Source organism: Chitinophaga sp. (assembly GCF_035538455.1).
In the GTDB taxonomy this organism is placed as follows: Bacteria; Bacteroidota; Bacteroidia; order Chitinophagales; family Chitinophagaceae; genus Chitinophaga.
Window position 1 is genome coordinate 1 of sequence record NZ_DATLKJ010000117.1, and the last position, 57,671, is coordinate 57,671.

Sequence of the window (57,671 nt, forward strand, 5' to 3'; positions counted from 1 at the left end):
CCTTTACCATCTTCCCGTAATAATGGTGATGGAATAAGGGGACTTAGAATTGCCCATTGATCATCTGTCAGTTCTTCTTTTCTTTTTGACATGCTATAAAGTTCTATAAAAACTAAATAGCATTTATGAAATAAGTTCTAAATAATATGGTGAACTTGACGCCCACAAACAATAGATAATCAACAACTTACACCAATGAAGAATATTTGCAATGCATTCAATACTGATAGCATTTTCACTCAGATGCTGATAACACAGTACAATGAAGGCCAAAGGCCGGATAAAAATATTAAGAAGGAGCAATTTATTTTTACCTGACTGTATGATCTATTATAAAGATGGTTAGAGTTGCACTTCAAAGCACTTCTCCCCCTTCTTCAACAGTGAAAAAGAGCTTTCATAGCAGTGGATTTCAGCCTTTCCGATGCCGTTGCAACATCAGAACTTTGATCCCGATACGCAATTTCTTCACCGTCGAAATCATTTATCATGCATCGGAAATTAAATAATCCAGTAAGCCTCACCTATGAAAACATTATTAAAACAGATTGGGTCGACTCATTGCCAGATACAGGTTTTGAGATCGTAAGTGTGCTGCAGCACGGCCAGTACCTGTACGCTGCCGCCAATGGATATGTGATGCAGCTGTCAGCCCTCACTGGATTGATTGAGAAGTCCAATAATCTGCCAGGACTTAGCAAAAATGAAGTAAACCTGGCATTATCGCAGGACGGCAGCATCCTCATTGTGGGCACCCACGGTAGTGTAGTAGCATTGGATGCATCGGATATTACACGTCAGTTATGGATCAACGATCTGAAAGGTCAGGATGTAGGCATAGTACACCTTATATGCGGTGCTAATACCGTATACGCAGGAACCGGAGGATATGTAAATGCTATTCCGCTGTCGGAGCCGCAAAACTTCCAGACTAACCCACTCAAAGGCGCAGGAGACGAAGAAGTACGGCTGGCATTATCACCTGATGAATCCCAATTGGTGGTAGGTACCAAAGGAATTGTGATCTGCATTGATACAAACAATTTTGAAGGAAACTTTGCCTGGAAAAATAGTCTGTCCGGACAGGGAGAATCAGTTGTGAGTGTAATGATCGCCGACGGATATGCTTATGCGGGAACCAATGGACATGTAAACCAGCTGTCTATGCAAAACGGCAGTATGCAAAGTACGAACGACTTGAAAGGTCTTGACTATTATGAAATAAGGTTGGCGGCCGCTGCTGACGGCAATAGCATATACGCCGGTATCAACGGAACAGTTGTTGCCCTGAGTGCTTCCGGCCTGAATGAACAATGGAGGTGTGGGTTACCTGATGCTCAAAAAAGCATTGTAAATCTCATCACCGGGAACAACGGCCTGCTCATTGCCGGATCTGCCGGGATTGTCTCAATGATTACTGATGGCGAAGTGAAATACACCAATACCTTACCCGGTTTGGATACACAGGAAGTCAGGCTGGCACTTTCACAGGATCAGCAACAGGTGTTCTTCGGCACTAATGGCTATGCAGTCGGCGCTTCCAATCTCGGCGCAAGGACCATCAACACCAACAACTGGATGGAACAACTTGGGAATGCTATTGGTCCGGTTAAATTACGCAACCTCTTTATCCCTGGTTCTCATGATTCCGGCTCTTACAACATCACTGCTAATTCCGGAATCGGCCCCGATGATGGCATTCCAGGATGGCTGCAACCATTCATAAATGGCAGTGACACACTCCGGCAAATTGCCGCAGGATGGGCAGCAGCACAAGGACAAAATGTATATCAGCAATTAAACAATGGTATCCGCTACCTGGATCTGAGGGCTGCCACCAGAGGCAGTGAAATATGGCTGCTGCACGGCTTCTATAGTGTGAACGTAGATGATGTGTTACAGGATGTGGCCAGATTCGTCAGTGAAAACAGACAGGAAATCATTATCCTGGACTTCAACCATTTCTATAGCTTCGACAGTGATTCCTATCTGAAGCTCGCCAATAAGCTGAAAGCTACTTTCTCCAGCAATATTATTCCGCGCAATTTTGATAACAAGGGTGATTATCTCAATATTACGGTGAATGATATATGGGCGAAAAACGGACAGATACTCGTGCTCTTTGATGACGAGAGTACAGTCAACTCATGCCCCTGGCTGTGGTCCGAATACGTTGACATATATAGTCCATACTACGCTGACACTACAGTTAATGGGCTTATCGCAGATCTGGACACCAGAGGCCATACATCCCACAGCTCATTCTATTATCTGCATGGACAGCTAACACCGGATACGGGTATGATCATAGCTGGAGAATTCAAGTCGCCAAGCAACCTGAAAGAGCTTGCAGCATCATCTAATCCTTCGTTTATGCAATGGCTGACAAAAAATTACAATCCTGCTATTAACATTATGGCCACAGATTGGGTAAGTGAACCTGATCTTGTATCTTTCGCTATCCTCGTCAACAAGTATTACAGAAGTTCACAAGTGTGAGCAGGAAAGAGGAATCAGCAATGCCTACTTCACTTATAAAGACGAGAGTCACTGTATATCAGCGACTCTCGTCTTTATAGTGTTCCCGCCGGAATGCCGGCACCGCTTAAAGATATACTTCCGGTAATGAAACAATAATTATTTCTTTTCTGTTTTCACACGTCCCTTCTCCGCATCAACAGATGATACGTGATTCTCATCCGCCCCCTTCTTTTCATTGTTCTTGTTGAACCTGTATGTGAAGGTAAGCTTCAGCACCTGGCTCTGCCAGCGTCCGCGAATATTGATGTCAATATTCTGATAGCGGCTGGTAGCGTTAAAGCGTGTCCAGTTAAAGATATCGGAAGCACTGAGCCTTACTGTGGCTTTTTTGTTAAGAATATCTTTCTGTATACCGGCGTGTAATGAACCTACAGGTTGCTGCACAAAAGTGCCGTCAATGGCTTTTGACGACCACATACCCATCAGCTGGAATCCCCATCCCGACTTAAATTTAACCTGTTCCATCAGCTGCGCCGTGAATACGCCCTGTTTCAACTCAAAAGGACCATTATTAATAGTGCCTTTATAATCGTAGTTATTGTAATCCATGTATAGTGTGGTCAGCGCATTGTCGTTAAGCGGCACCTGCAGATTGAGGTTCACACCCAATATCTTGCGGGTATTGAGATTCTCCGGGCGCTGATAGGTTTCATTCTTTGCGGGGTCCTGCAACACTACATCCTGAATGATATCTGTGGTTTTGCTGTACACGAAAGTGGTGGTAAGCGCTCCTTCCCACATACTGTAACTCAGCTCCACGTTGTTGCTATACTGCGGCTTGAGGTTTGGATTCCCCTCATCGTAAGTATACTGATCAAGATAAAAACGGAAAGGGTTCATACTGCGGTAATCCGGGCGTTCAATTCTGCGCCCGTAGGTCAGCGCTACCCTGCTGTCTTTGCTGAGATCATAAGCGATAAAAGCTGTCGGAAACAATTGCAGATAATTACGGGTGAACGACTGATTATTGCTCCGCTGCTCCCCTTTCAGCCAGGTCTGTTCGGCACGGAGACCGGCCTGTACCTCCAGCTTGTCCATCTTATGACGCAGGTTAAGATAGGCAGCATTCACATTTTCCTTATACAGGAAATGGTTACTAAGCGTATCATTCCTTTTCCAGTCGGTGGCCCCCCAGTCAAAATACTGCGCATTATTATCTGTAGACACATAAGATGTCTTGACGCCCGCTTCCAGTTTAGTATTGGCGGAAAGTGGATGTACATAGTCCGCTTTCAGGCTGTAGATACGGATCTCAGACGGAAGATCAGACAGGAATCTTTTTGGCGCGCCGGCAATACTGCTGTCGGCCTTGAAATACTGATTATTGAATTCCTGCTTGCTGGTGCTGTTATAAGCCAGATAATCAGCATTTACCTGCAGTTCATGGCCAGCTGAATCGAACTGGTGACGGAGACTTGTATTCACTTCAATATTATCCCAGGTACCCTTGGTGGTGGCGGGTGCTACCACCCGTGTCTGTAGAGTTCCAGAGCCGTCTTTCAGCAGTGTGATGTTGTCGTTGGTAACATCGGATGGATTATGGAATCCTCCCACTGCCACCCCCAGCGTGGTCTTCGGGCTGGCATAAAAATCCAGCCCTAACTTTGCATTGATATTCTGTTTCGTTGTTTTCGTAAAGGTATGCTGATCATAAATACCTACAATATCTTTACCACCTGCATCGCGGAAGTTGCGAAGGATATGATAATCCTCAAACGACTGGCGATAGCCGTAACCGGCACTTCCATACAGGTTGACGCGATGTGTGGCATAGTTGAAATTAAGGTTCTGCGTACTACCGGGATAACGGCCCTGAAGATAAGTCAGCACCAGGTTACCATTGAAGCCGCCTGTCTTTATCTTCTTGGTTTTTATATTCACCACGCCATTACCGGCGGCATCGTATTTGGCAGGCGGGTTAGACATGATCTCTATCTGGTCGAGCTGGGAAGCAGGGAGGTTACGGAGGAAATTAGCCAGCTCCGTACCCGACAAATAAGCAGGACGGTCATCTATCATCACTTTCACCCCCTTCTTTCCCTTGATGGAAATATTACCGTCTTTGTCGACCAGCACTTCCGGCAGCTTCTCCAATACCTCCATAGCGCTGCCTCCTGCGGCCATCACAGACGACTCCACGTTAACAACAGTACGGTCTATCTGTTGCTCTATGAATGGCTTCTTGCCAGTTACTGTCACACCCTTCAGCGAACTGGTACTGGCCTGTAGCGTTAACGGCTGTATGGAATATGTTGTATCGTTGAGTGTAAAGGCCGGGCTTTCGATATCACGGTAACCAATATAGGTGATGGTGATATAATAATTACTGAAAGGGATACCTTCGAAGTCGTATTGCCCGGAGGTGTTTGTCAGCGCCGCTTTCACCATGGAAGAATCGGCCGTTTTCTTCAGCAGCACGGTGGCAGCTACTACGGGCTGCTTCCCCGCATCCAGCACACGGCCACTGACTTTTCCCGTTTGTGCCATCAGCGGCAGAGACATACCCAGGCATGTAAGAATCATTAACAGGGCCGATCGCATAGATATTTTATACGGCAAAAAGAATTGTTTCATAGCTAATAATGTTGATTAAGGAGACACCCTTATTTTGTATACAAAAACACCCATTCAGCTTCAGGCGTAAGAAGACAGCAATGCTTCATGATGAACAAGTGAAGCTAGTTTGCCGAAATGACGAAGGATAAAGAAATGGTTGCCGGGGTAACGGAGCTTTCGTATGCCCTGTACCGTCTCCTTCTCCCAACCCAGTACCTGTTCTTCTGTGACCAGGTCTTCTGTGCCGGTTATAACAGTAACAGCTGTTGGAAATCTGCCGGGAGACTTGTACTTCCATAACTCCAGGGCTTTCATGTCTTCCCGGATAACAGGCAGGAAATAGTCCATCAGTTCATTATTTCCCAGTATTTCGTCCGGCAACCCTCCCAGCTTCTTCAGTTCGCTCTTCAGGTCAGTATCGGACAACGGGTGTAGGTGCGTCCGCTGATCATTATGAAAAGGGCTTTCACAGCCGGTCACAAAAAAGTGAAGTGGCAACGGCCTTTCCTCAGCATGCAGCCGGTGCATCACCAGGTTACCGATCAAAGCCCCCATAGAGTGTCCGTAAAGTATCCACGGACCATCAGTATGTGGTAATATCTGCTGATAAATATCATCAGCCATATGCTCGAGGTCCGATAGTAATGGGGCAGTAATCCTTGCGCCGCGGCCCGGCAGCTCCACCGTAAGCAGCTCTATCTTGCTGTCCAGGAAAGGCTTCAGTCCGCGATAGGAATAGCTGTTGCCTCCGGCGTACGGTATACAGACCAGCTTTGTTTTGTGTATCATCAGTAATTTTTTAATAACCCAACCGTCACAGCCAGTTACAGGGCAGGAACATCCACGCCGGCCTTCACCTTTGAATCGCTCACAATAGTACCGTAGTCGAACCGGATCACTCTTTCAGCACAATCGAAATAGGCATCATCGTGTGTAACGGCAATAACTGTTTTGTTCATTTCCTTCAGTTCAGGAATGATCTTTTTGTAGAAGTAAGCCCTGAAGACAGGATCCTGCTCTGCAGCCCATTCATCCAGCACGATAATATCCTTACCCGACAGGAGTGCATATATGAGTGCCAGACGCTTCTGCTGTCCTTTTGAAAGGTCGGCGTTGATAGACTGTTTCTGATCATTGAAAGTGATGATCTTCTCCAGCTCCATCTTTCTGAGCAACGACATCAGCCGCTCATTGTCCCGGTTAAGCTCCAGGCCATCATAGTTATCACTAAAGAGGCCAGAGTCAGTATAGATTACCGCAATGCGGTCGCGATAGCCGGGGTAAGTCAGCTCATTAATAACCTGCCCGTTGAAAGAGATAGTGCCGGAATGCGGTTTGTACAAACCGGTAAGCAGATTTACGAAAGTGCTCTTGCCACTGCCGTTACCACCTGTAATGAAGATGCTCTCTCCTTTTTCTATTTTCAGGCTGAGTGGTTTCAGGCGGAATGTTTCTTCTCTTCTTTCATCATAATATTCGAATGTTACATCTCCAAAGTCCAGCTCTTCAAACTGCTGTGGTAGTGCCTTCAGGTCGCCATGACCGATGGCAATAGCCTGTGATGCATTGATCTGGTCATGGAACTGCTCAAGGCGCTCCACAGCGATATGCATCTGCGTAAACTCGCTTATACGCGCCACTACAATACCCACCGGTCCCATAAGATACAGCAGTGTCGCAATGAACTGATTGTCCATCACAGCAGTGGTGTGCAGTAATATGGGCAGCAGGAATGCGATCACGCCTATCAGCAGGTACCAGAGATAGTTGCCCATCAGCTCATTGCTCATATAACCGATCAGTGTTTTCACGGTCAGGTCCTTTACACGGTTCCTGTTTTCTGTGATGAAATTCTTGAAGATATTATCGCTGCGTCTGATACTCATCTTTACATCCTTGAATCCACGCAGGAAGTCATTCACATTTTGCTGGTACACGTTAGCGAGATCACGCACCGTGTTCAGATCGCGGCTGATAGCAATATTGCGGATATAGTAAATGCTTGCTGTCACCACCAGTACAGCCAGTATCACCAGCGCTGCGGGCATATTGGTATAGAAAAGGTACACAAGGCCTATCACCACCATCACCAGCGCGTTGAACACCTCAATGAAGATGTGCGGGAAGCGCTGCAACGTAGTTACGTCAGCAGTAGCGGTTCTCACTTTCTCCTCTCCCAACGCTACATACTCTTCATAATCGGCAAAGCGTAACTTCTCGAAAATAGACAGACCGAGATCATTGCCCAGCTCATAAGTCAGCCGGATCGTATACGACTGGAAAGCCCTGGCTGTAAAGTAAGATACCAGTATCAGCAATACGTATATCTGCCAGTCATAACCGTTTACGAACGGCAACGGTTTGTTCGCGATCTTGTTATTGATCAGCATCAATAACGCCATCGACCATACGCTGTTGATCAATCCCAGCAACAACAGCAGGGCATAGAACAACTTTGATTTCTTCTGAAGTAAACTGAATAGTCTCATAAAATCGGGATTCAGAAAGTTCTTTGATGATGAAAATCATCCCCACTTCCAACTTTTGCCGGAAGCGGGGATACAGTTGATATTATATAGTTGTTGCAAGATGATCTTTCAGATAGACCGACAACACCGTTGCATTATCGCCTTTGAGCATGGTAAAGTGATTACCAGGTACGGTTACCACATTCACCGAAGTGCAATGCTGTCCCCATCCCAGGCTTCTCTCTTTATCTTCCCACTTCTCTTCCGCGGCTATGATCACATTTAGCGGCGCCTTGATCTTACCCGCTGTCTTATAGTTGTTCAACACCTCAATGTTGCTCACTTTGATATCGGTGAGCCTCATGATGAAATCGATCCAGGCTTTTCTGTCATCAGGCATGCGGCCCTGCAGGAATCCGGAGATAACAGGCACCGCTTCTGACATTGACAGGTTGCGGGTTCCGTTCTTCAGTTCTGCAATCCAATCTGGATAAGGCTTGCGGATAATCTTGTTCTCTTCCAGCGCCTCAACCGCCGATTGATAGAATATATCAGCGTGGGTGAGATTACCGTTGTTGAGTATATCAATATGACCGGGACGTGCTTCTGCATCCAGTATAGCCGCGAACGTTACGGTTTGCCCCGCTGCTTCCAGCTGCTTCACCATTTCGTACAGCACGTAGCCGCCGAAAGAGTGAGCGATAAGTCTGTAAGGCCCGTCAGGCTGTATTTCCCTGATACGGCTGATGTTCTGCGCGGCAATTTCCTCAATGGTATACAGCGGTCTTTCACCTTCCAGAACACCCTGCATTTGCAGGCCATACACAGCTCCGGTATCATTCAGTTCCTTCGCCAGTTCATCATAGCCATCACTGAGACCATCCTGACCAGGTATGAGGAACATCGGGAAGGCAGCGTTACCCTGGTTGAGAAGACGGATATGCTCATTATACCTTGAGGTATCAGGCATGGCAGCAGCTTCTTCTCCGGCTGCAGATTGCAGCCTTGATATGTATTCCGTCATCGCTGCAATGGTTGGTGTTTCAAACACCTCGCTGAGCGACATTTCCACGCCTGTTTTCTTTCTTACAGCAGCAATCAGGCGGATGGACAGCAGTGAATGTCCGCCAAGTGCGAAGAAGTCGTCGTATACACCAACCTGGTCTACTTCCAGCAGTTGTCCCCATATTTCGGCCAGCACTTCTTCTGTTTCGTTGCGCGGCGCCACATATTCGTTGCCGGCAAGTGCCACAGCATCCGGGTCCGGCAGTGCTTTGCGGTCTACCTTGCCGTTAGCGGTAACGGGTATACTGTCGATCTTAACAAACAGAGAAGGCACCATATATTCAGGCAACCTGTTCTCCAGCCAGGCGATCACGGCATTTCTGTCGAACTCCCCTCCTGCGATGATGTATGCCACCAGTACTTTATTGTCTGCTGTACCTTTGGCCACCACCACGGCCTTGCTGATGTCGTCGTATTGCTCAAGCACACTTTCTATCTCACCCAGTTCAATTCTGTAACCGCGCACCTTCACCTGATCGTCTATACGGCCCAGGTATTCGATGCTGCCATCAGGCAGCCAGCGGCCAAGGTCACCGGTACGATAGAGACGTGAAACGGGTTGACGGCTGAAGGTATCAGCGATGAACTTCTCGGCCGTGAGCTCCGGACGATACAGATAGCCGCGGGCGATGCCAGGGCCGCCGGAACAGATCTCACCGGCTACGCCTGTAGCACAGAGGCGCTGCTGTTCATCCAGAATATACACTTTCATATTAATCACGGGCTTACCAATCACGATGGTATCACCGTGGATAGGATCGTCTGTAAGCGTGGTACATACTGTATTCTCCGTAGGTCCGTATGCGTTAATAACACGGATGCCTTTCGACTGGAAGTAACGGGCATCTTCTCTGTTGAGTGGCTCTCCTGCAGAAACAATCGTACGGATACCGCCCAGCTCTTCCCGGATGGTATGCTGATAGGAAGGCGGCAGCGTTACCAGCTCCACGCCCTGCTTGCTTACCATGGCGCCGAAGCGGGCTGCCTCCAGCAGGTCTTCTTTACGCGGCAGCACCAGACATCCGCCACTCAATAAAGTGTTGAATATTTCATAGCAGGATGCATCGAAACCGAAGGCTGCGAACTGCAATGTTTTCAGACCCGGTGTAAGTCGCAGCGCCACCGCCTGGCTGAGCGCCAGGTTCACAACACCTTTGTGTTCAAGCATTACGCCTTTAGGATTACCAGTGCTGCCTGATGTGTAGATCACATAAGCCAGGTGGTGCGGCGCAGGAGCAGATTCCGGCGCTATCACAGGCTGACGGCCTACTTCAGCTTGTTCAGCGTCAAGGCGTATTACTATCAGACCATGAGGCAGATCGAGTTCCAGCGCGAGAGAGCGGCTGGTGACGATCATAGCAGCGCGGCTGTCTTCCAGCATGTAAGTGATACGCGCCTGCGGATAAGACGGATCTATCGGCAGATAGGCGCCTCCCGCTTTGATAATGCCCAGTATCGCCACAATCATATCCAGTGAGCGGTCCAGGCACAGCGGCACAAGCGTTTCCGCTTGCACGCCTTTACTGCGCAGATAATGCGCCAGCTGGTTGGAGCGGGTGTCGAGTTCCTGGTAAGTGAGGGTGGTATTGTCAAACATTAATGCTGTAGCATCCGGACGCGCAGCCACCTGTTCGCGGAAGAGGTCTATAATAGACTTACCCGTAGCATCATAAGGCGCCGGAGTATCATTAAACCCAACGGTTACACGAAGCTGCTCCTCCTTGTCCGTCATGATGATGTCGCCGATCTTCGCATCCGGGTGATGAACGATGTATTGCAACACCTGCCTGAAATGTGCGCCTATCATCTGGATGAATTCATCCTGGAGTAACGCAGCGTTGTATTTAAACTTGATCTCAATATCCTCACGCAATACTGCGGTGATACCTAACGGATAGTTGGCGCGGTCGCGGCCTTCCATATTATCCATCTGCAGGCGCCATTCGCTCGTTTCCAATAATTCGCCAACAGGATAGTTTTCGAATACGAGGAAGTTGTCGAACAGATCACCGGGCACTTCCAGCCAGCTCTGTATATCATTGAGGGCAGTATACTGATATTCGCGGCTCTGCACCTGTTGATGCTGCAGTGCATGTAGCCATTCTGTCACAGATCCGGCATCATTGATACCGGTGTAGAGCGGCAATGTATTGATGAACATACCCACTTTCCTTTCTATGCCTGGCAGATCATCCGGCCGGCCTGATACAGTCACACCGTAGGTTACCTGCTGGCTACCAGTGTAGCGGGATAACAGATACGCCCACACGCCCTGTACGACGGTATTCACCGTCACGCGCTGTTGCTGGGCAAAAGCAGAAATCCGTTTGGTAGCCAGTTCATCAAAGCTTACAATACTGGTACGGTAAATACCTTTACCCTTCGTTCTCTCTGCGGTGGCGCCCACAAAAGGCAGAAGCGTTCCGCCGTCTATACCGGACAGGTACTGTTTCCAGTATGCGACTTCTTCTGCTTTATCACGGCGGTCGAGATACCTGATATAATCTTCATACCTGTCTTCTTCCACCACTGTCAGCGTTTTACCTGCAGACAGCTCATCATATGCCTGTAACAATTCTTCTACGAGTACAGGTCCAGACCATCCGTCCAGCAGCAGGTGATGGAACGTCCAGATCATCCTGTAGCGGGTATCCGTGAGGCGCAGAAGTGCTACGCGGGTAAGCGGCGGTTCCTTGAAGTTGAAGCCCTTCGTCAGTTCCGACAGTTCATAATTGATCCAGGTTTCCTGCTGTGCATCCGGTGCAAGATGACGATAGTCTTCATGTGCTACCGGTATAGTCACTTCCCTGAACACTGCCTGTACGGGGACGCTGAAGGCATTGGCAAAGAAGCCGCTGCGCAATACGCTGTGCCGTTGCAACAGGTGCTGCCATGAAGCGATGAGCGCCGGAATATCCGGTTCATCCACCGTACAGTTAAGCTGCTGCATGTACACGCCCGTTCCGCTTTCATAAAGACCGTGGAACAACATACCTTCCTGGAGACTGCTCAGACGATACACAGCCGTAACCTGTTCCCTGAGTGCTTTTCCGGACTCCTGTGGTGTATCGAGGAAGTTGTCCAGCTCCGTATTGGAGATAACACCACCGAGATTGAAATCAGATGGCGTGAATTCCTGACGTATAGCCGCCTGTGTTACGGTGTGCGTGATGAGGTCCTGCAATGTTTCCAGGTAGTGTGCAGACAACTGCTCAATCGTGGCAGCCTCGAAGTGTTGCGTGCTGTACGTCCAGTACAATACCAGTTCTCCGTTTCTTACAGAACTGTTCACCGCTACCTTGTAACGGATGCTGTAGTCTGCATCCTCACCCGTATCTGAGGTTTCGCTTGCGGCACTGAACCATTTGCTATGGCCCATTGCGGCGTCCACCTGACCCAGGTAGTTGAAGGTAATATCCCACGGATCATTTCCCTGGAAGGCTTCTTCTTTGTTGATATACTTCAGTACACCATAACCCAGACCTTTATCTGGCATCTGGCGCAACTGCTCTTTCACTTCCTTCAGCAGTTTACCGGTATCTTCAATATCGCCGGTGCTCAGCAATACTGGATACAGGCTGGTGAACCATCCAACTGTATTACTTATATCAATCTGGTTGGAGATGTCTTCACGACCGTGACCTTCGAGACCGATCACCGTATCACGGCCATATTTTGTACGCAGTGTCTTCGCCAATGCGGCCAGCAGGATGTCGTTTATCTCAGTTCTGTAGGCCTGTGGCGCCGTCTGCAATAACTGACGTGTGAGTCGGGCATCGAGCCGCACTTCCTGTACGCCCAGGTCTTTTGTGCGCAACGGTTTCGCCGACGCATGATCTGTTTGCAGCGGTACATATTGTTGCGTTATATTTCTCCAGTAAGAACGCTGACCAAGCAGACGTTCGCTTTCGCCGTACTCCGCGAGTGCATTGTACCATTCGCGGTAAGAGCTGCTCTTGCTTCCAGGTTGTAAACCGTCAAACAGGCGTTCCAGGTCATCCTGCAATATTCTCCACGACACACCATCCACCGCAAGGTGATGTATGGTGATCAACAAGCGGTTTGCACGCACATCATCCGGTGTGAGGAACAATAAGGCAGATATCAGTCTTCCTTCGTGCACCTGTATCTTATGTTGCGATGCCTCTCCATGAACGGCCAGTTTTTCTGCCCAGGCGGTTTCATTTCTCAAATCCACTACTTCAAACTGCACGGATGGAGAACCATACTGCTGCAGCCATTCACCGCCTTCACGGGTATAAGTGAAACGAAGCGCGTCATGTCTTTCCATCAACTGCTGTAATGTACCAAACAATACTTCCGCGGTCACTTTCTTATCGATGCCCAGCAATTGTTGCTGATTGAAATAAGGCGTTATCTCCTGTTCTCCTTCAAGGTACCATTGCTGAATCGGCAGCAGGCCGCTGTTACCGGAAAGTATACCCTGTTCGCCCAGGACAGCCTTATCCTTTCGGGAAGCCAGCAGCTGCGAAAGCCCTGCTATCGTCTGGTATACGAACAGATCTTTCGGCTTCAGTTCATAGCCGAAACGTTTGGCCCTTCCTACTACCTGAATAGTGATGATGGAATCACCGCCCAGTTCAAAGAAGTTATCATCTCTGTCTACCTGTTTCACACCCAGCAATTCTTTCCAGATCACCGCCAGCGTTTCTTCTACGTTACCATTGAGGGTAGTATGACGGGAAGTAGCTGTAGATACTGTTCTGAGCAGTGCCTGTTTATCTACTTTGCCGTTGGCAGTAAGCGGTATAGTGTCCAGCTCTGTGACAGATGAAGGCAACATGTATGCCGGCAGTCGCTCTTCGAGATATGCCTGTAATTTAATTTTATCAAAATGCTCCTGCGGTACAACGAAAGCCACAAGCCTTCTCCGGTTGCTGTTATCTGTTTTTACAGCCACTACTGCCTGCTTCAGCTGATTACTCTGCATCATCACCGTCTCAATCTCTCCCGGCTCAATCCTGTAGCCGCGGATCTTTACCTGATCATCTATACGACCGAGATATTCGATGTTGCCATCCGGCAGCCAGCGGCCAAGGTCCCCGCTTCTGTAAAGGCGTGCGCCTGGTACATGACTGAATGTATCCGGGATAAATTTCTCAGCGGTCAGTTCAGGCTTATTGAGATAACCTCTTGATACCCCAGCGCCCCCCATGCAGATCTCTCCTGCAACGCCCACAGGACAAAGCTCCTGCTGAGCGTCCAGTATGTATATCCTCACGTTTGGCAATGGCTTTCCTATCACTATCGTGTCACCCTGTAACGGATCATCTGTGATGGTAGCACATACGGTATTCTCCGTAGGGCCGTAAGCATTCACTACACGGATACCTTTCGACTGGAAGTAGCGGGCATCTTCGCGGATGAGCGCTTCACCGGCAGAGACAATGGTACGCAGTGTTCCCAGGTCTTCCCTCACCGTATGCTGATAAGACGGCGGCAGCAGCACCATTTCCGCCTGATGCTTTTGAATCATGGCACTGAAGCTGTCAGCTGCCAGGAGATCTTCCCGCTTCGGAATGATCAGGCATCCGCCACTGGATAATGTATTGAATATTTCGTAACAAGAAGCGTCAAAGCCGAAAGTGGCAAACTGCACAGACCGCAGGCCGGGTTTGAGGTGCAGTGCCTCGCCCTGGCTCAGGGCGAGATTCACTACACCTTTATGTTCTATCATTACGCCCTTTGGATTGCCGGTACTACCTGATGTATAGATTACATAACACAGGTGATGTGGAGCAGGCGGGTTGTCAGGCGTATGTTCCGGTTGGTCGCGGAATATATCCTGCCCTGCTTCTGCGATCACAGTCTGCGTATGTGCAGGTATGTCCAGCTGTTGCGCCAGTGCACTGCCGGTAAGGATCAGCGCAGCACGGCTATCATCCAGCATATAGCGGATGCGGGCTGCCGGATAAGCCGGATCCAGCGGCAGACATGCACCACCAGCTTTCAGTATGGCCAGCACGCCTACCACCATTTCCAGCGAACGCTCCATGCAAACAGCGACCAGCACTTCTTCCTTCACACCGCGGCTACGCAGAAAATGCGCCATCCGGTTGGCATAGCGGTCGAGCTCACGGTAGGTGAGTTGCTGATCTTCAAATACCAGGGCCTGCTGATCCGGATAGGCGTTCACGTTAGCATTGAAGAGGTCCAGGATAGTTTTACCATGAGCATCATAGCCAGCCTGGATATTGTTGAAACCTTCAGTCAGGCGTTCACGTTCTTCATCTGTGAGCAATGCAATCTCCCCTACTTTAGCCATGGGGTTGCTCACAATGTACTCCAGCACCCTGGAGAAGTGACCACGCAACTGCGCGATATAGTTGTCTTCCAGCAAAGCTGTATTATGCTGGAAAAGGATGTTTATTTCATCTGTCACGCCTATCAGTACACTCAGCGGATAGTTGGTATGTTCCTCCACGTGCAGCTGTTCGATCTGGAGCTTCCAGGGGAAAGACAAGGCTTCTTCATCTATAGGATAGTTCTCATACACCATAAGCGTATCAAACAGTTCACCCTGCACACCAGACCAGCGACGGGTTTCACTGAGCGGCGTAAACTGATGCCTGCGGCTTTGTACCTGCGCAGCCTGTATGTCGCGCAGCCAGTCGGCTACCGGCATGTCATTATCCACGGTAATATGCGAAGGCAACGTATTGATGTACATACCCACTCTTCTTTCTACTCCCGGCAGGTCATCCGGACGTCCGGAAACGATAGAACCAAACACCACATGCCTGTTGCCGGTATAGCGGTGAAGAATATACGCCCACACAGCCTGCATCAGCGTATTCATAGTGAGGCGCTGCTGTTGGGCATAAGTCGACACTGTACGGGTTGCTGCAGCGTTGAATGTGATAGCTGTCGTTTTGTAAACCCCTCTGCGGCCATTGTTTCTTTCAGTGGCATTACCAATGAAAGGCAACAGCGTACCCGTCTCAAGTCCTTCGAGATAACTGCGCCAGTAAGCAGCAGCATCTTCTTTATCGAGGCGGTCTATATAACGGATATAATCTTCATAACGGTCTTCCTCAGTCATTACAGGCTGCTGACCAGTCACCAGCTGCTCATAGGCACGCAGCAATTCTTCCATCAGCACCGGCATAGACCATCCGTCTACCAGCAGGTGATGATAAGTCCATACCATGCGGTGACTGTTATCCGTGAGACGGAATAAAGTGATATGCATCAGTGGCGGATGACTGAAATCAAATCCCTTTTCCAGCAGTGCAGCTTCGTATGCCGTCCAGGCAGCTTCCTGTTCCGCATCACTCATGCCGCGGTAATCCAGCTCTGTAACGGGCATGGTTATATCCTTATAAACGCATTGCACCGGCACACGGAATGCATCATGGTGGAAGCCGCTGCGCAGGATAGCATGGCGCTGGAATATATAACGCCAGCTTTCTGTAAAGTATTTCACATCCAGGTCATAGAGAAGGTATGTGAACTGCTCAGTGTATGCATCAGTGGCGCTGTCATAGAGACCGTGGAAGAGCATCCCTTCCTGGAGACCGCTCAGACGGTACATGCTGGTAATGGCATCCCTGCGCTGCGAACCGTCAGGCATTGCGGCATCAAGGAAGCTGTCCAGCTCCACATTACTCACAAGCCCCGCCAGGCCATAATCGGCAGGCGTGGATATGAGTTGCACTGCAGCCTGAGCTACGGCATGTTTAATAATAGCTTCCAGACCACTGATATAATTGTCTGCCAGTTGTGCAATGGTAGCCTCGTTGAAGTGTCGGTGGCTGTAACTCCACTCTAATTGCAGTTCCCCGCCGGTCACCATACTGTTGATGGCGATCCTGCGTCTTATCGTATAATCCTCACCGATGTCCTTTCCGTTACCATCGGCGATGGTGAACCACTTTCCTTTCCCGGCAACAGTATCAAACTGGCCGAGGTAGTTGAAAGTTAGATCCCACGGATCATTGCCTTGTAACGCTTTGGCCTTATTAATGTATTTCAGGACACCGAAGCCGATACCTTTGTCTGGTACCTGGCGTAACTGCTCCTTAATTTCGCGCAACAGGTTTCCTTCGCCGGTAACGCCGGTGGTTGACAACAATACAGGATACAGGCTGGTAAACCATCCTATAGTGTGGCTCACATCCACGCTTCTGTCGATATCTTCACGGCCGTGGCCTTCCAATCCTATGATAGTCTCACCACCGGTCAATGGCGCCAGCGCCTTCGCCAGCGCTGCCAGCAACACATCGTTAATGTCTGTGTGATAAGCCGCCAGGACTTCCTGTAACAGCTGCTGTGTAAGCGCACTACTGAGGTTCACACGGAGCGTGCTCATATCGTTGATATGCAGCGCCTGATCATACTTATGATCCGCTGGCAGTGGTGCATACTGCCTAGTGATGCCGGTCCAGTAGTCCAATTGCTTCAACAGGCGCTCACGCTGGCCATATTTCACCAGCGATTCTTGCCACTCGCGGTAAGAGCTGGTCTTTTTACCCAGCGCTACCGGCGTGTTACTGCTAAGGCTATTGAGCAGGAGTTCCAGGTCTTCCAGCAAAATTCTCCAGGAAACACCATCTACAGCCAGGTGATGGACTGCGAGTAACAGGCGGTTATGTTTTTCTTCCGCGGGAGTTTGCAGCAGTACAGCGCTGATAGTAACGCCCTGCGTTACATCGATCATCCGCTGGTATATCTCACTGTAGGAAGCAATCAGGTTGTCGAGTTCCTGTAATGGCTCCAGCTGCAGGTTGACTACTGCCAGTTTACCTTCGTATTGGTAGTCCCCATAAATCTGCTTCCATCCTTCTTCAGTATGAGCGTAACGGAAACGGAGACTGTCATGCTGATTTACCAGGTGCATGATGGCAGCAGATAACGTTGACTCGTGTACGCTTTTATCTATCGCCAGGGTGATGGACTGGTTGAAATGAGACGGACGTGATGAGGTCTCTTTCTCCAGGTACCATTGTTGTACCGGTAGCAGGCCTGCTTCTCCGGTGAGGCTACCCTGGTCAGCTGAAACTGTAGCTGCTTCCTTACGCGCAGACATCACTGAATACAGCAGGGCTATCGTCTGGTAATCAAACAGGTCTCCTACCTGCAACTCATAACCATTACGCCTTACGCGGCTTACTACCTGTATGGTAATGATAGAGTCTCCGCCAAGGGCAAAGAAATTATCGTGTATGCCTACACGTTCTACACCAAGTACTTCTTCCCATATACCTGCCAAGGTTCTTTCTATTTCGTTGCGAGGCGCTACATAAGAGCCTTCGTCAGTAGTTGCGCTTTCCGGATCAGGTAGCGCCTTCCTGTTCACCTTACCATTTGGCAACAGCGGGAAGTAATCCAGCACCATCAGCAGCGATGGCACCATGTATTGAGGCAGCTTCTCTGTGAGGGACTCCAATACCTCTTCTCTGTCGATCTCTTCTGCGGCAGTCACATAAGCTATCAAACGCTTATTGCCATTATCATCAGTTCTCACGACTACCACCGCCTGATCAATCGTTTCATAACTATTCAATGCGCGTTCTATTTCACCCAGTTCTATCCTGTAGCCACGGATCTTCACCTGGTCGTCTGTACGGCCCAGGAACACGATGTTACCGTCAGGCAGGTATTTCACCATATCGCCTGTATTATAGAGCCTTGCTGAAGGATTTTCTGAGAAGCGGTCCTGTATGAATTTGCCAGCTGTCAGCTCTTCATTGTTGAGGTATCCTTTTGCTACGCCTGCGCCACCGATATACAGCGTGCCCGGCACACCCGCTGGGTTCAGCTGCATCGCATTACTTAATACGTATACATTTGTCTGAGAGAACGGACGACCAACAGGGATGCTGTTACCATAGCCGGTTTCGTCATCTATGATATGCAGCAGTTTACCTATAGTTGTTTCAGTCGGACCGTAGTGGTTTACTATTGTACATTCGTTACCGTTATCTCTGATATTGTTAACCACTGCTGTTTCCAGCAACTCACCACCAAATATCAGCAGGCGTTCCGGTAGCAGTAATCTGTCAGGCAGGCACAATGCTTTCCAGTGGGATGGTACAATTTTGATGCAGTCAATTTTATATCTGTCGAAATAATCAGCCACTCTGTCCGCATCCTGCACAGCATCTTTAGAAAGAATGTGCAGCGCGCCACCGGTGGCCAGTGCGCCGTAGATCACTGTATTACCCAGGTCTGTAGCAAAGCTGGACATCAAGGCAAATGACCTGCATTTGCTGACCGGCAACGTTGCTGTAAGACCGGTGATATAATCAGACAGATTGCTGTGCGTTACCATCACCCCCTTGGGTTGGCCGGTACTGCCGGAAGTATAGATCACGTAGGCCACCTGATCGCTATGCACCAGGCTGGCTGTATCTTCTGAAGAATTAACGTCAACATCATTCCAGTCATCATCCATCAGCACAAGGTCTGTCTGATCTGCGGGCAGCTGCGATGCTATGTCGTTGTCGGTAATGATCACAGATGCAGCAGTATCTTCCAGTATGTAACGGATACGTTCTTCCGGGAAATCAGGTTCCACAGGCACATAGGCTGCTCCCGCCTTCAATACACCGAGAACGGCTACCATCATCTCCTGTGAACGGTGGAGACATACCGGCACCATAGATCCGGCTTTCACGCGTTTACCCCTGAGATAATGCGCCAGCTTGCCGGAGCGTTCATTCAGTTCTTTGTAGGAAAGCGTACGGCCTTCAAATACCAGTGCAGGCGCTTCAGGCGTGCGGGCAGCCTGCGCTTCAAAAAGGGCCACAAAGGAGGCGTCTTCCGAAGGCAACAGCTCTCCGACAGTGGTCAGCAGCAACTGTTCTTCTTCTATCGTGATCAGACGCAGCAGATCAATATTTTCAGAAGGCTGCGCCACAGCGGATGCCAGCAGTTGTTCAAAGTGCCTGATCATCCGCTGAACCGTTACTTCGGTAAACAGATCCGTACAGTACACTACTGTACCGGAAAGTCCTTCTTCCGTATCATCCATTGTAAATACGAGATCGAACTTAGCGGTAGTCAGCTCCAACGCCTCTTCTGACAGAGGTATACCTCCCAGGTCAAGATCCGGCTGACCGGTCGCATTCTGTAAGCCAAATATCACCTGGAATATTGAGCTGTAGCTCATGTCGCGGTCTTTCACAACCTGGTCTACTATTTTCTCAAAAGGAACATCCTGGTGCTCAAATGCATTGACAACAGTCTGTTGTACCTGACGAAGCAATGTTCTGAACTCAACGCCCCTGGTAACGTTGCTGCGCAGCGCAAGGGTGTTGATAAAGAAGCCGATGAGGTTCTCTACTTCATGCTGTGTTCTTCCTGCCACGGGCGTACCCACACAAATGTCTTCCTGTCCGCTGTAACGGTACAACAATACATTGAAGGCTGCCAGCATAGTCATGTAGAGTGTTACCCCCTCTTCCTGGCTGAAACGTCGCAGCTGTTCTACCAGTTCGGGCTGCAGACTGAACGTCGTCACACTTCCTTTTACGCTTCTGATAGCCGGGCGAACAAAGTCAGTTGGCAGATCGAGCGGCATTACACCTTCCAGGTTATCTTTCCAGTAAGCCATCTGGCTGTCAAGCTTCTCACCGGTAATATATGTTCGCTGCCATACAGCATAATCAGCATATTGTACAGGCAGTTGCGGCAACTCCGCTGCCACACCCGCTGTTGCTTCCTGGTACAGGGCTGCCAGCTCTTTCATCAGGATGCCACCGGACCATGCGTCAGAAGCAATATGGTGCGTAGTGATCACAAGAATATACTCGCCTGCATCCTGTACAATAAGATCTGCACGCAGCATATGATCTGTCGACAAATCGAAAGGTTTGTCAGTAACTGTTTTGATGAACCGGGCCAGTGCGGCGGCATCATTTTTATATAAAGAATCGTCTGTGATGTTCAGCGTCCATAGATCTTTATCCAGGATATGCTGATAAGCGCGTCCATTCTCTTCCTTAATTACCGTGCGCAGAACCTCATGGCGATTTACTATCGTGCGGAAAGCCGCAGCCAGGGAAACGGTATCAGGCGCGCCATGCAGGCGAACCACCAGCGGCACATGATATTGCACAGAGCCTTCCAGCTGATCGATGAACCACAGCCTTTCCTGGCTGAAGGACAGTGGAATACGGCTGGTACGTGCCGCAGGAGATATAACTGGAAGGGCTGTACGATTCTCCTCTTCCCCGATAAGCTTAGCCAGCTGCGCAACAGTTGGATGAACAAATATAGCCTTAACAGAAAGGCTGACACCTGTCTTCCTCCGGATCGTGGACACCATGCGCATGGTAAGCAGAGAGTGCCCGCCAAGTTCAAAGAAATTATCGTCAACACCTACACGTTGTACTTGCAGCAAATCCTGCCACAGTGCAGCCAGGCTCTGCTCTGCAGGGTTGCGTGGTGCGATGTAAGCTTTCGCAGATGTTGTTATACCACTATCCGGTAATGCACGCCTGTCAAGCTTTCCATTGGAGGTGAGCGGCAGGCTGTCCATTGGTATCAGTATCTGCGGCACCATATAGTCCGGCAGTTTGCCCGTTGCATAAGCTATGATCTCTTCCCGGCTGAAGGGACCTTCTGGTACTACATAGGCAACCAGCACCTTGTTACCATCCACGCCGTCTTTAGCCAGCACCGCTGCGGATCTCACCTTACCCGAGGCGATGATCACACCGGATATTTCACCCAGCTCAATACGGAAACCGCGGATCTTCACCTGGTCATCTATACGCCCCAGGTACTCCAGGTTGCCGTCAGGCAACCACCTTGCGAGGTCCCCTGATTTATACAGGCGCTCTTCCGGATCAGAACTGAACGGATCGTTGATAAATCTTTCGGTGGTCAGCTCAGGGCGGTTGAGATAACCGCGCGCCACACCTGCGCCACCAACATGTATTTCACCGGGTACGCCCACTGGCACCAGCTGCCGCGCGGCATCCAGCACATAGAGGCTCAGCGTCGGAATAGCTTTACCCACCACGCTGCTGCTGGTTAATTTATTTATATCCAGTTCATGGAATGTAGAGTGGACGGTTGTTTCAGTGATACCGTACATGTTGATCATCCTTGATCTGCTGTACAGTTTCATCCAGGGCCTTACTTTCGCCGGGTTGAGCGCTTCTCCTGCAAAGATCACATAACGCACATCCAGCGGCGGCGCTTCTGTAACGATGTAATCCTGTAAGACGTAAAACGCAGACGGGGTCTGGCAAAGCACCGTCACTTTATTCTCAGCGATCAGCTTACCGAAGGCGCCTGCGTCCTGGGCCACCCGCTTGGGTACAATCACCAGCTTCGCGCCATAGAAGAGTGCGCCATACATTTCCCATACAGATACGTCGAAGCAGAAGGAATGGAACAATGACCATACGTCATCAGCACTGAAGTCATACAGTGGCCTGTCGGTCTCGAAAAGGCGCACCACATTCCTGTGCTCGATCATTACGCCTTTGGGCTTTCCGGTAGACCCTGAAGTATAGATAATATAAGCGCACTGCTCAGGACGAATAGTTATTTGTGGTGCCTCAACAGGATATGCGCCGATCGTTTCCCTTTGTTCATCCAATACAATGATCTCAATAGTGGTAGTAGCACACAACCTTTCCAGGCAGTTGCTGTGGCTCAGTACCTGCGTGGCTCCCGTATCCTCCAGCATATAGCTGATACGGTCTGCCGGATAATCAGGATCTATTGGTACATATACACCTCCGGCTTTCAATATGCCCAGTATACCTACTACCATATCCACAGATCTTTCCAGGCAAACCGGCACTAACATTTCCGCCCGTACGCCTTTGCTGACCAGGTAATGCGCAAGCTGTGACGAGCGCTCGTCCAGCTGACGGTAAGTAAGCGACTCGCCCTCACACACCACAGCGGTAGCCTCTGGCGATAATGCTGATCCTGCGGCCACCAGGTCGTTGATCGTCTTTTCTTTTGGATACCCGGCAAGACTGTTGCGGGAGATGAACAGCAGTCGCTTTTCTTCTGCCGGTGTGAGCAGGTTAAGCGTACCTATCTGCGCGGCTGGATCTTTAACGATAGCGCGGAGCAGCTGTTCAAAATGTGAAGTGAGCTGTTTCATCCGCTCTTCCGTGAAGAGATCTGTGCAATACTCAACATGGCCGGTGATACCGGAAGCATTTTCTTCCAGTGATACCGTAAGGTCAAATAATGTTGTGGTATGAGGTATATCCTGGTAAACGAGGTGCAGGCCTCCTAGCAGCAGTTCAGGTACCGGTGGTGTGTTCTGAAGAATGAACATCGCCTGGAATAGCGGGCTGCGGCTCATATCACGGTCTTTGACTAACCGTTCTACTATTTTCTCAAACGGCACATCCTGATGTTCATATGCACCGAGTGTGATATCTTTTACCTGTTGCAGGAAAGATATGAAAGAAGGATTGTTACCCAGGTTACTGCGTAAAGCGATGGTGTTGAGGAAGAAACCAATCAGTCCTTCTGCTTCCTGTTGTGTTCTTCCGGAAACAGGAGAGCCTATGCATATATCCTCCTGCCCGCTGTAGCGGTACAACAGAACCTTGAAAGCCGCCAGCAACGTCATAAACAAGGTAACGCCCTGTTGACGGGAGAGTTCCTGCAACTGATCATGCAGTTCTTTATCGATATTAAACCAGCTGATGGCGCCGTTAAATTGCTGCACCGGCGGACGCGGGAAATCCGCAGGCAAATCCAGCGGCGTCGCATTTACCAGTTGTTTTTCCCAATAGTCCATTTTACTGCCGAGTACTGCGCCATCGAGGTGAGTGCGCTGCCATACTGCATAATCAGCGTATTGAACTTCCAGTTGTTCCAATATTGGTTCACGTTTCTCTGCGTTGGCGCGATATAATTCCACCAGCTCCGATACCAATATCGACATAGACCATCCGTCGCTGGCGATGTGGTGTATGGTGAGCACCAGCATATGTTCTTCCGGCGCTACCTTCACAAGATGCGCCCTCAATGTATGATCATTACTGAGATCAAACGGGCCGCTTACCAGGTCTGCCGCAAATCTGCGCAAGGCCGCTTCATCTTCCTGCTGCCACTCAGTAGCCTGCAGGCGGATCATCTTCCATTGACCTTTAGGCAGCATCCGTTGGTAAGGAATACCATCCTTCTCTCCTATTACGGTACGCAGCACTTCATGCCTGTTCACGATGGTACGCAATGCCTGTTCAAGCCCTGTAATATCCAGGCGGCCGTGCAGACGCAGAATGGCAGGTATATGATAAGCTTCAGTGCCCTGGAGCCGGTCAATGAACCACAGGCGCTCCTGACTGAAAGACAACGGTATATCTGCCGGACGCTGTCCTGCTTCCACCGGCGGCAATGCACTGCCTTTCGTCTGCAGATCGAGGTAACCCGCCAGTTGTGCAATAGTAGGGTAAATGAAAAAGTCCTTCACTGTCAGTTCCACATCCAGCGTTTTGCGCACAGCCGATACTACGCGAGTCGCCAGCAGCGAGTGACCACCCATTTCAAAGAAGTTGTCTTCAATGCCTATTTTCTCAATACCCAGCAGGTGTTCCCAGATACTCGCCAACTGCTGTTCTGTAAATGTTGCCGGGGCAATATAATTGATAAGGCGTTTGCGTTGTATGTCTTCCCATTCAGTCAGGAATCTGCGATCTACCTTACCGTTACCAGTCAGCGGCAGATATTGCAGCGGTACAAGATCCGACGGCACCATATAGTCAGGCAGTAATCCCTGCAGCTGGTGTTTTATATTTTTCTGAAGCGACTCGCATATATCTGCAAACAGCGGAATGTTTGTTTTAACTACATCCGTAAAGCTGATGCTGTTGCTGTAAGCCTGTTCCACGAAGCCTTCGAATGGATGCAGTTCCAGCAGCAGGTTTATCTTCATTGGATCTTCATCGAGCAGAAAGCGGCAGGAATAGCCTGCAGATGCTGCTTCTTCGAGGATCTCGTTAACAACGAACGTTACTTCATCAGGCGTGAGAATGTATTCTGAAAGATCCTTCACATTATGTACCACCCTGTTCCGGAGGGCATGTTCCAGCAGGCGTTCTTTCCACAGACGATGACTGGGCACATCCTGTAATGCAATCACTTCCATCCGGTTGTTGATCTGATCAATGATGGACTGCTTGTCTGCAATATCCTCCCAGCGCTGCCAATCAGGTTGCAGTACGGGTTTCTCAATACCGATGTACATTACGGCAGTAAAACGGTACAAGGTCAACTCATTGATATAATCACCCTGTTTCCAGAGTATTTCTATATGTGTGATCTCCGGGAATTTTGTCTGGAGATGATAAAAATAAGCAGGAGAAAAACACAGTTCCTCTTCTCTCGCTACCTCCTGATCTACACTCCATTCAAATTCGCGGAGGCCGGTTTTGTCCTGGAGTTTATCCAGTTGGAGCCTGCGTTTGAAAGACGGCAGCAGGCGCAGGTCACGGACGTCACCCACAACTATACGTCCCTCTCCCTTCAGCAACGAAATCGCTTTAGCCATTACATCCGTCATGTAATCATTACCCGGAAAATACTGTACAATAGAGTTCAATATCACCAGATCTATCTCTTCTTTTTCATCCAGTATTATTTCATGGGCGGCACACAGTTTCATCTCAGTATCAGGATAGCTGCGCTCTCCTTTCCTGATACGGCGCAGAATCTGCTCGACAGATACGCGGGAAAAGTCGGTACCGATATAGCGGTCGATATGTGAAGAGATAGGATAATAGATCAGACCCGTACCAGAGCCTATTTCGAGGACACGCTTCGGTTTGAGTGAGATGATGAGGTTAGTGATGTCGTTCACCCATTTCTGCATATTCTCTGCAGGAATAGCACTGGCGCCAGCAGTGAAACTGTCGTTCCATCCGGTGATATTGAACTCTTCATCCAGGTCTTCAATCTCGTCTGTCTTACTGTAGGCGGTATCATAAAGTGCCCGCCAGCTGGCAATCTGCTGCTGCGCGAGTTCCAGTTCCTTCTTATGTACAGCATCCTGTGCAGGCACATAGTAACCGGCCAGTTTTCTTTCCCCGTTATAGTGAGGCTTCACCACCACACAACTCGCAGCTACATCCCCGAGATTGTTCAGTGTGCGTTCAATTTCAGCAGGCTCGATACGGTAACCACGCACCTTCACCTGGTCATCGATGCGGCCCATGTATTCGACGTTGCCGTCAGACAGCCAGCGTGCCTTATCACCGGTACGATACCAGCGGCCTTCAGCATCGCCGAAGGTCAGGTATTTTTCGGCTGTCAGTTCTTCGTTGTTGACATATCCCAGCGAAACACCATCACCACCTATATACAACTCTCCACCTACACCTACCGGTACGAGGTGGCGGTTTTCATCGAGGATGCGGATGCGCGCGTTAGCCACGGGCTTACCAATCGGTACGCTCACCCTCCCTGCTACATCATCCACTTCAAAATAAGTAGCGGCCACCGTGATCTCGGTAGGACCGTACATATTCACCAGTTTACCTTTGCCCAATACCGCCAGCGCTTTCTCCAGGTGTGGCAGCGAGGCCTTCTCTCCACCAAACAGCACCTTACGCATAGGTTTCAGGCCCGTGAGCTGGTTATCTATAAAGTTGTGCAACAACGCTGTGGGGAACAGTGCAATGGTAATCTTCTCCGCTGCAATGATCCTTGATAACTCAAACACATCAATAGCTGCATCGTCATCTACCATACAGAGACAGGCGCCTTTCAGCAGCGCACTGTGAATGTCGAAGGTGCTGCCGTCGAACGCATAGTTGGAACACTGCAGCAGTTTGTCTTCCGGGTATACGGCAATAGCGCCGGGATCAAAAGAGAGGTTAATGATATTCCTGCTGGTGATGGCAATGCCTTTGGGGCGACCGGTAGTGCCGGAAGTAAACATCACATTCACACAATCATCACTATTGATCTTAACACCAGGCGAAGCAATGTTACTGTTTTTCGTATAAGCGATATCGATCCCCGGCGTATATGCATCCAGGCCGGAAGATATAAACAGCTCCCTGCTGGTATACAGTACATGTATTACGCCGGCATCCTGTATCATCATGTTCATGCGTTCTGCCGGATAACCGGTATGAAAAGGCACATAGGCACTACCGCTCTTAATGATCCCCCAGATACCAACGATCATATCTATGCCGCGGCGGGACAACAGACCAACGCGCTGACCGGGTTGAACGCCCTGTTCCAGCAAGTAATTGGCCACCTGGTTAGCGCGTTCGTTCAGTTCACGGTAAGTGATGCGCTCTTTCCCGAAGCTCACTGCCGGTGCGTCAGGTGTAGCAGCTACCCTCGCTTCAAAGACGTTGATAATACCCTCATCGCCCGGATAAGAAACAGCAGCACCACTAAAGTCGGACAACTGCTGTATCTCAGGAGTATCCAGCAGTTCCAGCTCCCCTATCGTTCTTGATGCGTTGTCAGCAATAGACTCCAGCAGTTGCAGGAAGTGCTGTACCATACGTTGTATAGTAGCTTCCCTGAAAATGTCTATATAAAATTCTACTTCTACATCGATGCCTTCGGGGCCTTCCTCCATTGACCAGGAGAGGTCAAACAGGCTTGTAGTACGGTGGATTGTTTCGTCATTCATCACCACCTTGCCCATGCGGAGTTCTTTTGTTGCAGGCACGTTCTGTAACACGAAGATGACCTGGAACAATGGATTCTTACTGATGTCCCGCTCACCCATGATGGCTTCTACCACTCTTTCGAAAGGCACGTCCTGATGCTCGTAAGCATCAAGCATGGTATTCTTCACCTGCTGTAACAGCGATGTGAACGGAGGATTACCATTAAGGTCTGTACGCAATACCAGCGTGTTCACAAAGAAGCCGATCAGTTTCTCCAGCTCTGTACGCATTCTTCCTGCCACCACACCACCAACGCTTACATCCGTTTGTCCTGTATAACGGAACAACAGCACCTTGAAAGCCGCCAACAGTGTCATGTACAGTGTAGCGCCATACTCCTGCGATAAGCGTTGCAATTTTTCCGTCAGTTCTTTGCTGACATGGAAAGGTACCATGGCGCCACGTGTGCTTTTCACGACAGGACGCTCAAAATCTATCGGCAATTGCAGCAATGGAATATTATCCAGCTGCTTCTTCCAGTAAGCCAGTTTTTTGTCCATCAGCTCACCAGTGAGATACTGACGCTGCCACACTGCATAGTCCGCGAACTGAATATCCGGTTGCTCCAGCGCCGGTTCACGCTTTTCTGTTGCAGCAGTGTACAACTCATTCAACTCATTTACCAATACAGCGCTGGACCAGCCATCTGACGCGATGTGATGCATGATCAGCAACAGTACGTGCTCATCATCCGACAGGCGGAGGAGATGCGCGCGAAGCATATGGTCAGTGAAGAGATTGAACGGTTGTAATACCAGTTCGTCCAGGTAAACATTCAATCCATCCGCATCTGCATAATATTGCGGAGTATCTGTTATTGTAAGCTCCCAAAGATCTTTATCCAATACGCGTTGCCAGGCATGGCCTTCTTCCAGCTCAATGACAGTACGCAATACTTCATGACGGTTTACTACCCCGCGCAGGGCATAGGCCAGCGCGTCTTTATCCAGCACACCTTTGAGGCGGAGTGCCGCGGGTATATGATATTGTACACTCCCTTCCAACTGATCAATGAACCAAAGACGTTCCTGGCTGAAAGACAGCGGTATTCTCCCTTCAGCATCCCTGCGGGCCAGCTGTATGCTGCCACTGAAATGCTTCTCTCTTTCTCCTGATCTGTGCTTCCTGAAATATTCTATCAGGTGTTGTTTATTATCTCTGAGACGACCGAGAAAACGTTCATCGATCTCCTTATCCTCATCAGTATCTACCAACAGGTTATCATTCTCATAGGATACCCGGATGCCGCTGTCGTTTGCTTCTTTCAACAGATCAATTATCTCGTTCAGATTAAAGTCAAACATGATTAATTATTTAGAATAAAAAATAGGGAGTTACAGAACTATCGTTTTTTTCTTACGCGAAGACGGAGCCACGGCGACGTTGTTCACCGCTATATACTTCGCCAGCGCTTCAATGGTAGGCAGCTGGAAAAAGGTGCGCACAGAAACCTGCATACCGAAATCCTCCTGGACAATTGCAGCCAGCCGCATTACCAGCAGCGAGTGCATACCCAGCTCAAACAGATTTTCGTTGATGCTTACACGTTCTGCTTCCAGTAATCTGCTGCAGATGGCTTCCAGCTTTTCTTCCAGTTCATTCGTTGGAGCTACGTATTCGCCTGTAACAGCTGCAGCAGCATCCACGTCAGGCAGCGCCTTGCGGTCGATCTTCCCGTTGGCGGACAACGGCATCTGCTCCAGCGTTACCAGGGCTGCCGGCACCATATACTCCGGTAACTGGTCCTTGAGCCAGGCCTGCATGGCGTCGTGGGTATAATGCTCCTGCGGTGTGACATAACCCACCAGCTGTTTCTGGTTGTTACTGTCTGCACGGGTAATCACTACCACCTGCTTTATCATCCCGCTCTTCTCTATCACTCTTTCTATCTCTCCCAGCTCAATACGGTAGCCGCGTACTTTCACCTGGTTGTCTATTCTTCCGAGGTGTTCTATCGTACCGTCGGGCAGCCATCTGCCGAGATCGCCGGTACGGTACATAGGAATGGCAGCGTTTTCACTGAACGGATCTTTGATAAATTTCTCTGCCGTCAGCTCCGGGCGATTGATATATCCGCGGCCCACGCCGATACCCGCTACGCATATCTCGCCAGGCACACCTACAGGACATAGCTGCATAGATGCATCCAGGATGCGGATATGCAGATTCTGTACTGGCTTGCCAAGCGGTACATTGATGCTTTCAGGCGTGGTATACATGAAATGGTGGGTGATGTCATCTGATGCCTCCGTAGGTCCATAAGCGTTCACCACCGGGATATGACTGTACTTCTCATGATTAAACCATTCGGCCAGTACCTGGCGGGGCACCGTTTCACCGGTTACCAGCAAATATTGCAGCTGTTCCGGAGATGTCTGAACATTTGTCACCAGTAATGCAGCCAGATAAGAAGGCACCACTTCGAGAATAGTAACCTGCTCTGCATGTACTAGTTTCAGCAACGATGTGGGTTCCAGTATATCATCAGCGGAACAGATAATAGTCTTACCACCGCGTAACAGGGCAGACAACATCTGCCATACGGAAATATCGAATGTATAGGAAGCTGTAAATGCCACTATGCTATCTTCATTTATCTCCAGGTCATTTACTTTGGCGAAGAGATGATTCAGCATACCGGCATGTTCAATCATAGCACCTTTCGGCTGGCCGGTGGAGCCTGATGTATAGATCACATATGCGAGCTGTGCAGGCACAGGCAGCGCAGTTAATGGCGCAGATGGCTGATCGCTGATAAGCGCGGCTTCCTCATCCAACGATATTACACGCACATAGGTATGCGAAGGTTTATGATGACTGTTGCTCACCAACACTTTGGCGCGACTGTCTTCCAGCAGGTAATTGATACGCTCCGCGGGATAAGCCGGATCGATTGGCAGGTAGGCCGCACCAGCTTTCATGATGCCGATAATACACAGCACCATATCCAGTGAACGGCCTATACACAGCGGTACAATACTTTCCTTCTCCACGCCGGCAGCGATCAGGTAATGCGCTATCTGGTTAGTTCGCATCTCCACTTCCTGATAGGAAAGCGACTCCTTACCCATAACAAGCGCAGTCCGGTCTGGTGTAAGAACCGCCTGTTGCGTGAATAGATCGATGAATGTTTTTTCGTGCGGATACGCAACGAATGTATTATTAAAAGTGAACAGCAGTTGTGTTTTCTCTTCTTCACCGAGCAGGTTCAAGGCATCAATACCAGCCAAAGGTTCAGCTACAGCGCTTTCCAGCAGTTGACCGAAATGCCTCATCATCCGGTTGATAGTATCAGCATGGAAAAGGTCTGTGCAATATTCTACATAGGCAGTAATCTCACCATTCTTTTCCTCCATGGAAACGATCAGGTCAAACTGTGTGGTATTGTATTGTACAGACTCCGGCGACAACTGCAACCCGCGCATTTGCAGGGCCGGCAGATCGGGAGTATTCTGCAGTTCAAATAATACCTGGAACAATGGGCTTCTGCTAAGATCGCGCTCAGTCATCACTTCTTCCACTACCTTTTCAAAAGGCACTTCCTGGTTGTCATAGGCAGCCAGTGTAGTTTCCTTCACCTTTTGTACCAGCGACGCAAAAGAAGGATTATTTCCCAGATTGCTGCGCAGCGCCAGGGTATTCACAAAGAAACCGATAGCGCCTGCCAGTTCTGCCCTTGTTCTGCCTGCAATGGAAGAACCGATGCAAATGTCGTCCTGCCCGCTGTAGCGATGTAACAACACCTTGAAAGCAGCCAGCAGCGTCATGAATAATGTGGCCTCTTGCTGACGGGTAAAGCGGTATATTTTTTCCGACGTATACCGGTCGAGGGTAAACGAAGCAGCAGCACCGCGATTACTCTGGACCGCAGGCCGTGGTAAATCAGTTGGGAGTTGCAATGTTTCAGCACCAGACAATTGCTGTTTCCACCAGGCAAGTTTGTTTTCCAACCATTCGCCTTGTATGAAGTCGCGCTGCCATACCGCATAATCTGCAAACTGTACAGGCAGCGGATCCGGTTGTATTTCAGGGATATTATAGAACGACAATACCTCTTGCAGGAATACGGATACAGACCATCCATCAGAAGCAATATGATGCATGGTGATCAGCAGTACATGCTCATCCTGCGGCTGGCTGATAAGATCAGCACGCAGCATATGGTCTTCCGCAAGATTAAACGGCTTATTCAATAAACTGGTCAGATACACTTTCAACTTAGCCTGATCATGGTATTGGGCATCGTCTGTTATACCAAGCTGCCACTCGTTTTCGTCCAGTATATGCTGATAAGGTTTTCCCTGTTCCTGCAAAATCACGGTACGCAATACCTCATGGCGGTTCACCACTGTGCGCAATGCATGGGCCAGTGCGTTGCGGTTCAATGCACCCTTCAGTCTTACCACCATCGGCACATGATAAGCCACAGTCCCGTTCAGCTGATCGAGGAACCATAAACGTTCCTGGCTATACGAAAGCGGAATGCGCGAGGGCCGGTATCCGGCAGTGATGTCAGGCAATGCATAACCATTGCTCTTTTGGCTTAACAATGTAGCCAGCCGGACAATAGTAGGATGAGCGAAAAAAGCGGAAATTGTTATTTCTGCCTGCATGGTTTCACGTATGGCGGCTACCACACGGGTTACCAGCAGGGAGTGGCCTCCCAGCTCAAAGAAGTTAGCTGTCGTGCTTACCGGCGAAATACGCAGCAGGCGTTCCCAAATGGCTGCCAGTTGCTCTTCCGTTTCATTTGCCGGAGCGGTATAATCAATAGTAGCAATAGCGGTATCCAGGGCCAGCAATGCTTTCCTGTCTGCTTTTCCGTTGGAGGTAAGCGGTATCTTTTCCACTTCTACCAGTCGGGATGGAATCAGAAATACTGGCAGCCTGCCACGGAGATAATCAAGTAATCCCTCTTTATTGAGGCCGTTGTGAGATACGATGAATGCCACCAGGTACTTGCCATCGCCATCACCGGTATTCATCAACACCACGGCCTGCCTCACGTCTTCGTGTTGCAGTAGCACACTTTCAATCTCTCCAGGCTCAATACGGTAGCCACGGATCTTGACCTGGTCGTCTATACGGCCCAGGTATTCAACCGTACCGTCTACAAGTCTGCGGGCACGGTCTCCTGTACGGTAAAGTCTTGCACCGGGTGTAGTACTGAAAGGATCTGCCACAAATTTCTCTGTGGTCAGCTCCGGTTGTTTCAGATAGCCCAACGATACGCCGGCGCCACCTACATACAGTTCGCCTGGTACACCCAGCGGCAAAGGCTGCATGTCGCTGTCAAGGATATACGCAGTTCTGTTGCCCAGTGGACGCCCGATAGGAATGCTTTTCCCCGGAACTACTTCCCTGACATGGAAGGTCAGTGAGAAGGTAGTATTCTCCGTGGGCCCGTAACCGTTAATAACTACCGTCGCCGGATATGCAGCGATGAACCGGCGGACGTGTTCTTCCGACAGCTTCTCGCCTCCTACCATTACAGCTTTCAATCCTTCAAAAATAGTAATATCATCATCTATCAGCTGATTGAACCAGCTGGCAGTAAACCACATCTTGGTAACACCCCGCTGGTGGATCTCCTGCTTCAGTAGTTGGTTGTCCAGTAACCTCTTTTCATCACAAAGCACCAATTGTCCGCCATTAAGGAGCATGCCCCAATATTCAATAGTGGTTGCATCAAATGAGGAGGAGCCGGTCGACAACAACACATCCTGCACATTAAACTCCAGGAAGTTACCGCCCTTTGCCAGGCTGGTAACGTTGCAATGTGTCACCACCACGCCTTTGGGTCTGCCTGTGGACCCGGATGTATACATCACATAAGCCGGAGACTCCGGGCGCAGATTCAGCAATGACGGCACAGATGGCGATGATAGTATCTCCGGCAGTTCATCTACAGTCACAAAATCCGCGTTCAGCACTTCTTCCCGTAATGATCGCTGTTGCAGGGAAGTCGTTACGATGATTGTACTCCCTGTATCTTCCAGCATATAACGTATACGATCTCTGGGATAAGAAGGGTCAACAGGCACATAAGCACCGCCGGCCATCAGCACCCCCAGCACCCCTGTGATAAGATCCGTGGAGCGCTCAATGCACAAAGGCACCAATGCACCTTCCTGTATGCCTCTGTTGCGGAGATAATTCGCCAATTTTCCGGCCCGGACCTGCAACTCTCTGTAGGTAAGGCTTACAGGCCCTGCTGCTACAGCTACAGCATCCGGCGTAAGTGTGGCTTGTTCTATGAATAAATCGACAATCGTCTTTTCTGAGGGGTAATCGGTAGCCGTTGCATTGAACGTTTCAATCAGTTGCCGCTTTTCTGCGGGCCGCAGGATCTCCAGTGTGCGCACGGGTTGCGCAGGGTCTTTCAATATAGATTGCAATAAAGTTTCGTAGTGGCCGTACATCCGTTGTACGGTGTCTTCTATGAACAGCGCAGTGTTGTATTCAAGATAAATGCTGATACGTTCCTGCTTCTCTTCCATTACCCAGGTCAGGTCGAAGAAGGAAGCGCTTCTGATCAGTGGTTCTTTGGTTATGACTACGTCGCCTATACGGAGGTCGGGCATGGCCGGTACGTTCTGAAATACGAACATGGTATTGAACAGTGGGTTCCGGCTCTGATCGCGCTCTTTTACTACGGCTTCCACCACTTTACCGAAGGGAACGTCCTGGTGTTCATAGGCATCCAGCAGAGTGTTTTTCACCTGCTGAAGGAATATATTAAAGGCCGGATTGCCGCTCAGATCACTGCGCAGGGCCAGGGTATTTACAAAGAAACCGATCAGCGGTTCCAGTTCTGTATGCGCCCTGCCTGCCACGGCGCCTCCGATGCATATATCATCCTGCGCACTACAGCGATGTAACAATACCTTGAATGCAGCCAACAGCAACATATACAGCGTTACGCCCTGTCGCTTCGCCAGCTGCTGCAACGCAGCGGTAGTGCTCTCATCTATGTCATAGAGCAAATAAGCGCCGCGATTACTTTGTACTGCCGGGCGCTCAAAATTCTGCGGAAGCGCGAGCGCTACGGCGCCTTCCAGCTTATTCTTCCAGTAAGCAAGACGTTGCTCCAGTACTTCGCCCTGCAGATGGTTGCGCTGCCACACGGCATAATCTATATATTGCACATCCAACACCGGTAAATCAGGTATGCGCTGCTCTTTATATGCAGCATAGTGTTCCACCAGCTCGTTGATCAACACTGCTGTAGACCAGCCATCCCCTGCGATATGATGTATCACGAGTACCAGCATATATTCATCATGTGCCAGTGTGATCAGCTGTGCGCGCATCATATGATCATGCTCCATGTTTACCGGCTCATAAATATAGCCGTACAGGTGCGCCTGCAATGCGGCCGGGTCAGCCATTATAGCTGTACCGTCAAACCGGCTGAGTTGCCATTTCTCTTCCTCCAGCAACAACTGAAAGGGAACGCCGTTCTCTTGACGTATCACGGTACGCAACACCTCGTGACGGTTGACGATGCTGCGAAGCGCATGCTCCATCGCAGCTACATCGGGAACTCCTTTCATCCGGAGCGCCGCCGGCATGTGATAATGCAGTGAACCTTCCAGCTGATCAATGAACCAAAGACGCTCCTGGCTGAACGATAATGGCGCTGTATCGCCAGACGACCTGCGCCGGGCGCTGATCTTACTATTAACTGCCGCCGCAGGCACTGCGTCATTATATTCCCTGAAATAGGTCAGTAGCTTTTCCTTATTAACTTTCAGCGTTTGCAGAAAATTCGGATCAACCTTCCTACGCTGATCTGTTTTTAATACCAGCTCGTTGCCATCAGAAGAAACCCTGATACCCAGGCCCCTCGCCTGCTCCAGGATTTCAGCAACATCATTCAAATTGAAGGCAGACATGCTTGTCATAATTAATTAGTGAGATAAAAGGGACTATAATCTGATCTCCTGTTCCTCTTCCGTGGCGACCATTACCTCCGGCTGATTAATCCGGATGTAGGCAGCCAGTGCTCCGATCGTCGTCAGTTTAAAGAATGTTCTGACAGAGATATGCAAACCAAACTGTTCGCGCACAGTAGCGCCAAGGCGCATTACCATGAGGGAATGCATCCCCAGCTCAAATAGATTATCATTAACACCTATACGTCCTGATTCCAGCAGTCTGCGACATATCTCTTCCAGCGCCTGTTCCAATGCGGTTTCCGGCGCCACATATTTCGTTTTCAATACATCATCGCCAGGAGCTGGCAGCGCCTTCCTGTCTATTTTACCATTGGGAGTGAGCGGAAGTTCAGGTAACAGCACCAGCACATCTGGCACCATATATCCAGGCAACCTGTCTTTCAGGTATGCTATAACTGTATCATTATTGTAGCCTGGGTTTTCAGTAACATATCCAATGAGACGGTTGTTACCATCTGGCCCCTTCCTTGCCAGTACAACAGCCAATCTCACCATTGGATGTTGTTGCAGCGCATTTTCGATTTCACCCAGCTCAATTCTGAAGCCGCGGATCTTTACCTGATCGTCTATACGGCCCAACATTTCAATAGTGCCGTCAGGCAACCATCTTCCGAGATCGCCGGTGCAGTACATGCGTACAATATCATCAGCCTGGAAGGGATCTTTCACAAACTTCTCCGCAGTTCTTGCCGGGTCTTTGAGGTAACCTCTCGATACGCCGATACCTGACACGCTTATCTCACCTGCAACTCCTACAGGGCACAGCTGGCGGGCTTTATCAAGAATATAAATACGGAGGTTCTGAATAGGTTTGCCCAACGGAACATTATTGCGTTCCGGTGCTGCATACATGAGATGATGCGTAATATCATCTGATGCCTCCGTAGGCCCGTAAGCGTTAACCACCGGTATACCGCCTAAATCCTTGTGTTCAAACCATTTCACCAGCAGCGACCGGCTTACCGGTTCACCAGTCACCAGTAGATACTGTAGGTTTTTCAGCGCCGCGGCACTTTCCTCCTGTAACAGCGCTTCAAGATAAGAAGGCACCACTTCCAGTATGGTGATGCCATCATTCTTCAATGCCTGTAACAATATCCGGGGAGTAAGCACCTGTTCTTCCGTATACACTGCAGTGGCTCCGCCTCTCAGGAGGGGAGCGAACATCTGCCACACTGAAATATCGAATGTGTAAGAAGCGGTGTAGGCAAGCATACAGGAAGCATCTATCTTCAGGTCGTTCACTTTGGCGAGCAGATGATTTAACATACCGCCATGTTCCACCATTACGCCTTTGGGCTTGCCTGTAGATCCTGAAGTGTAGATCACGTAAGCAAGATCGGAAGGTGATGAAGAGGTGGGCAACGGTGATACCGGCTGTATGTCAAGTAAAGTGGCATCACCGTCGATCTCACAAATCCTGATCGTTGTAATGCCTTCCAGCTTTTCGCGGAAACGGCTGCTGCTCACAATGATACCCGCATTACTTTCTTCCAGCATATAAGCAATCCTTTCAGCAGGATATTCCGCTTCTATGGGCACATAGGCGCCACCGGCTTTCATAATACCCAGGATAGCGATAATCATTTCCAGAGAACGTTCAATACAGACAGGCACCAATATATCAGCCCCGATACCATTACTTCGGAGGTAATGCGCCAGCTGATTGGCGCGTTCATCCAATTCTTTATAGGTCAGTGATGTATTTTCAAACAGGATAGCCATCGCATCAGGGGTTAATGTAACCTGCTCGGAAAACCGATCAATAAAGGTGCTCTGATCTGGATAAAGAGTTGCCGTATCATTGAATGCGCCCAACAATTGTTGCTGTTCCATTGCGCTCATTATCGGCATCGTTGCTATTGATTGTTCTGGTGATTTAATCACGGAGCGGATCAGCTGTTCGTAATGCGAGGTCATACCGGCAATAGTTTCAGGGCTGAAGAGGTCCAAGCAGTATTCTACATATCCGCTTAAACCATTTTCATCTTCCTCAAGGCAGAAGCTCAGATCAAACAGGGTGGTAGTATGACCTACAGGCTCGGATATGGGCTGCACCTTTCCCAGCGTGATCTTCGGCACCTCTGGTGTGTTATACAGTTCAAACATCACCTGGAAGAGTGGCGTTCTGCTCATGTCTCTGTTTTTCTCCACTGCCTCAATAATTTTTCCGAAAGGAACTTCTGCGTACTCGAATGCTTCCAACGTGGTTTGTCCTACCTGTTGCAGCAATGTGGTGAAAGCGGGCGCTCCATCCAGATCACTGCGCAAGGCCAGTGTGTTCACAAAAAAACCTACCAGTCCTTCCAAATCTTCATTTGACCTGCCGTCAATCGAAGTTCCGACACAGATATCAGTCTGTCCGCTATATCGGTATAACAACACCTTGAAAGCCGTCAGCATAGTCATGAACAGGGTGGCGTTGTGCGCTCTCCCCAGTTGTTTGATCTGGCCGGTGAGCTCTTTATCAAATCTGAAGAAGTGTTTGGCACCGCGCGTGCTCTGCATAGCTGGCCGGATATAATCTGCAGGCAGGTCCAATATGGCGGTTCCTGTCAATTTAGTTTTCCAGTAATCAAGTTGTACAGCTGCTTCCTTGCCTGAAAAATACTCCCGCTGCCAGATGGCATAGTCACCATATTGCAATGGCAGGGGTGCCAGTTGCGGCGTGCGCTGTGTGATGTATGCATTATACAATTCGTTCAGCTCATGGAAGAGGATATTGACAGACCAGCCATCCAGTGCAATATGGTGGATAGTCAGTAACAATATATGTTCATCTGTATCCAATGGGATCAGGTGCGCGCGCAACATATGATCTTTCGACAAATCAAAGGGAATGTGCACCAGCTCTGTCAGATATTCCTGCAGTCTTTCTTTATCTTCTCTGAGGCCGGGATAACTGGTTACTGCCAGCTGCCACAGGTCTTTATCGAGCAGCCTGGGTTGACCTTCGCCATTTACTTCCGTAATCACGGTCCTTAGCACTTCGTGCCGGTTTATGATATTGCGGAAAGCATATTGCAGCGCCGCTTTGTCCAGCTCACCTTTGAGCCTGTAGGCCATGCGTTCGTTATATTGTACGCTCCCATTCAGCTGATCGATAAACCACATGCGTTCCTGGCTGAATGATAAAGCGGCCTTTGTCTGCGATGATGATACAGACAGCGCTTGGCTGCCATTCAGCTTTACGGGTTGCTCCTTCTTTGCGTCTGTTGATGGCTTCTGCAGAAAACCGCCCTGCTGCAGGTCATGAACACTGTCTCTGATAGACCTGTAAATAAAATCGATATCTTCATCGGTATGAGCATCAGATAAGAAACAGGTTCTGCCTTCCCATACATATACTCCTTTCTCCAGCAGGTGATAGAAGAACAGATCCATATTGGTGTTGATGGCGAAATAGAACAACGATCCAAAATGATATACCTGCATAGGCACATTATTTTCTGCGAAAAGAGCAGAGATCTTACTAACGAGACTAGCCGTACGAATATTTAGCTGCTCCTGCAGGGAAGGACCCCGACGGTCCAGCTCCTGGAGCAAGGCAAGGCTGCTCACCATACTCAGCGGATGCTTGCAGAAAGTACCAGCAAAGAAGGTGGTATCTGAAGTAGGAAAAGAATCATCTCCATATTGCCACATACCGCCATCCAGTGCATCCATATATTTTCTCTTACCGGCAATAACGCCAATAGGAAGGCCCCCGCCGACTACTTTACCATATGTAGCCAGATCTGCCTGAATTCCGAAATGCGCCTGCGCTCCGCCAGGGTGCACACGGAAACCAGTAATCATTTCGTCAAATATCAGCACCACACCTTCCCTGGCAGTCAGCTCCCGCAATGCACGGAGCAGCGCGGCAGGCTGATAGCCTGGTCGACGGCTCTGTACCGGTTCCACCAATACTGCCGCAAGTTCGTGGATATGTTTTTGTATATGTTGTACCGCATCAGGATGGTGATAGTCAAACAGGAGCACGTCAGCTACCATGTTCTGTGCAACCCCCGGCGCCATGGGAATACCATTGTGAGCGGTTTCCAGATCTTCCGGCATCGCCAGTGTACCATCAAAGTGACCATGATAGGAACCGGTAAACATGGCCACTTTCGTTTTTCCTGTCACTGTACGTGCCAGGCGAATGGCTGTCATCACCGCTTCTGTTCCTGAGTTGTGGAAACTTACTCTTTCCATACCGGTCAGTGAGGCTATCAATGTAGCTACCTGGCCTGCCAGCGGCGTTTGCGGCCCAAGCTGAAAGCCGCGCTGCACCTGCTGCTGCAGCGCCTCTATGATAACATCCGGACAATGTCCAAGCAAGTTTACACCAAATCCCATTGCAAGGTCTACATAGACATTACCATCCACATCTGTGATCTTTGCACCCTGCGAAGCTGTGGCCTGTATAGGATATAAAATTTCTTTTGTGGAGAAGCGGAAGCCTGCTGATGCCCGGTTATCGGCCAATACAGGGCGGTATTGCTGGGCAAGCGCTTTGGATGTTTTTGTTTTCTGTGTATACCTTCTGATGAAATCATCCAGGTAAACCTGCTGTGCAGGTGTATAACCGGTCTGTCCAGGTTTGGTTTCCATCTTTGGGAAGATGGATTGATGTTTTTTAGGTGTTGCAGATTGACCGTTTTGCTGGATCGTCAGCTTTTCCGCAACAGGCGCCTGATATCCAGAAGCAGCTACGGCATTGTTTTTCAGCGCCAATGTATTTACAGGGGACACTATGGTTTTACCGTTGCCGTTTACAAGATCATCTGCAACCACCCCGCCGGACAACAACCGGAGTTGCTGCGCCATCAGGTCATACTGATAACGTCCATGTTGTGACAACAGTTCAAGCTGCTGCTGCATAAGCTGGTAATAATCAGCGGCGGCGGCTGGTATCCTGCCAGGTATCATGTCTGCTACAGCCGCCGGAGTTGCCGGCGCTGGTGTTATCTGCGACTCTTCCATCGCCGGCAGCGGGTTTTCCAGCTTTCCATGTTTTACAATATAATCTGTCATCAGATCAATCGTGTTCAGTTCCTGGAATACCTGTTTGATAGAAAAATTCAGGTCGTACTTTTTTTCTACTCTCTTGATAACACTGGCAAGTACCAGGGAATCAGCTCCCAATTCCACCAGCCGTGTGTGTATATTAATTTCTGCAGGGGATATTTTCAGCAGATTTCCGAATACGGTGGTGAGGGAAAGCAGTATATCAGCCCGGTGGTCTGTCTGCGCTTGTATAGTGATACCCATAGTGTTTGTAATTTTTTTGATATGCTGATCGGTTACAGAGGATTGAATATTATCCGGACCGGCCCAGTAACGTTGGCGGATAAACGAATAACCGGGCAATTGAACCCTATGATAGGGTTGATGGTCGAAAAATTGCTCCCAGTTAATGGGAGTGCCTTTTAGATGCAATGCCATCACGCTTTGCAGCATAGTACTCCAGGAAGATTGTCCGAGGTGCATGCTACGCAATAATCTGTCTTCACTGTAGTCGCCTGTAAGCTGCGCAATGGACAGCAGATTGGGTTGTGGCCCCAGCTCCATCAGTACGCTGGGATCGAAGGCTGAAAGCTGTTGTAACCCTTTCGAAAATTGCACCGGCGCCACAATGTGTCTGCACCAGTAATCCACTGTTGCCATCTCCCCGGAGATCACTTCACCAGTTACATTGGAGATCAGCGGCAGCACCGGCGTATAGTAAGTGATCTGTTCTGCTACTTTCCGGAACTCATCCAGTATGGATTCCATCAGCGGTGAATGGGAAGCATGCGATATCAGTAGTTCCCGGCTGCTGATCCCCTTCGCTTCAAATGATTGCAGGGCGCTGGCAATGGCCTCCTTCTTCCCGGATATCACTGTCAGCTCCGGCCCGTTTATCACGCCAATAGCAAGATCTCTGCCATATGGACTTATTCCTGCTGACACCACATCCTCAGATGCGAACACGGTAGCCATCGCGCCCGGTTCTTTTACAGCCTGCATCAGACGCGCTCTTTCTGTCACCAGTTTCAATCCATCATCCAGGCTGAATACGCCGGCCACGTAAGCTGCCGCATACTCTCCCAGACTGTGCCCTATCACCACTGCCGGATATACGCCCCAGGATTTCCATACGGCAGCCAATGCACAGGAAACGGCAAATATCGCCGGCTGGAAATAAGTCATCTGTTGCAACAGCAGGTTAGCTTCATCTTTATCCATGCTATAAAGAAGAGTTATCAGAGAAAACCCCCAACGTGGCTCCAAGTAATCGCTGCAGTGGTCTAATACGCTTTTGAACAAGCGGTTGTGATCATATAACTCTTTGCCCATCCCCCAATATTGCGAACCTCCGCCGGTAAACATCCATGTCGGTTTGCCCGCCTGCAGCGCCGCCATTCCCTGCAATTCTATACCTGGCGCGGCGTTATCAAGATATGCCTGCAGATGTTTATGAACAGTATCAGCTACACTAACCTCTATGGCTATACGGTATTGAAAATGATCACGAGTAAGCGCTGCGCTATAGGCCAGGTCCTGTACGGAAGCAACATGTTCCGGCTGCGCGAGGTAGCGGGTTACCAGCGCCCGCAGACTTGCCGGCGTTTTTGCAGACAGCAGCAGCGGATAAGAAGGGAATGATATGTTTTTGGTAGCTACCGGTGCAGCCATCTCCGCTTCTTCCAGTATGACATGTACGTTGGTACCACTCAATCCGAATGAGCTGACTGCAGCTCTCCTCTTCCCGTCTGTTGCCGGCCATGACATTGGCCTGTCCACTACCCTCACGGACATATCCTGCCAGGGTATAAACCGGTTGGGAGTATGAAAATGCAGGTTGGCCGGCAACTGCTTGTGTTGCAGGCAGAGAATTGCTTTGATCAGTCCGGCAATACCAGCCGCAGCTTCGAGATGACCAATATTTGTTTTCACTGCGCCAAGCAACAATGGCTGTTGTACATCTGTATGCCTGTAAACGGCATTCAGCGCCTGCACTTCTATTGGATCGCCCAGCTGCGTACCCGTTCCGTGTGTTTCTACATATTGTACAGTTTCCGGGGCAATACCAGCATTTTTCAGCGCTTTCTTAATCACCTGCTGCTGAGCCACGCCATTAGGCGCTGTGAGGCCGTTGCTCAGGCCATCATGATTTACAGCAGAGCCTTTAATCACCCCCAGTATATTATCGCCGGCAGCCACCGCATCGCTCAGCCGTTTCAGCACAACGATGCCGGCGCCTTCGCCTCTTACATAGCCATCTGCGCTGTCATCAAATGTCTTGCACAATCCGGTAGGCGATAAGGCTTTCATCCGACATAACTGGATAGTCCCATCCGGGTCCAGTATTATATTGACTCCTCCTGCAAGCGCCAGGGAACATTCATCGTGCAGCAGACTTTGACATGCCTGGTGTACGCTGAGTAGAGAAGAAGAGCAAGCTGTATCCAGCTGTATCACAGGACCATGAAAGTCCAGTACATAAGCGATCCGGCCTGCCGTAACGCTCCTCGCTGTGCCCAACAAACTGAACGCTCCGTTTGCCTGTGTATCATCTGTGTCTGCAGGTACTATTTTCTGATAATCATCTGTGGTTGTTCCAATGAAAACACCACTCTCACTGCCTCTCAGGGCAGATGGTCTGATACCCGCATGCTCCAGCGCCTCCCAGCATACCTCCAGTAACAGCCGCTGCTGTGGATCTATATGCACAGCTTCCCGGGGTGATATACCAAAAAACAAGGGATCAAACTGATCCACCCCTTCAATGAAACCGCCGGCGCGCGTATACATTTTACCGGGTGCATCTTCATCAGCAGAGAAATGCCGCGCCACATCCCAGCGATCTTCCGGTATAACGGCAACGGCACTACGTTGCTCCGTTAGCAGCTGCCAGAAATCTTCTGCAGAATGAACACCCCCTGGGAACCTGCATCCCATACCGATAACCGCAATGTTATTATCATCAGCATTGCTCTTTCCACGCTCTTCATGTACTTTATGATCAGGAGTATTCACCCCTTCAAAGTAGGCCGACAGCATTGCTATCGTTGGGAAATTATAAATAACTGTTTTGCTTACAGTAGTCCCCAGCCAGTTTTCCAGGTCTCTGGCCAGTTTCACTGCCATAACGGAAGTCATTCCATATTCCGCAAATGTTCTTCCGGCGGCCAGTTCGCTGGCGGATATCCGCAGGTCCCTCTGCAGCCACTCCTGTAACCATATGCGGATCTTTTCTTCGCCAGCATGCTGCACCGGCGTTACCGGTCGTTCGGCAGCTTTCAGTGCGTTATCTATTTCAGCGATAACATCATTGAAAACACCATTGATATACTCTTGTACAAACTGGTGCCTTTTTACCTTACCGCTGGTAGTTTTAGGGATCTTCCTCACCGGCAGTACATGACTTACTTCCAGTCCCAGTTCCCTACTGATAAAGCGTTTCACTTCATTGGTCACTGGCAGGAATTTTTCTATGGAAGATTTATGCAGGATGAATACTGCTATTGCTTCAGAACCGGTTTCAGGATCAGGTACGCCACATGCCACCACTTTACCAGTTTCAATACCATCCAGCTTTTCCACCGTCTGTTCAATATCGTGCGGGTATATGTTCATACCATTGACAATGATAATATCCTTTACCCTCCCAACTATATGGAGATAACCATTCAACAAGAAACCGACATCTCCGGTATTCAGCCACCCGTCCGACTTTGTCACTGCTTTTGTAGCTGCATCATTGTTGTAGTAACGGGAGGCAACGCTAGGCCCGCTGATCCAGATGATACCGACATGACCATCTTTCAGCGTATGTCCCTTTGAATCTTTTATCTCCAGGTACATACCCTCCATCACGGGTCCTACATTCACAACTTCCAATACGCTGCCGGAAGGCTCTTCATTTCCGGGGTTCACTGCTTTAATAGCATGGCCTATCGCCAGGGATTCTCTTTGTATGTGAAGACTTTTCAGCGAAGGGAGATCATTTGTGAATGACACTTTCAGTGTGGCTTCAGCAAGGCCATAAGCCGGACGCATGGCTGATTCATGCAGGTCATAAACTGAAAACTTATCCATGAAACGGCGACACAGGGATGCTGCAATCGGTTCAGCGCCGTTGTATATTATGCGCAGATTGGAGAGATCCAACCCTTTCAACTTCTCCTCTGAAAACTGGTCCAGGCAATACTTATATCCAAAATTGGGAGACCCGGTAATAGTAGACCGATGCTCGCCTGCTTTCTGCAGCCACAACATTGGATGACGAATAAAAAGGTCTGTCGGCATCAATGCCTGTGGAATGCCGGCTGCCATCGGATACAGATGGAAACAAATCAGACCCATATCATGTGTGAGCGGCATCCAGCTCAGCGTGCGATCGTCGCTCGTACATCCGTTGGCTACCAATGCGCCATATATATTGGCGACCAGATTACTGTGTTTCAGTTCCACTCCTTTGGGGTTACCGGTAGAACCGGAAGAGAACTGCACAAAAGCAATATCATCCGGCTTCACATCCACAAGAATGCCTGCCGGGGTATTCTCTCTCTGCTCATCCAGCAGCAGCACTTTATCGTAGAAAGTTTTATCTTCTGCACCATCACTATAGTCCTGTTTACTAACCTTTTCCAGATGCGTGGAAGTTGCCACGAGGTAGGGATTCTTCAGGTATGTCCTGATCTTGTACAGCTTCCGGGCGTTCTCGCTGTAATGCGTAATAGATACTGGCACCGGAATGATACCACCCAATATAGCTGCCCAGAAATGCAGAACAAACGTTTTGTTATTGTCGATCTGCAATACCAGCTCGTCACCTCTTTTCAAACCTTTGTGCTGGAGATATCCCAGCAGCGCTACTGCTTCGTTATAGAGCTGATGATACGACAGGAATTCCTCTTTGCCGGCAGCAATAATAAAGTGAACACCTTTATCCTCTACCCCTTTGTTGTTCGACAATATGTCTACCAGTGTGCGGGGCGGCAAATGATTTTTCATAAGTAAAAAGTTAGCGTTAGGCCTGTTCAGACCCGGTATTAACGAAAAAAGCATCCCTAGCGGCATTTGGCCGCTATCGTTATTAGCTAATAGCTGCCAGTTTTAACAACTATTAGCCATGTCTCTTAGTAAATGGTTGATATCAGCTCACAGGCTCCAGCTTCCTGCTGTACAGGAGTTCTTTTTCACCATACAGGCGCTCGGCAATAAGTCCCTTCTCCTGACAGAGCTTCACCAGTTCATTAGACTGGATGATGGGATTGGATGCATCTGTATATTTGATGCTGCTGATAAATTCCAGCCAGGGCTCCATTCCCATTGCATACACGTAAACTTCTGCCGGGTTAAATATATTCACCAGCGCCATTCCCTTCCGGCAGTCGGAGCCAGCGAGGCGGCGGCTACCATCCTGTTCGCGTGTGATCTTCTTCGTCATCAGCGGTCCGTATAGCCATGACAATGGTGCTCCGTCGCACTCCATACCCAGGAACATTACATCCACATCTCCGATGGAATCGTGGATGTGCTTGTACAGTCTTGATTCCACAATACGGGAATCGGCCAGGAACAGGAGTTTAAAGCCGCTGATCTCTACGAGATAGCATGCCTTTGACAGGATATTGAGATCACTGTGTTCGCCGGTAAAAGGCAGGCCAGTAATGGTGCTATCGGTGAATGTTATTGTTTCCATCTCATCGATTGCTACTACGTTATCGAAACCGATGTGTTCGAACATGAGTTTCAGATCCGGGTTTTCGAGCTGGCCGCTGTTGGTGCGGGGAACGATGAGGTGTTTTATTTTATGGCGCAGTGGTAATAATGTTTCAAAGAGAATATGGTCCTGGTGGTTGTGTGTGATCAGCACATAGTCGATAACATCCGGCAGATCTGCATCGGAGAAGTGCTCCAGTTCAGAATCGTAACCATAATAGCTTACCAGCGGGTCAACGAGGATGCTTACATCTTTTGTTTCTACGAGGATGCAGGCGTGGCCGAAATAACGCATGCGTATCTTATCGCCGGTATAACGTTTGTAAGATGGCGGTGGCGTGTTGGTGAAGAACGTTGAGAAAAGGGCTTCCTGGTCAGCAGTGATGCCCAGCAATGACTTGATGTAGTCGAGACTTTGTCCTTCCCGCTTCATCTTTGCCAGTTCATCGATACCAGGATGATCAAAGGGTATTTCGAGATGCAGAACATGGGCTTCATCCAGGCGGGGAGTGCTCAGACAGAAGGGCCGGTGATCGTTCTCCGTTACCCACAATGCAATGCTCTGCGAAGATTTGTTATAGTGTTTGCTTTTATACAGAAGAGATTCGAAGAAGCGGAAATCGGCATTGTTGTTACGGTCATAGAACAGTTCCACAAAACCTCTCAGCATGTCGGGTACCTTCTCGTACAATGTTTCCATGCCAAAGCCTTTTCCTTCGGCAGCCAGCATTTTGTCGAGTTCTTTTACGGCTTTGGAAAACTGTACAGCTGTTTCTTGTCTCTGCAGGGTGTCTTCATACAATGTTTTTACTTCATCCACACGTGTTACAGGTATGTCCATGAAAGGGCCACCTTTCATTTTGGGGTTCAGTACAGCTTCCGCATGGATGGAAGGTTCTACAACAAAAGAGTCCATAATGCTGAGATGGCGACCGGTTACGTTCAGCGCTGCTGTGGCAGGTGAAATAAGATGGCTCCAGGCATACCATCTGTCATACAAAGGTTCAATAACTACGTTTGGTTTCAAGTAAAATTTTTCTGCACTCATGGTTATGTTTTTTTACGGAATACATGTTTTCACCAAAGCGGGGCTGCTTCCATCACGTATAGAAGCACATGCTCCGGCTGAACATTTATTTACTATCATATCACGAATGCTGCAGAAAATTGATGCAATCAGTAGTCTGGTAAGTTCCACCATTACCAGGGCAACTGGTTACAACAAGTTGAAATTTCAAGCAAAAACAGGAAAATGAAGCAGCGCCTCTCAACTCACTGTTTCAAATACTTTATAGGGTCCTGTGACAATTTTCACAAAAAATAGCAACTGCAGGCATTCAGAATTTAAGACCTTTTAGTTCATCAGAAGAGTTTGCTCCTTCTTCTTTCGCATTCTCGCAGCAATATTCAGCTGCGGATATTGCTGGTATACGTTTTTCTCCTCTCTGTTCAACAAAAAGCTTTGCCGGCTTTCCTTTGACAGCGTGCGCGTGGAAACCTTGCCGGTTCTGCCTACATTCTCTTTTCCGGCAGATGCGAAAAGAGCAGTGAGCGCTTCTTTGTCCTGATAATCATTACATACCTGTGTTGTATGCAGTGAGATACCAGGATGGTCAAGCCTGGCAACAGGGGTGATTCCTATCGGTCTGCTTATGTTTTCCAGTGAGGGCATCATACACATATCTTTTTTCAATTAAGTTAATAAGTTGACAAGAAGTAATCTGCAATATTCGGTGGGGTCTGCAGCATTACCTCCAGGCATTTATATCAGGGTATAACTATGTCGTTCTGACTTATGATTTATATGCTTACTATCAGATGTGGAGAAAGTTTTCGTGATAGTAAATTTTCAATAAATAGCACACACCTTTATCCAACAGACAGACGTACCCTTCCCTAGCGGGCCTGTGGTATAATTTACCACGACAACGCAGTGTACAGTTACTCCAGGAAAGGGATACCAGATCCAAAAATCGCACGCAATAGTCTAGTTATTGAAGGTCTATTACTTTCAAAAGGGTATTCATTCTGGATGCGTTTGGCACAGTTTGGTCTGACAGTTAGGGTGTGAGACAACAACTATCAGGTAATGACAGCCTCTGTAAATGATGGACACGTCCATGCGCGTCAATACCATTGACAAATGTCTCGACGTGAATCTTCACAAATATTAATAAAGGAAACGGCAAATATCTCAATTAAAATAGGGTCCGGGTAATCACAGTTGCGGTGGAAAACAACTTCATTTGCCATTTGGTATGCATACTCTCTTAGTCGTGACAGAAAAGTATTACAAAATCAAAGTAAAAGAATAATTCCGAAAAAACAAAAACTCTCAAATAGAAAAAACAAAAAATTAATGCGAGCTTAAACTAGCCATTTCCCTATATTCCATCAGGTTTCGACAATTCTTCTGTTAACTTTTAAGTCTCCGTTACTTTTAGCGTATCTATTTCTACACTGACAATATCGTTTAATCTACAGTCAGGTATACATAAACCTCTAACGCAACATCCATGCAAATTACGCAATACAGCTGCACCCCATCTGCACCGGGAACAATACTTTACTTAATAAGGAATACTTACCAAGATACCTTATCTGTATCCTTTATCAGATAAGGCTTTCGTGCGATCCTGTTGTGGCGTCATTCGCTATCAGGTTAAAATGCTATCAGAACCAGACACATTACAACAATTCAATATAAAAATAAGTAATTTATTATAAATATATTACAAGCATCAAATCCACCTCTCCTTCGTCCCTCCTTCGATTGTTGTTCGAATATCCTTCGATTAACGCGGGACTTTGATCAGGCACCTTATACCGTGCTTTGACATGAGGTAGGAAGGCATCTTTTTACAGAAGAAGGCATCTTTTTACAGAAAAGGCATAAATAAAACAAGCGCGACATGAACGGAGCCGGGCTGACACTCCGCCATGTAAAAAAACATTATGCTTACTATACAGGAAACGTACAACAACCAATAGAGGGATTAATGACATCACGACAACATATTAATAACAGCGGACAATGCATATCCGATTCACAAGGAGTTATCATTGATCCGCATCTTACAGTATCGGGGCATCTTCCTTCCACCGGGCCCCTTCCCCCTTTTACTTTAACTAACTCTTGTCTGCTTAACTTTTTCATATTACTCGTATTATGATATTTAAGAATTTAGGGTTATCAATTATAAAACTATCTATTGCTATTGAAATAATGCTTCAGTAAGCGAAAATTCCTGGTCCTTCAGACAAAGCAAATATCTTATATTCAGGATCGCTTCCAAACAATCTCCGATAAAAACAAACAGATGAATTGGATTATTACCCAAACAACACTTCAGGAAATACTGCCGTTGCGCGATTTATACCTGCAGGAAAATAACTTCCAGATCAGGTATCATGCACGCCATGAGCGGGGCTGGACCGATAGTTACCTGGTTTCCCTGGGCGATGAGTACATCGGTTATGGAGCCGTTGCCGGTAAGGACAGTCATGATGAGCGAGACAGTATTTTTGAGTTTTATATGATACCATCTTTCAGGGCCATCGCTACCGATGTGTTCCAGGCGCTTATACAAATTTCAGGCGCTCCGTATCTTACCTGCCAGACAAACGATGCTTTCTTTTGTTCCCTGGTGTATCAATATGCGCAGGATATAAATGCCGAAGCCATTCTATTCAATAATCATACTACCACGCATTTCAGCATTGAGAACAGCATTTTCAGGGAGCGCTACGAGGCGGAAACAATAGTGGGTTACTCAGACGACCAAATGGGCAGATATGTGCTGGAACTGAATCAGGAGCTGGTTGCCACCGGGGATTTTTATCTTCACTACAACCATCCGTTTGCGGATCTCTGGATGGAAGTAAAAGCAACACATCGAAAGAGGGGAATCGGGAGTTATTTGCTTCAGGAATTAAAGCGTGTGTGCTACCTTGCCGGCCGGGTTCCTGCGGCGAGGTGTAATATAGATAATATTGCCTCAAAAGCGTGCTTACTGAAGGCAGGGTTTAGTGTTGCCGGGTATCTGGTAAGTGGGACGGTAAGAAGTTGAATTACTGCTATGATATTTTTCCCCACCAGTGGTAGCAGCCGGTTTTACTATACAGGCAACGTACAACAGGCCGCAACGGGGCCACCAGAACTAGGACAACATATAAATAATGGAGGGCAATGCGTATCCGATGCGCAACGAAGTGATATCAACCCACACGCTAAATTGTCGGGGCATCTTCCCGATTCCCTTGAAGCCATTCCTCCTTTTACCTTAATTAACTCTACTCTACTTAATTTTTTCATATTAGTCGTATTAGGATGTTTCAAAATTCGGGCTTACATACAGTCAAATCAATCTGTACTGCTTTCTGCGTTTCAATTCTTGCTTACGAATCTCCCCTTGCCGGGGCATAAGTTACAGTATGGAAGTACAAATCTTCTATAAAGCTATCAATAGTTATTGAAGCAATGCTTCAGTAGTCAAATCTCAATCATTTTAGATAACGGGCCAGAACATTCTATTCTCAGGAGGTAGTTATATAATTGATAAAAATGGGCTGATCAAAAACTGTCCTTCTTCTGCCATTTCCTTTGGACATATCGATAATATCAGCCTACATAGCATCATTGTGCAATCTGGTTTCCAGCAGCAGCAACATGTTCGTAAAGCACAGGTTCATACCTGCAAAGTATGTGAATATCGGCTGATATACCACGATTGCAGAGCATATACTGTTAGTGGCGATCCATTAGGAAAACCAGCCACCTGTAAATATGATCCCTATACCGCAACGTGGGAAGTATAATATCAGCTATGGAAAGTGATCTGTGTAAGTACAATCAGAGCAGCGTAATCCTGAGAGATTCTCCATTTTTTTCTATGTTTAGCTTATTTTAGCAGTTCGGCAGCGACGGGGTGACCTCTTTCACTGCTATGCAACCTATATGACGTACGCATATCATTCTAATTTACATGAGTAAAACACGTAATCACCCGGCGGCATTGCCGTTTCTATTTCTCTCCGAAATGTGGGAGCGTTTTGGTTTCTATCTGATACTTGGTATTTTTCAATTGTACCTGACCGACACTTCAAAGGGGGGCTGGGGCATGGACCGTGCCACTGCGGCGGATATATTCGGCACCTTTATCGCGTTTGTATACCTGACGCCTTTTCTGGGCGGGCTGATAGCAGACCGTAAACTCGGCTACAGTAAGTCGATTATTATCGGGGGAATACTTATGGGGATTGGTTATATAGGCTTATCGGTACATAATCTTACTGTTTTCTATCTGTCGCTTGCGCTGATATGTGTTGGTAATGGCTTCTTTAAACCCAATATTTCCACTTTACTGGGAAATGTATACAATGATGAACGATACCGCAGCCGGAAGGATACCGGATATAATATTTTTTACATGGGGATTAACATCGGTGCGTTTATCTGCAACTTTTTTGCGGCTTTTCTGCGAAATACTATTGGCTGGGGCGCTGCGTTTATCGCTGCTGGTATTGGTATGTTCCTGGGCGTGCTGATCTTTATTATCGGGATGAAACACTACCGGCATGCGGATGTACGTAAACCCGTGCAGGAGGGTGATATGCCGTTGAGCAAGATTTTCTCCGTTGTATTCCTGCCGGCGATTGTTGTAGGGATGGGTGCCTGGTTTATTCCGGGTAACATTTTCGGATCAGATTCTACGGATGCTTTCATTTTTGCCTGTATTCCTATATTGTTGTTCTTTGTATCCCTGCTGGTAAAAGCTGATGCGAAGGACCGCAAGCCAATATCGGCATTGCTCGCCATTTTTGCGGTGTCCATTGTATTCTGGGCAGTATTCAAACAGAACGGCACTGCGCTCACCACCTGGGCGCAATATTATACCGACCGGGAAATCCCTTCCGCTATTGAGCAACCGGCACAGCGGCTCTACCTGGCGGAAACCGTGAAGAACAAACCGGATTCTGTAACTGCGTATGATCAGGAGTTCAGGGTTGTGCGCAATACAGCAGGCAAGCCGGAGAAAGTGTGGGAAAAGCCTGTCTATTTTAAAAATGTGGCGCCCGATAAAATGCCCGCTGAAGGACACGCTATAAGTTTATACAATACGGAGTTGTTTCAATCTATTAATCCTTTCTTTGTGATCACGCTGACACCGTTGATCGTTCTTTTCTTTGCATTACTACGGAGACGTAACCGGGAGCCTTCCACCCCATCGAAAATAGCATGGGGGTTACTCATATCGGCCATATCTACCTTGATGATGGTTGGCGCAGTGTACGTATGTAGCAACGGGGCGATAAAAGCATCACCGTGGTGGTTGATTGGCTGTTATGGTATTATAACGGTCGGGGAATTATTCCTGAGCCCCATGGGATTATCACTGGTGTCTAAACTCAGTCCTGCGCGCATTACCTCACTGATGATGGGAGGCTGGTTCCTGGCCACTTCTATCGGCAACAAGCTTTCCGGCATTCTGGCAACTTTATGGGACACTTATGACAGCAAGGCTAATTATTTTCTTGTCAACTTTTTGTTGCTGGGAAGCGCGGCCGCAGTGATATTTTTGATGCTGCGCTGGCTGAACAGGATCTTCAGAGAGTACGTGAAATAACCACCGTTTTTATAGCCTGTAAAGTAAAAGAGGATGTTTCAAACAAGAAACATCCTCTTTTACTTTACAGGCAAGTTTTCCATCCACAAAAGATTCTTTTAAAGCCGCCAGTTTGCATACATACCCTTTGCGTTGCAGTCGCGTTAGGTATTAATAACTTAGCACGGCGCAATAGTTATTACGACTACGATTGGAGATGCTGTACCACATTTTATCCCCTTTTCAAACCTGCTAACAATGTACAATTTTTACAAAGTCAGGCAACTGCTGGCAGTTGTCGTTATATCGTTATGCCATCTGATGACGAGTCAGGTACAGGCGCAGACCTATGCTACCAGCCAAACCAATGGCGTAAACGGTATATGTTTACTGTGCGGAGTCCTTAATCCTGATAATCCTGTTAACAATACCAATCTCACCGATTATTCAACGTTTAACATAACAGCCGGGCTGCTGGGTGTTATCGTGCATCAGACACTTATATTTCCATCCGGGAGCAGCGCAGGTTGTGATTCATTGGTTATCGGCATTGGCAGCGGAAATGCGTTGTTGTCTGTAAATCTGTTAGGGGCCGTTACTGTTCAAACATTTAATGGAAACACCGCTAATAACGATCTGCAAAGCATCGGCACCGGTATACTACGGCTATTGCAAGCCAATAACCGGGGAGAAGTAGTGTTGAAACCACAGCAACCGTTTGACCGGGTAAAGGTGAGCCTGAACAGCAGCCTGCTCGGATTGCTGAACTCTTTTCAGCTCTATTATGCCTACAGGAAACCAGGAATACCCACTCCTATTGTTGCCGACAGTGTTTCGATCTGCTCAGGTGACAGTGCTGTTTTAAATGCTGTCGCGACTCCCGGCGCTGGTATCCGCTGGTATAATACAGCCACGGGAGGCAGTATGCTGGCTACAGGCAACAGATATGTCGTAAAACCAGCGGTAACAACTACTTACTATGCAGAGGCGATATCAGGAACTTGTATAAGCTCACGGAAAGCAGTCAGGGTTATCGTAAACCCCAAGCCCGCCGATCCGGATTACACTGTTCCTATGGAAACCCTGTGTGGGAATACAATTATCACGGTGGATAATTTTCAACAGGGCATCAATTATAACGTCCGGGTAAAATACACTGCCATACCGGGGCTTCTTCTGGATACCAGCTATGTGGTGATTAACAGTAACCTGGTTATGATAAAGGATATTAATTATGCTACACATGTCCAGGCAAATATTTCTGTACAGGCAGTAAATGCAATAACAGGATGCAAGTCCGACTCTGTAGCAATGGCTGTCATTTTTGGCGGACATGCGGGACCGGTAAACGTGGATGCAGACAGCATAACCATATGTAAAGGCGACAGTACCACATTACACGCATATATGCCTAATGACATTACTGCCATTATCCGGTGGTATGATGCCCCGGTTGGTGGTAATTTATTGTATACAGGCCCCTATTACAAAGTAAAACCGACGGCCACTACTACATACTATGCCAATGCGGGTTTTTCCTGTGAATATATATACAGAAAGCCGGTGAAAGTAATTGTCCGCAAGCTGCCTAGCCCAGTTTATACCGTGCCTCAGGGATTCATATGTAATCCTTTCCAGCTCAACATTACGAGTCATCAGGCTGGATTTAACTATAAGGTGAGATTGGTGGGTGTACCTTTTACAGGTCAGGTGCAGGATACCTCATTTACTGTGATTAACAGCAATATCGTTAATATACCCAGGCTGGTGTTTTATGTGCCAGCTCAGACAGCGGTATATATACAGGCAGTCGATCCTGTTACCGGCTGCAGATCAGACAGCGTAAAGAAAACTTTCACCTTTGGCGCCAGCGCCTCTTATCCGCATGTGGATGCTGATAGTGTGGAGATTTGCAGAAACGACAGCATTACACTTCACGCATTTATACCTGATGAGATCTTTGCCGTCTTCAGATGGTATAATGCACCGGCTGGTGGCAGCTTATTGTTTACCGGCAGCGACTTTAAGGTGAGTCCTTCTGCTACTACTATCTATTATGTTTCAGCAGGATTTGAATGTGAATACCCGGTGAGAAGACCGGTGAAAGTGGTTGTTAAATCATGCTACATGGATAACAACAACAGCAATCATTACAAACACAGCCAATATCAGGTTTCGCCGCTTGAATTCTACCCAAATCCTTCTTCAGGAAATATTCAGATACGTACGCGGTTGAATATTGCAGGTAGCAGGATTATTATTACCAACGCTTCAGGGATGCAGGTACACCAGCAATTCATACGCACAAGGAATATTCAGTTACCAGGCTCATTAAGCGCAGGAATTTATATCATAAGCCTGATCACGGTGGAAGGAAATATTTATTCAGGGAAACTAATCATCGGCAGATAACAGCTATTTCTACGCCCAAATATGTCCGGAGAGTAGCATGGCACGCCAGGCTTAATATAAACGAGGGCATCCCCCAACCAGGAGATGCCCTCGTTTACTTTTCACTATTTCAGGGCAAAACAGGCCTCTTTGCCCCCCATCTATTTGTTAATCCGGTTTTTTTATTCACCCTATTTCCTGTTTATGTATACATACATAGTATACACTGGTCATTGAGAGCTGACCTTGTTTTAGAAGTATAATACATTCAACCAAAATAGATATATTTTACTTACCTGGTATTGAGAACACAAAAATTGTCTACAGAGCATTTTATCACTCATCTGTTATTGTCGCATGGGCTTATTCACTCTCTTAAATAAATCGATTATGAAAAAAACACACTTCTCTCTTCTCGTGTTTGCCTTTAGTATTATGATTTATTCCTGTTCTAAAAACGAAAAAGCTGGCATCCCAGATCAAAAAAACAACATACCTCCGGATGTAATCACCAAGGTTGAAAATCTTGGGTTTAATTCCAATGGTATTAAGAAGTACAAGGACGGGTATCTGGTGGAAGGTGACATCTACCTGACTGATAAAGACTTCAGCAAACAAGGAACGGATAAAATTCTACAGATTGCAGAAACAGAACAATATCGCACAACCAATAAAGTTACAGGTTTGCCCCGTACTCTTTCCGTGTACATTTCTTCCAGTTTTTCTTCAAGCTTTGTGAAGGCAGCGGATACAATGGTTGCCAGGTATAATGCACTGGGTTTAAAATTGAAATTTAAACGTGTAGCAGACGCGGCTACTGCCAATATTACTATTGAGACCATGTATGAAGAACCTGATGGTAGCGGAGGTATTACCTTGGGCGTATCAGCCGGCTTCCCCGATGCGACAGGCAACCCGGCTAAAAGTTTTGCTTTAAATACACATCCTGATGCTTATGGTACCAATCCTGATGTTAAATGGCTGGCTTCTGTGATGGCCCATGAAGTAGGGCATGCCATCGGGTTCCGTCATACAGATTATATGAACAGGTATTACAGCTGTCCGTGGGAAGGGAAAAGATCAAAGGAATCAAAAGGTACAGACGGAGCCATTCAAATTCCGGGAACGCCTTCAAAGCCTGATAAAGGAAGCTGGATGCTTGCATGTTCAGACGGAAATGACCGCCCTTTCAATGCGAATGATATTGTTTCTTTGCAATACCTTTTTAAATAATCACGCATCCATTAATATACAGTCATGCCCGCCCTACCGGCGGGCATTTTACATAACAACTGTTTCATATCATTACTCTCCATCCTGCTATAACACTCCATAGGAAAGCGTAACATAGTACATACCACCGATAGCAGCCATGCGTAAACAAGATCAGGCCGGTACCGTAGCAGATGCGCAAGCCCTGGCATTATCCTGGGTTGAATATCTTCTCCGTAAACCTGATTATATCTTTTGCCAGCGCTGCTGGTTGTTCCATAGCAGCGAAATGCCCTCCCGGTTGTACCTCATTCCAATACTGAATATTATGCCCTCTTTCGATGAATCTGCGAGGCGGGAACGGTTCTTCTTTGTGAAAGCGCGTAATGCCCACCGGCACATTTATAAAATCATTCTCTTTAAAATGTAAGGGCGCTTTAATGACTTCATTATAAAACCTGACCGATGAATGCAGGGTTTCTGTGAACCAATACAGGCTTATATTTGACAATAATTCATCCTTTGAAAACACGTTTTCTATATTTCTGTGGCAATCGCTCCAGCCATAGAACTTCTCGATGATCCATGCACATAATCCTACCGGGGAGTCGTTCAATCCGTAGGCGAGTGTTAGTGGTTTGGTCCGGTGTTGATGCGCATACGCCCCTTCCATCTTATACCATTCGTCTGCCGATTTCAGGTACTCCTTCTCTTCTTCCGTCAGACTATCTCCCACGGGGAGAAAGGGAAAATATGAACTGTGAATATAATTAAGATGAAGTCCTATTACACTTTCCGGGTGTTTTAAGGCTAAAGCCGCACTGATGCCGGCCCCAAAATCCCCACCCTGGACCATCACCTTTTCATAACCCAGCTGTCTGATCAGCTTATACCACAGATCAGCCACATACCACAGGTTACAGCCGGGAACATTTATCTTCTGTGAAAATCCGAATCCCGGGATAGATGGAATAATCAGGTCAAAAGAAACCCCGGCAGTCTGTGTTAATAAAGGAATGAGTTTCATCATTTCGAGGAAAGAGCCTGGCCAGCCGTGTGTAATAATGAGCGGCACCGCATTCGCTGCTCCGCTGGTGATGTGGAGATAATGAATTGCTACGCCGTCTATCTCTGCTATAAAGTTTGGATACGCATTGATTTCATTTTCGGTATTCCGCCAATCGAACCCGTTCAACCAATATTCAATAAGCTCCTTCATGTAAGACAGATCTGCTCCATACTTCCACCCGGAGCCTATAATCTCGTCCGTCCACCGTGTGCGTACCAGTCTTGATTTCAGATCATCTACATCTTCGGAGGGAACCGCTACGTGAAATTCTTTTATCATAGATTATAAAGTTGAAAATGGTACAAATTCAAATCAGCGTTTAAATTAAGGTAAATAATCTCCAGAGAAGCAAGTTATCCTTAAAGCATCAATGTTTATCCCATTCTCCTGCAAATAACCATAAAGAGAAAGAATCCTGATTTCTTTGCAAAAAAATAATTTTCATGAAGCGATTTATTTGTGCAGGT

The 57,671-nt window shown here is 48.2% G+C and carries 15 protein-coding genes (1 of these 15 running past the window's edge); 6 read left to right on the top strand and 9 right to left on the bottom strand.

The features are described from left to right. The first annotated feature begins 489 nt into the window (after positions 1–489). Complete coding sequence (locus VM802_RS14285) at positions 490–2,499, top strand: phosphatidylinositol-specific phospholipase C domain-containing protein (RefSeq protein WP_325531585.1); 2,010 nt, start codon at positions 490–492, stop codon at positions 2,497–2,499. A 138-nt stretch (positions 2,500–2,637) separates the two neighbouring features. Here the strand turns inward: VM802_RS14285 and VM802_RS14290 are convergent, their stop codons facing one another. From VM802_RS14290 to VM802_RS14325, 8 genes are all read right to left on the bottom strand, one after another. Continuing rightward, positions 2,638–5,115, bottom strand: a complete 2,478-nt coding sequence (locus VM802_RS14290; protein WP_325531587.1) for a TonB-dependent receptor domain-containing protein — start codon at positions 5,113–5,115, stop codon at positions 2,638–2,640. Positions 5,116–5,175: 60 nt separating this feature from the next. Beyond that, the gene (locus tag VM802_RS14295; protein WP_325531589.1) at positions 5,176–5,886 is read right to left on the bottom strand and encodes a thioesterase II family protein; all 711 of its coding nucleotides are present in this window, start codon (positions 5,884–5,886) and stop codon (positions 5,176–5,178) included. Positions 5,887–5,921: 35 nt separating this feature from the next. Beyond that, entirely contained in the window at positions 5,922–7,586 is a 1,665-nt protein-coding gene (locus VM802_RS14300; RefSeq protein ID WP_325531591.1) for a cyclic peptide export ABC transporter, read from the bottom strand. Between the two features lie 82 nt (positions 7,587–7,668). Next, positions 7,669–28,575 (bottom strand): non-ribosomal peptide synthase/polyketide synthase, encoded by a 20,907-nt coding sequence (locus VM802_RS14305; RefSeq protein ID WP_325531593.1) that lies wholly within the window; start codon positions 28,573–28,575, stop codon positions 7,669–7,671. Between the two features lie 30 nt (positions 28,576–28,605). Continuing rightward, positions 28,606–35,169: a non-ribosomal peptide synthetase gene (locus VM802_RS14310; RefSeq protein WP_325531595.1), complete on the bottom strand. Its 6,564-nt coding sequence runs from the start codon at positions 35,167–35,169 to the stop codon at positions 28,606–28,608. 33 nt (positions 35,170–35,202) lie between these two features. After that, the gene (locus tag VM802_RS14315) at positions 35,203–45,216 is read right to left on the bottom strand and encodes a non-ribosomal peptide synthetase/type I polyketide synthase (RefSeq protein ID WP_325531597.1); all 10,014 of its coding nucleotides are present in this window, start codon (positions 45,214–45,216) and stop codon (positions 35,203–35,205) included. Between the two features lie 142 nt (positions 45,217–45,358). Continuing rightward, the gene (locus VM802_RS14320; protein ID WP_325531599.1) at positions 45,359–46,975 is read right to left on the bottom strand and encodes an MBL fold metallo-hydrolase; all 1,617 of its coding nucleotides are present in this window, start codon (positions 46,973–46,975) and stop codon (positions 45,359–45,361) included. Positions 46,976–47,281: 306 nt separating this feature from the next. Next, on the bottom strand, positions 47,282–47,602 hold the full coding sequence (locus tag VM802_RS14325) for a hypothetical protein (protein WP_325531601.1): 321 nt from the start codon (positions 47,600–47,602) through the stop codon (positions 47,282–47,284). A 1,645-nt stretch (positions 47,603–49,247) separates the two neighbouring features. On the opposite strand from VM802_RS14325, the gene VM802_RS14330 reads away from it, so the two are divergent. The 4 genes from VM802_RS14330 (at position 49,248) to VM802_RS14345 (ending at position 56,156) form a co-directional block, all read left to right on the top strand. Next, on the top strand, positions 49,248–49,997 hold the full coding sequence (locus VM802_RS14330; RefSeq protein WP_325531603.1) for a GNAT family N-acetyltransferase: 750 nt from the start codon (positions 49,248–49,250) through the stop codon (positions 49,995–49,997). A gap of 915 nt (positions 49,998–50,912) precedes the next feature. Then, on the top strand, positions 50,913–52,553 hold the full coding sequence (locus tag VM802_RS14335; RefSeq protein ID WP_325531605.1) for a peptide MFS transporter: 1,641 nt from the start codon (positions 50,913–50,915) through the stop codon (positions 52,551–52,553). A 237-nt stretch (positions 52,554–52,790) separates the two neighbouring features. Then, positions 52,791–54,944 (top strand): Ig-like domain-containing protein, encoded by a 2,154-nt coding sequence (locus VM802_RS14340; protein WP_325531607.1) that lies wholly within the window; start codon positions 52,791–52,793, stop codon positions 54,942–54,944. A 369-nt stretch (positions 54,945–55,313) separates the two neighbouring features. Then, positions 55,314–56,156 carry a M57 family metalloprotease gene (locus VM802_RS14345; RefSeq protein ID WP_325531609.1) on the top strand — a complete coding sequence of 281 codons (843 nt, stop codon included), beginning with the start codon at positions 55,314–55,316 and terminating at the stop codon, positions 56,154–56,156. Between the two features lie 190 nt (positions 56,157–56,346). On the opposite strand, the gene VM802_RS14350 is transcribed toward VM802_RS14345, so the two are convergent. Beyond that, on the bottom strand, positions 56,347–57,483 hold the full coding sequence (locus VM802_RS14350; RefSeq protein ID WP_325531611.1) for an epoxide hydrolase family protein: 1,137 nt from the start codon (positions 57,481–57,483) through the stop codon (positions 56,347–56,349). 164 nt (positions 57,484–57,647) lie between these two features. On the opposite strand from VM802_RS14350, the gene VM802_RS14355 reads away from it, so the two are divergent. Next, positions 57,648–57,671 carry the 5' portion of a hypothetical protein gene (locus VM802_RS14355; RefSeq protein ID WP_325531613.1) on the top strand. Its footprint extends 462 nt past the window's final position, so 24 of the gene's 486 nt are visible here — the first part of the coding sequence; its start codon is at positions 57,648–57,650; the stop codon falls past the right edge of the window.

Coding starts and splice junctions, on each gene's coding strand:
- VM802_RS14295 (WP_325531589.1), bottom strand. CDS start 5,886: ATGATACACAAAACAAAGCTGGTCTGTATACCGTACGCCGGAGGCAAC.
- VM802_RS14315 (WP_325531597.1), bottom strand. CDS start 45,216: ATGAAAAATCATTTGCCGCCCCGCACACTGGTAGACATATTGTCGAAC.
- VM802_RS14305 (WP_325531593.1), bottom strand. CDS start 28,575: ATGTTTGACTTTAATCTGAACGAGATAATTGATCTGTTGAAAGAAGCA.
- VM802_RS14300 (WP_325531591.1), bottom strand. CDS start 7,586: ATGAGACTATTCAGTTTACTTCAGAAGAAATCAAAGTTGTTCTATGCC.
- VM802_RS14345 (WP_325531609.1), top strand. CDS start 55,314: ATGAAAAAAACACACTTCTCTCTTCTCGTGTTTGCCTTTAGTATTATG.
- VM802_RS14310 (WP_325531595.1), bottom strand. CDS start 35,169: ATGTCTGCCTTCAATTTGAATGATGTTGCTGAAATCCTGGAGCAGGCG.
- VM802_RS14330 (WP_325531603.1), top strand. CDS start 49,248: ATGAATTGGATTATTACCCAAACAACACTTCAGGAAATACTGCCGTTG.
- VM802_RS14325 (WP_325531601.1), bottom strand. CDS start 47,602: ATGATGCCCTCACTGGAAAACATAAGCAGACCGATAGGAATCACCCCT.
- VM802_RS14335 (WP_325531605.1), top strand. CDS start 50,913: ATGAGTAAAACACGTAATCACCCGGCGGCATTGCCGTTTCTATTTCTC.
- VM802_RS14350 (WP_325531611.1), bottom strand. CDS start 57,483: ATGATAAAAGAATTTCACGTAGCGGTTCCCTCCGAAGATGTAGATGAT.
- VM802_RS14285 (WP_325531585.1), top strand. CDS start 490: ATGCATCGGAAATTAAATAATCCAGTAAGCCTCACCTATGAAAACATT.
- VM802_RS14340 (WP_325531607.1), top strand. CDS start 52,791: ATGTACAATTTTTACAAAGTCAGGCAACTGCTGGCAGTTGTCGTTATA.
- VM802_RS14290 (WP_325531587.1), bottom strand. CDS start 5,115: ATGAAACAATTCTTTTTGCCGTATAAAATATCTATGCGATCGGCCCTG.
- VM802_RS14320 (WP_325531599.1), bottom strand. CDS start 46,975: ATGAGTGCAGAAAAATTTTACTTGAAACCAAACGTAGTTATTGAACCT.